55 protein-coding genes and 2 pseudogenes (2 of these 57 cut by a window edge) are annotated in these 56,393 nt (G+C 63.0%); 24 read left to right on the top strand and 33 right to left on the bottom strand.

The genetic code is table 11. The features are described 5' to 3' along the window. Window positions 1–234 carry the 3' end of a DUF1846 domain-containing protein gene (locus V7R84_RS02895; RefSeq protein ID WP_338571844.1) on the top strand. The gene continues 1,257 nt to the left of window position 1, outside the view, so 234 of the gene's 1,491 nt are visible here — the last part of the coding sequence; its start codon lies beyond the left edge, outside the window; it ends in the stop codon at window positions 232–234. A gap of 12 nt (window positions 235–246) precedes the next feature. Here the strand turns inward: V7R84_RS02895 and holA are convergent, their stop codons facing one another. Genes holA through V7R84_RS02910 form a run of 3 tightly spaced genes read right to left on the bottom strand, consistent with a single transcriptional unit; the run spans window position 247 to window position 4,350 of the window. After that, window positions 247–1,200, bottom strand: coding sequence for a DNA polymerase III subunit delta (gene holA, locus V7R84_RS02900; protein WP_338571847.1), 954 nt, complete (start codon window positions 1,198–1,200; stop codon window positions 247–249). Window positions 1,201–1,228: 28 nt separating this feature from the next. Beyond that, window positions 1,229–3,544 (bottom strand): ComEC/Rec2 family competence protein, encoded by a 2,316-nt coding sequence (locus V7R84_RS02905; protein ID WP_338571849.1) that lies wholly within the window; start codon window positions 3,542–3,544, stop codon window positions 1,229–1,231. Then, on the bottom strand, window positions 3,541–4,350 hold the full coding sequence (locus V7R84_RS02910) for a ComEA family DNA-binding protein (RefSeq protein ID WP_338571852.1): 810 nt from the start codon (window positions 4,348–4,350) through the stop codon (window positions 3,541–3,543). Before V7R84_RS02910 ends, V7R84_RS02905 begins: the two co-directional genes overlap by 4 nt. Before the next feature lie 191 nt (window positions 4,351–4,541). On the opposite strand from V7R84_RS02910, the gene V7R84_RS02915 reads away from it, so the two are divergent. After that, complete coding sequence (locus tag V7R84_RS02915; RefSeq protein WP_338571853.1) at window positions 4,542–6,605, top strand: bifunctional metallophosphatase/5'-nucleotidase; 2,064 nt, start codon at window positions 4,542–4,544, stop codon at window positions 6,603–6,605. A 45-nt stretch (window positions 6,606–6,650) separates the two neighbouring features. Here V7R84_RS02915 and V7R84_RS02920 read toward each other — a convergent pair whose 3' ends face one another. Beyond that, the gene (locus tag V7R84_RS02920; RefSeq protein WP_338571854.1) at window positions 6,651–7,817 is read right to left on the bottom strand and encodes an acyltransferase family protein; all 1,167 of its coding nucleotides are present in this window, start codon (window positions 7,815–7,817) and stop codon (window positions 6,651–6,653) included. Window positions 7,818–7,904: 87 nt separating this feature from the next. Between V7R84_RS02920 and V7R84_RS02925 the strand changes: the two genes are divergently transcribed. Together V7R84_RS02925 and V7R84_RS02930 are read left to right on the top strand one after the other, a co-directional pair. Then, the gene (locus V7R84_RS02925; RefSeq protein WP_338571858.1) at window positions 7,905–9,077 is read left to right on the top strand and encodes a sensor histidine kinase; all 1,173 of its coding nucleotides are present in this window, start codon (window positions 7,905–7,907) and stop codon (window positions 9,075–9,077) included. Beyond that, complete coding sequence (locus V7R84_RS02930; protein ID WP_338571859.1) at window positions 9,074–9,670, top strand: response regulator transcription factor; 597 nt, start codon at window positions 9,074–9,076, stop codon at window positions 9,668–9,670. The genes V7R84_RS02925 and V7R84_RS02930 overlap by 4 nt, the downstream gene beginning before the upstream one ends. 21 nt (window positions 9,671–9,691) lie before the next feature. On the opposite strand, the gene V7R84_RS02935 is transcribed toward V7R84_RS02930, so the two are convergent. From V7R84_RS02935 to V7R84_RS02945, 3 genes are read right to left on the bottom strand one after another with little or no spacing between them, the layout of a single operon-like run. Further along, complete coding sequence (locus V7R84_RS02935; protein ID WP_338571860.1) at window positions 9,692–12,418, bottom strand: FAD-binding and (Fe-S)-binding domain-containing protein; 2,727 nt, start codon at window positions 12,416–12,418, stop codon at window positions 9,692–9,694. A 53-nt stretch (window positions 12,419–12,471) separates the two neighbouring features. Continuing rightward, entirely contained in the window at window positions 12,472–13,410 is a 939-nt protein-coding gene (locus tag V7R84_RS02940) for a carbohydrate kinase (RefSeq protein WP_338571862.1), read from the bottom strand. Window positions 13,411–13,430: 20 nt separating this feature from the next. Beyond that, on the bottom strand, window positions 13,431–14,354 hold the full coding sequence (locus tag V7R84_RS02945; protein WP_338571864.1) for a DUF4192 domain-containing protein: 924 nt from the start codon (window positions 14,352–14,354) through the stop codon (window positions 13,431–13,433). 92 nt (window positions 14,355–14,446) lie between these two features. Here V7R84_RS02945 and V7R84_RS02950 point away from each other — a divergent pair, with 92 nt between their 5' ends. Beyond that, a complete protein-coding gene (locus V7R84_RS02950) occupies window positions 14,447–15,064 on the top strand; it encodes a hypothetical protein (RefSeq protein WP_338571867.1) in 618 nt (205 codons plus the stop codon). Here V7R84_RS02950 and V7R84_RS02955 read toward each other — a convergent pair. The 7 genes and pseudogenes from V7R84_RS02955 to V7R84_RS02985 all read right to left on the bottom strand — a co-directional run bounded on the left by V7R84_RS02955 (window position 15,054) and on the right by V7R84_RS02985 (window position 22,455). After that, a complete protein-coding gene (locus tag V7R84_RS02955) occupies window positions 15,054–15,986 on the bottom strand; it encodes a hypothetical protein (RefSeq protein ID WP_338571869.1) in 933 nt (310 codons plus the stop codon). The two genes, V7R84_RS02950 and V7R84_RS02955, sit on opposite strands and share 11 nt — an antisense overlap. Before the next feature lie 99 nt (window positions 15,987–16,085). Then, a complete protein-coding gene (locus V7R84_RS02960; RefSeq protein ID WP_338573803.1) occupies window positions 16,086–16,802 on the bottom strand; it encodes a L,D-transpeptidase family protein in 717 nt (238 codons plus the stop codon). Between the two features lie 6 nt (window positions 16,803–16,808). After that, window positions 16,809–17,231: pseudogene (locus tag V7R84_RS02965) on the bottom strand (peptidoglycan-binding protein); the annotation flags it as partial. Window positions 17,232–17,272: 41 nt separating this feature from the next. Then, a complete protein-coding gene (locus V7R84_RS02970; RefSeq protein ID WP_338571872.1) occupies window positions 17,273–17,902 on the bottom strand; it encodes a SprT family zinc-dependent metalloprotease in 630 nt (209 codons plus the stop codon). 81 nt (window positions 17,903–17,983) lie between these two features. After that, window positions 17,984–18,733 carry an ABC transporter permease gene (locus V7R84_RS02975; protein ID WP_338571874.1) on the bottom strand — a complete coding sequence of 250 codons (750 nt, stop codon included), beginning with the start codon at window positions 18,731–18,733 and terminating at the stop codon, window positions 17,984–17,986. A gap of 30 nt (window positions 18,734–18,763) precedes the next feature. Further along, the gene (locus tag V7R84_RS02980) at window positions 18,764–21,343 is read right to left on the bottom strand and encodes an ATP-binding protein (RefSeq protein ID WP_338571875.1); all 2,580 of its coding nucleotides are present in this window, start codon (window positions 21,341–21,343) and stop codon (window positions 18,764–18,766) included. Further along, window positions 21,340–22,455 (bottom strand): metallophosphoesterase family protein, encoded by a 1,116-nt coding sequence (locus V7R84_RS02985; protein WP_338571877.1) that lies wholly within the window; start codon window positions 22,453–22,455, stop codon window positions 21,340–21,342. The genes V7R84_RS02980 and V7R84_RS02985 overlap by 4 nt, the downstream gene beginning before the upstream one ends. Window positions 22,456–22,562: 107 nt before the next feature. Here V7R84_RS02985 and V7R84_RS02990 point away from each other — a divergent pair, with 107 nt between their 5' ends. Genes V7R84_RS02990 through V7R84_RS03010 form a run of 5 tightly spaced genes read left to right on the top strand, consistent with a single transcriptional unit; the run spans window position 22,563 to window position 25,320 of the window. Next, window positions 22,563–22,712, top strand: a complete 150-nt coding sequence (locus tag V7R84_RS02990; RefSeq protein WP_338571880.1) for an ArsR family transcriptional regulator — start codon at window positions 22,563–22,565, stop codon at window positions 22,710–22,712. Window positions 22,713–22,772: 60 nt separating this feature from the next. Beyond that, a complete protein-coding gene (locus tag V7R84_RS02995; protein WP_338571882.1) occupies window positions 22,773–22,910 on the top strand; it encodes a hypothetical protein in 138 nt (45 codons plus the stop codon). Beyond that, window positions 22,907–24,151, top strand: a complete 1,245-nt coding sequence (locus V7R84_RS03000) for an MFS transporter (protein ID WP_338571884.1) — start codon at window positions 22,907–22,909, stop codon at window positions 24,149–24,151. Before V7R84_RS02995 ends, V7R84_RS03000 begins: the two co-directional genes overlap by 4 nt. Then, complete coding sequence (locus tag V7R84_RS03005; RefSeq protein ID WP_338571886.1) at window positions 24,148–24,951, top strand: class I SAM-dependent methyltransferase; 804 nt, start codon at window positions 24,148–24,150, stop codon at window positions 24,949–24,951. Before V7R84_RS03000 ends, V7R84_RS03005 begins: the two co-directional genes overlap by 4 nt. A 15-nt stretch (window positions 24,952–24,966) precedes the next feature. Continuing rightward, window positions 24,967–25,320 (top strand): cupin domain-containing protein, encoded by a 354-nt coding sequence (locus tag V7R84_RS03010; RefSeq protein ID WP_338571888.1) that lies wholly within the window; start codon window positions 24,967–24,969, stop codon window positions 25,318–25,320. Window positions 25,321–25,327: 7 nt separating this feature from the next. Here the strand turns inward: V7R84_RS03010 and V7R84_RS03015 are convergent, their stop codons facing one another. Further along, entirely contained in the window at window positions 25,328–26,224 is an 897-nt protein-coding gene (locus V7R84_RS03015) for an alpha/beta hydrolase (protein WP_338571891.1), read from the bottom strand. A 42-nt stretch (window positions 26,225–26,266) separates the two neighbouring features. Next, window positions 26,267–26,848, bottom strand: coding sequence for a helix-turn-helix domain-containing protein (locus V7R84_RS03020; protein ID WP_338571893.1), 582 nt, complete (start codon window positions 26,846–26,848; stop codon window positions 26,267–26,269). A 76-nt stretch (window positions 26,849–26,924) separates the two neighbouring features. On the opposite strand from V7R84_RS03020, the gene V7R84_RS03025 reads away from it, so the two are divergent. The 5 genes from V7R84_RS03025 to V7R84_RS03045 all read left to right on the top strand — a co-directional run bounded on the left by V7R84_RS03025 (window position 26,925) and on the right by V7R84_RS03045 (window position 33,058). Further along, window positions 26,925–27,842, top strand: a complete 918-nt coding sequence (locus V7R84_RS03025; protein ID WP_338571896.1) for an ABC transporter ATP-binding protein — start codon at window positions 26,925–26,927, stop codon at window positions 27,840–27,842. Next, entirely contained in the window at window positions 27,839–29,416 is a 1,578-nt protein-coding gene (locus tag V7R84_RS03030) for a hypothetical protein (RefSeq protein WP_338571899.1), read from the top strand. The genes V7R84_RS03025 and V7R84_RS03030 overlap by 4 nt, the downstream gene beginning before the upstream one ends. 101 nt (window positions 29,417–29,517) lie before the next feature. Further along, window positions 29,518–31,116 carry an L-serine ammonia-lyase, iron-sulfur-dependent, subunit alpha gene (locus V7R84_RS03035; protein WP_338571900.1) on the top strand — a complete coding sequence of 533 codons (1,599 nt, stop codon included), beginning with the start codon at window positions 29,518–29,520 and terminating at the stop codon, window positions 31,114–31,116. Between the two features lie 70 nt (window positions 31,117–31,186). Continuing rightward, window positions 31,187–32,242 (top strand): YeiH family protein, encoded by a 1,056-nt coding sequence (locus V7R84_RS03040; protein ID WP_338571901.1) that lies wholly within the window; start codon window positions 31,187–31,189, stop codon window positions 32,240–32,242. Between the two features lie 18 nt (window positions 32,243–32,260). Then, window positions 32,261–33,058, top strand: coding sequence for an AMP-binding protein (locus tag V7R84_RS03045; RefSeq protein WP_338571904.1), 798 nt, complete (start codon window positions 32,261–32,263; stop codon window positions 33,056–33,058). Window positions 33,059–33,315: 257 nt separating this feature from the next. On the opposite strand, the gene V7R84_RS03050 is transcribed toward V7R84_RS03045, so the two are convergent. The 3 genes from V7R84_RS03050 to V7R84_RS03060 all read right to left on the bottom strand — a co-directional run bounded on the left by V7R84_RS03050 (window position 33,316) and on the right by V7R84_RS03060 (window position 35,597). Further along, complete coding sequence (locus V7R84_RS03050) at window positions 33,316–33,861, bottom strand: MFS transporter (RefSeq protein WP_338571906.1); 546 nt, start codon at window positions 33,859–33,861, stop codon at window positions 33,316–33,318. Continuing rightward, window positions 33,858–34,556, bottom strand: coding sequence for an MFS transporter (locus V7R84_RS03055; RefSeq protein WP_338571908.1), 699 nt, complete (start codon window positions 34,554–34,556; stop codon window positions 33,858–33,860). Before V7R84_RS03055 ends, V7R84_RS03050 begins: the two co-directional genes overlap by 4 nt. A 78-nt stretch (window positions 34,557–34,634) precedes the next feature. Beyond that, window positions 34,635–35,597, bottom strand: coding sequence for an aldo/keto reductase (locus V7R84_RS03060; RefSeq protein WP_338571911.1), 963 nt, complete (start codon window positions 35,595–35,597; stop codon window positions 34,635–34,637). Window positions 35,598–35,671: 74 nt separating this feature from the next. Here V7R84_RS03060 and V7R84_RS03065 point away from each other — a divergent pair, with 74 nt between their 5' ends. Continuing rightward, window positions 35,672–36,268, top strand: a complete 597-nt coding sequence (locus tag V7R84_RS03065; RefSeq protein WP_338571912.1) for a TetR/AcrR family transcriptional regulator — start codon at window positions 35,672–35,674, stop codon at window positions 36,266–36,268. A 124-nt stretch (window positions 36,269–36,392) separates the two neighbouring features. Here the strand turns inward: V7R84_RS03065 and V7R84_RS03070 are convergent, their stop codons facing one another. From V7R84_RS03070 to V7R84_RS03090, 5 genes are all read right to left on the bottom strand, one after another. Further along, window positions 36,393–37,565, bottom strand: coding sequence for a Gfo/Idh/MocA family protein (locus V7R84_RS03070; RefSeq protein WP_125227429.1), 1,173 nt, complete (start codon window positions 37,563–37,565; stop codon window positions 36,393–36,395). 29 nt (window positions 37,566–37,594) lie between these two features. Beyond that, on the bottom strand, window positions 37,595–38,434 hold the full coding sequence (locus V7R84_RS03075) for a sugar phosphate isomerase/epimerase (RefSeq protein ID WP_338571916.1): 840 nt from the start codon (window positions 38,432–38,434) through the stop codon (window positions 37,595–37,597). A gap of 20 nt (window positions 38,435–38,454) precedes the next feature. Continuing rightward, a complete protein-coding gene (locus V7R84_RS03080; protein WP_338571918.1) occupies window positions 38,455–38,595 on the bottom strand; it encodes a hypothetical protein in 141 nt (46 codons plus the stop codon). 93 nt (window positions 38,596–38,688) lie between these two features. Then, the gene (locus V7R84_RS03085; protein WP_338571920.1) at window positions 38,689–39,615 is read right to left on the bottom strand and encodes an integrase core domain-containing protein; all 927 of its coding nucleotides are present in this window, start codon (window positions 39,613–39,615) and stop codon (window positions 38,689–38,691) included. Window positions 39,616–39,632: 17 nt separating this feature from the next. Next, complete coding sequence (locus V7R84_RS03090; RefSeq protein ID WP_338571922.1) at window positions 39,633–39,950, bottom strand: helix-turn-helix domain-containing protein; 318 nt, start codon at window positions 39,948–39,950, stop codon at window positions 39,633–39,635. A gap of 76 nt (window positions 39,951–40,026) precedes the next feature. Here V7R84_RS03090 and V7R84_RS15395 point away from each other — a divergent pair. Further along, window positions 40,027–41,261: pseudogene (locus V7R84_RS15395) on the top strand (IS3 family transposase). A gap of 12 nt (window positions 41,262–41,273) precedes the next feature. Here the strand turns inward: V7R84_RS15395 and V7R84_RS03105 are convergent. The 4 genes from V7R84_RS03105 to V7R84_RS03120 all read right to left on the bottom strand — a co-directional run bounded on the left by V7R84_RS03105 (window position 41,274) and on the right by V7R84_RS03120 (window position 44,222). Next, window positions 41,274–41,471 carry an SDR family NAD(P)-dependent oxidoreductase gene (locus tag V7R84_RS03105; RefSeq protein ID WP_338571924.1) on the bottom strand — a complete coding sequence of 66 codons (198 nt, stop codon included), beginning with the start codon at window positions 41,469–41,471 and terminating at the stop codon, window positions 41,274–41,276. A 116-nt stretch (window positions 41,472–41,587) separates the two neighbouring features. Then, the gene (locus V7R84_RS03110) at window positions 41,588–42,802 is read right to left on the bottom strand and encodes an FAD-dependent oxidoreductase (protein WP_338571925.1); all 1,215 of its coding nucleotides are present in this window, start codon (window positions 42,800–42,802) and stop codon (window positions 41,588–41,590) included. Between the two features lie 74 nt (window positions 42,803–42,876). Then, on the bottom strand, window positions 42,877–43,335 hold the full coding sequence (locus V7R84_RS03115; RefSeq protein ID WP_338571927.1) for a TspO/MBR family protein: 459 nt from the start codon (window positions 43,333–43,335) through the stop codon (window positions 42,877–42,879). After that, window positions 43,323–44,222 carry an NAD(P)H-binding protein gene (locus V7R84_RS03120; RefSeq protein WP_338571929.1) on the bottom strand — a complete coding sequence of 300 codons (900 nt, stop codon included), beginning with the start codon at window positions 44,220–44,222 and terminating at the stop codon, window positions 43,323–43,325. Before V7R84_RS03120 ends, V7R84_RS03115 begins: the two co-directional genes overlap by 13 nt. Window positions 44,223–44,489: 267 nt before the next feature. Here V7R84_RS03120 and V7R84_RS15400 point away from each other — a divergent pair, with 267 nt between their 5' ends. Genes V7R84_RS15400 through V7R84_RS03135 form a run of 4 tightly spaced genes read left to right on the top strand, consistent with a single transcriptional unit; the run spans window position 44,490 to window position 46,656 of the window. Then, on the top strand, window positions 44,490–44,867 hold the full coding sequence (locus tag V7R84_RS15400) for a deoxyribodipyrimidine photo-lyase (RefSeq protein ID WP_412728081.1): 378 nt from the start codon (window positions 44,490–44,492) through the stop codon (window positions 44,865–44,867). Continuing rightward, a complete protein-coding gene (locus tag V7R84_RS03125; RefSeq protein ID WP_338571931.1) occupies window positions 44,765–45,925 on the top strand; it encodes a deoxyribodipyrimidine photo-lyase in 1,161 nt (386 codons plus the stop codon). The genes V7R84_RS15400 and V7R84_RS03125 overlap by 103 nt, the downstream gene beginning before the upstream one ends. Before the next feature lie 16 nt (window positions 45,926–45,941). After that, complete coding sequence (locus V7R84_RS03130) at window positions 45,942–46,358, top strand: hypothetical protein (RefSeq protein ID WP_338571932.1); 417 nt, start codon at window positions 45,942–45,944, stop codon at window positions 46,356–46,358. A gap of 40 nt (window positions 46,359–46,398) precedes the next feature. Beyond that, window positions 46,399–46,656, top strand: coding sequence for a helix-turn-helix domain-containing protein (locus V7R84_RS03135; RefSeq protein ID WP_338571933.1), 258 nt, complete (start codon window positions 46,399–46,401; stop codon window positions 46,654–46,656). A gap of 111 nt (window positions 46,657–46,767) precedes the next feature. Here the strand turns inward: V7R84_RS03135 and V7R84_RS03140 are convergent, their stop codons facing one another. Then, on the bottom strand, window positions 46,768–47,022 hold the full coding sequence (locus tag V7R84_RS03140; RefSeq protein WP_338571935.1) for a helix-turn-helix transcriptional regulator: 255 nt from the start codon (window positions 47,020–47,022) through the stop codon (window positions 46,768–46,770). 181 nt (window positions 47,023–47,203) lie between these two features. Further along, a complete protein-coding gene (locus tag V7R84_RS03145; protein ID WP_338571937.1) occupies window positions 47,204–48,469 on the bottom strand; it encodes a hypothetical protein in 1,266 nt (421 codons plus the stop codon). A gap of 146 nt (window positions 48,470–48,615) precedes the next feature. On the opposite strand from V7R84_RS03145, the gene V7R84_RS03150 reads away from it, so the two are divergent. Continuing rightward, on the top strand, window positions 48,616–48,873 hold the full coding sequence (locus tag V7R84_RS03150; RefSeq protein WP_338571939.1) for a hypothetical protein: 258 nt from the start codon (window positions 48,616–48,618) through the stop codon (window positions 48,871–48,873). Window positions 48,874–49,226: 353 nt separating this feature from the next. Here the strand turns inward: V7R84_RS03150 and V7R84_RS03155 are convergent, their stop codons facing one another. Continuing rightward, window positions 49,227–51,728: a helicase C-terminal domain-containing protein gene (locus V7R84_RS03155; protein WP_338571941.1), complete on the bottom strand. Its 2,502-nt coding sequence runs from the start codon at window positions 51,726–51,728 to the stop codon at window positions 49,227–49,229. 394 nt (window positions 51,729–52,122) lie between these two features. Here V7R84_RS03155 and V7R84_RS03160 point away from each other — a divergent pair, with 394 nt between their 5' ends. Both V7R84_RS03160 and V7R84_RS03165 read left to right on the top strand, forming a co-directional pair. Next, window positions 52,123–52,728, top strand: coding sequence for a transposase family protein (locus tag V7R84_RS03160; protein ID WP_338571942.1), 606 nt, complete (start codon window positions 52,123–52,125; stop codon window positions 52,726–52,728). Then, window positions 52,694–52,909, top strand: coding sequence for a transposase family protein (locus V7R84_RS03165; RefSeq protein ID WP_338571944.1), 216 nt, complete (start codon window positions 52,694–52,696; stop codon window positions 52,907–52,909). Before V7R84_RS03160 ends, V7R84_RS03165 begins: the two co-directional genes overlap by 35 nt. Window positions 52,910–52,922: 13 nt before the next feature. Here V7R84_RS03165 and V7R84_RS03170 read toward each other — a convergent pair whose 3' ends face one another. Beyond that, window positions 52,923–54,770 carry an SIR2 family protein gene (locus V7R84_RS03170; RefSeq protein WP_338571946.1) on the bottom strand — a complete coding sequence of 616 codons (1,848 nt, stop codon included), beginning with the start codon at window positions 54,768–54,770 and terminating at the stop codon, window positions 52,923–52,925. Between the two features lie 1,058 nt (window positions 54,771–55,828). After that, window positions 55,829–56,393, bottom strand: partial view of a hypothetical protein gene (locus V7R84_RS03175; protein ID WP_338571947.1) — the 3' portion only. The gene runs 377 nt beyond the window's last position; 565 of the gene's 942 nt are visible here — the last part of the coding sequence; its start codon lies beyond the right edge, outside the window; the stop codon is at window positions 55,829–55,831.

Here is a 56,393-nt window from a genome sequence, read left to right on the forward strand (position 1 = left end):
GGCAGTCGGAATCCCCGGCTCCACACCGACGAGGTCCTGATTGCTCTGTCCGTCAGTGCCACCCACAGTGACTTCGCCCGCCGCGCGCTGGCGGAACTTCACAACATCCGGGGCTGTGACGTCCACTCGACCGTGATCCTCGGCCCCGTGGACGAGGCCATCCTGCGCAGTCTGGGAGCCTATGTCACCTGCGAACCGGTGTTCCAGACCAAGAGGCTGTACCGCAAACACTGAACCTGCGAGGTTTCAGGCTCGTTTCTGCCGGAGGACGCCAAGCACCATGCGTTCAAGCGCGTAGTCCGGGTTGGTGGCCGCGCCCTTGACATCCGCATCGGCCCGGGCAATGATCCCGATGGCCGCGGCTACCCCGACCGGCTGCCAGTTCCGGGAGGTGCGCTGATACTCCTTCAGTTTGAATGGCGGCACCCCGATTTTCCGGGCCAGATCGGCGCCACTCCCCCGCGCCTCCAGGTACTTGCCCATGCCGCGGAACGCACCGGCCATTGCGGATGTGATCAGCACGGGGGCAACGCCAGACCCGAGGGCCCAGCGGAGACGCTCCAGCGCCAGCGACGCGTCACCGGCCAGCACGGCATCGGATACCGCGAACGAGGTGACCTCCGCCCGGCCCGCAAAATACTTCCGCACCAAGGTCTCGTCCACCGGTTCACCGCCGGCGTCGGAGGCGAGTTGCGCGACCGCCGAAGTGAGTGCCCTCAGGTCGTTCCCGACCGCCGCCACGAGCGCCCCGGCCGCGTCCTGGGAGAGTTTCACCTTCCGGGATCGTGCCTCCTCCACGCAGAACTTCGGCAGCTCCCAAGGCTTGGGGGCCGCCACAGCAATCGTCTCGATCCTGGCTTTCTTCAGTTTGTCGATCAGACCCCTGCCCTTGTTCCCACCCTCGTGCGACAGGATCAGGCACAGCTCGTCGCCGGGATTCTTCGCCAGGGCCACCAGGGTGTCGACGACATCGGGTGGGGTGGAGCCGACATCGTCGATGATGGCGACGATGTGGTTCGAGAACAGGGAACCCCCCGTCACCTCCGAGAGCATGGAATCGGCCAGTTCCGCCCCACAGACCCGGTTGACCTCGGCGTCGGGTTCCTCCACCAGGGCGGCCCGGCGCCTGCCGTCGATGGCACGAGCAGCCAGCAGCGATTCCGAACCGGTGACGAGCAGGGTGCGTCCGAAACTGTTCACGCGCCCAGCATGCCAGCTGGCCCCGACATCAGCCACGCCAGCGACGCACCCCGAGCCGCCGGTCATCCCCGGAGAAGACCGCAATACTGCCCTCCGTGTCAGTGCGTGCCACCGCCATGCCCAGCGAGGTCACCCTGCTCAAGGTCTTGGGGCTCGGGTGCCCGTAGTCGTTTTCCAGCCCGCAACTCGCCACTGCCAGCTGGGCCGATGAGGCCTCCAGGAATTCTGGTTCCTGCCGAGAGGAGCCGTGGTGGGGGATCTTCAGGACATCCACGGAAAGCGGAATACCCAAGTTCCGGGCCCGCCGGATTGCCTGCCCTTGACCGCCGGGTTCTGCATCCCCCGGCAACAGGATCCGCAGACCCGAGACCTCCGCGATTCCCACAACAGAGGAGTCGTTCTGGACCGAGCTCTCGCTCTCCCCTGCCACGGACGCCCCGCCCGGCTGCCAGGCCGAGACCGTAACCCAATCCACATCCCCCACCTTCATGCGCTGCCCCGGTTCCGCCACGACTAGTTGCGCCCCGTGGGCCTCCGCCACAGCCTCGACGGAAGCCGCCGCGAAACCGGGGGAACGCAACGGACTGACCAGCACCTGCTCCGGATGGAAACGGGACACAACGGTTTCTGTTCCTCCGATGTGATCCGCATGGAAGTGAGTCAGAACCAGTAGCGGAATACGTTCGATACCCAAGGATTCCAAGCATGCGATGGTGGGACCGGGTTCCGGGCCGGTGTCCACCAGGACCGCCGTTGCTTCGCCTGCCCGTAATACCGTCGCATCCCCCTGGCCGACATCGCAGAAAACCACCTGCCACCGTCCCGGCCAGTCCAGCGGGACCGACCGGATCCACCCGGCCAGTAGCAAACCAAGCGCCAGTAACAGGAAACCTACCCGTCGTCGGAGCCCAGCTCGGGCCAGTACCGCAACCACCCCTGCCAGCAGAGCGCTAGTAAGCATTCCGAGTGGGGTGGTGGGCCATTCGAGAACGGCACCCGGCATGGCCGCGCCAAAGCGCGCAATCCAGAGGATAGGTTGCACCGCCCAGCCGGCCAACCAGGCCACCACCGCAGCGAGCGGTGGGATCCAGATCAGGATGGTGGCGACCAGCCCGAGTACAGTGGCGGGGCCGACGAAGGGGCCAGCCAGGGCATTGGCAATCACTCCGACCACGGACACCTGACCAGACAGTGCCGTCGTCAGGGGGATCGTGGCCAACTGCGCTGAAAGAGGCACTGCAACGGCCTCGGCGAACCACGTGGGAGCCCAACCGGTCATGAGCCTGGTGAACGGTTCCACTCCCAAGCTGATGCCAAGACAGGCCGCCGCCGAGAGTGCAAAACCCCAGGAGCGCGCCAACCAAGGATCCAGGGGCAACAGCACAAGGATCGCGATGCTCAGGTTTCGAACACTGCTCTTGCCACGCCCGATTCCTGTAGCTGGCAGAACAACGAGTCCCATGGCGGCCGCCCGCAACACAGAGGGTTCAGCCCTACACACCAGTACGAACAATGCCACTCCCCCGGCGGCGATGCCTCGAATAGCCCAGCCGCGGACCCCCAAGGACCTCACAATGAGCAGCAGCACACCCAACACCAGTGTCAGATTCGAGCCACTGACGGCGAGCAGATGGCTCAGTGATGTGGCTCGGAAGATCTCAGTGAGCTCCTTAGTGATCCCACTGCGATCACCGACCACCAAGGAAGGCACCAGGGCAGCCTGCTCAGGCGGCGAGTGGGAGGCCGCTTCACGCAGCCCCGCATGGATCGTACTGACGAAGGCGTTGAACACATCTGGGGCCCGCACCTGGCCGGAGATCCTGCTCACCCGCACGACGAAAGCCTCTTGGGATTCTGGTTCCGAGGCACCGAGCCGTCCCAGAACCCGGTGGACCGCGCCGGGCGCGATACCAGCCAGTTCGGTGGCCAGTTGGTCCCCGGCCAACAGCAGAACCGGCTGCGAGGTGGTGAGGCTCTTTTTCTTCACCTCCAGCTGCAGCAGCGTGGCCCGGACAATCGTAAGGCTGCGGCCAGAGTGTTTCACCAAGGTTGGCTCGCCTTCCAGGCGAACCAACGCGGAGGCTAGCGGTTCTTCCGAGGCCCACGTGGCTGGCACACCGTCGTGAAGCCCGAAGGAGCGAAGCCCGGATGTGAGAACGGCCACCACCAGGGTACAGGCAGCAAACCCCACCCAGACGCGCCGCACAAGCAGGACACACACCGCCAGGAACCCCGCACACCCGAGAAGCACCCCCAGTTCAGGACGCCACCCCGACGTTCCTAGCCAACAGCCCGCCCAAGCAGCAACCGCCAGCGGAGCAAGCCGCCAGTCGTGCCCGCTCACAGGGTCACCAGCGGCGACAGTTTCTCGAACAGCTTCGGCCCGATCCCTGAGACCTGCCGTAGCTGCGAGATGTTGGTGAAAGAACCGTTGTCGGTACGCCACTTGATAATGGCCTCGGCTAAGACGGGGCCAACTCCCGGGAGCTCCTGAAGCTGTTGCGATGTGGCTCGGTTGAGGTTCACGAGCCTCGTCCCGGAACCTGTTGCCGCTCCTGTCGCCGGGCTGCCACCACCAGGATCCACGACCTCTCCGCGAGGCGATTCCGAGGTCCCCACTATGATCTGTTGTCCGTCCCCAACTGGGGCCGCAAGATTCAGCTCCCCGGGATCAGCCCCCGACGCCAGTCCCCCGGCGGCCTCGATCACGTCCTGCACGATGGCTCCTTCCGGAACCGATACCACCCCGGGTTTGACTACCGCCCCGAGAACGTGAACCCGCACCAAGCCGCGGCTCGCAGAGCCCTCGGGGCCCGGTGATGCGGTCGTAGTCGGGACTGACACCACGCCTGGCGACGCAGCTGGCAGTTCCGTCGCAGAGCTTTGTCCCAGAGCGTAGATAGTCACTAACACCACACCGACCAGTAGGGCCACCACAACGATGATGTGCTCGCGACCGAGCATCACCATCCGCCGCCACCCCGTGAAAGCCTCCTGGCCGGAGGACACAGGAGACCCTTCTTTCTCGAGTCCATCATTCCCAGGCGGCACGTCATCCGCTCGACGCGCCGCACCGAGCGGGGCCTGCCCCGATGCGACGAGCGCCAACCGTGCCCGCTCGATCTGCTGCTGCTCCGTAAGACTCCCCATGCCAACACTCTGGGCGTTTCAGAATCGGATCCTCCACCTGTTCTCGAACCTGTTGGAAACCCAAAAAATTACCTGAATATTAACTCTGAGTTAACAAAAGATTAACTTATTGACTGACCCTAGGTCCTGGTCGGAAGGTGACCTCGGAGAGATCGACAACAGCGTCGACCACAAAACACCTGGAGTTGCTCATGATTCCATTCAGGAAACGCTTCACCGCTGGGCTGGCAGCCCTGTGTCTGGGACTCGGAACGCATCTCATGGCGCAGCCTCGCGCAGTGGCCGAACCGGTCGGCTGCACACCCACCAGCACCGTCTCGGTATTCACCTACAACGACTTCCACGGTCGGTTGGCGAACGCCGCGGCTCTGTTTACCCCCGTGGAGAAGGCCCGCGCTTCCCAGGGGGACGCGAACGTCGCACTCATCAGCAGCGGGGACGACATCGGAGGTTCCACGTTCGAGTCCATGGCCGACGACGACAACCCCACTCTGAAAGTGATGGCCGCTGCCAAACTCAGCACACGAACCGTGGGCAACCACGAGTTCGACAAGGGCTGGGCCGACCTCGCGGGGCGCGTGAACTCCGCTGTGCCCGGAGTGGATCAACTCGGGGCGAATGTCTACTTCAAGGGAACCAAGCAGGTGGCCTCCCCACTCAAGCGGTACACGACCTTCAAGGTCGGAGAACTCGACGTCGCCGTGATCGGCGCCGTCACCGGGGACCTGCCCTCCCTCGTTTCCCCCGCCGGCCTCTCTGATCTGACCATCGGTGACCCCGTGGAGGCCGTGAACGAGACCGTTTCCCAGCTTCCCGAGGGAATTGATCTGATAATCGCGTCCATCCACGAAGGAGCACCGAACGGAAAAGGCACCGGCGACGAGCAAGCCGCCGCCAGCCCGAATTTCCGGAAGATGTGGACGGGAATCGACCCGAGAATTCGCGTGGTAGTGGGCGGACACACCCACCAGACCTATTCGTGGACCAACGACAAGGGACAGCTGTTCACCCAGGCCGGTTCATACGCAGCAGCTTTGAACGAACTCAAGGCCGGGGTCACCGGCGACGGCGCCCTATGCGGGATCTCCAACACCACCATCAGGATCGACCCCAAGGCATTCGACATGAGCCTGCCGCGCGTCCGGGAAATCACCGACATCGTCTCCGCCGCCACCACCAAGGCCGATGAGATCGGCGCCCAGGTGATCGGTCGGGCAACCGAGGCCGTCTCGACACCAACCGGCAACTCCGACGTCCGGGATGTGGAGTCCCCCATGAGTAACACGGTGGCCCAGATGTTCCGAGAGGTGCTGAGCGGTGATGATCCGTACTTCATCGGTGTCCAGAACCCGGGCGGCACACGTGACAGCTTCAATTCCGGGGAGATCACCTACAAGGAAGCCGCGCTCGCGCTGCCGTTCGCAAACACCCTGATGACCACCCGACTCACCGGGGCCCAATTCAAGATGGTCCTGGAGCAGCAGTGGCAGCGCAACGAAAAGGGCGAGATCCCCTCACGTCCATTCCTGCGCCTGGGCCTGTCCAGCAACGTCTCGTACACCTATGACGAGTCCCGCCCGGAGGGGGACCGGATCACATCGATTTTCGTCGGAGACTCCCCGCTCGATCCGGAACGTCTCTACACCATTGGTTCCACTTCCTTCCTGATTGCGGGCGGGGACAATTTCCGGGAGTTCGCGAAGGGCACCGAGACCCGGGACACGGGGCGCGTCGATCTGGAGGCCTGGACCAGTTGGGTGAAAACCCAGCAGACACTCTCCCCTAGCTACGTCAAGCGCGGCCTGTCGCTGATTGATGCCCCCATTGAAATCAACCGGCGCAGCGGAACCGCCACTTTCAACTTCGATGTTCCGGGTGGCGACACGAAGGCGCGGGAGGGCATCGACTTCCTGTTGGGCGAGGCTACCGGTTCTTCCCCGAAGGCCCCAGCCAAGGTCAGTCCGGCGCTCGCTAACACTGGTGTCGAGGCTTTCCTGGGCGATACCAGGGTGGGCGGCGGTGCCGTGGCCGACGGCAGGGCGAAAGTCGCTGTCACGCTGCCCGGCGACTGCTCCGCACCGACCGGCACCCAAACGCTGACCTTCAAATTCACCCCCTCGGGAACCCTCGCCCACAGGCAGGTGAACATCACCGGTGACGATTCGTCGTGCACCTCGGCCCCGACGAAACCGGCTCCGACGGAGACGCCATCACCGACTCCCGTTAGGCCCGGGCTCCCCAGAACCGGCTCGTGACGAAACGAGAGGGGACGGGAGGAATCCCGTCCCCTCACCGCCCGATCAACGCAACCGACGCGGGTAGCGCCTGCCGTTGAGCCAGGCACCCAGCCAGGTGTGCCGGACCAGCAGTTCGTAGGTGGTCAGCAGGACCGCAGTGGTGACGGCCCACGTGAGCAGGAGCTTCACCAGGATCGGCCATCCCAGGTCGGCCAGCGGGATCTCGAACAGCACCAGCAGCGGCAGGTGAACCAGATACATCCAGTAAGAGGCGTCCGCAAGATAGCGGATCCAGGTATGTTCCCGGTTCAGGAATCGCACCGCAGCACCCAGCAGACCGAAACCAAGCAGCCAGCCCGCCAGGGCGACGGCGACCATCACCGCTTCTCGTGTCATGCCCGGGAACCACACGACCACCGTCGCGATGAGACCCAACGCGAGCATCGGTAGCCAGTTCCGGGCGATCCGTCGCATGGACCCCGGGGAGGCGTGCAGGAACCAGCCGGTCACAAACGCCCCCAGGTAACCGAGCGTCGACGCCGCTTCCGGGACGATGGTGGTCGGGGCGATGATCCCACCCGCTGGTTCCCCACCCTGGAGCAGCAATGCTGCAACGAAGACTAGGGCTGGAAAAAGAACACCGGCCGGGTGAGACAAGATGTCACCAATCCGAGCAGCGGCCCGCCCGACGCGCTCCGCACCCAGAAACCGGAGCAACACGGCCCGGGCGAGAAGCACCAGGGTGGCGATCTCGAACAGCACCAACAGGAACCAGAGCTGCCCCGGGGTAAACATCATCAGAGGTGAGGTCGGCTCCGAGGCCATCGGCGCCGGCAGGCCTCGGACCGAGGCCCCGTACATGGCAAGGAGACCAAGCGGGATGACCGTGAAGGGCCAGAAGACGACGGCAGGCAGCAGAATCCGCTTCGCGCGATCCCGAAAATAGCTGCCGGACCCACGCCGCAGGGTGACCATCCGCCCAAAATAGCCCGCCAACAGCATGAACAACACCATCCGGAACAGGTGGATCGTGCCGGATACCCACAGGGCAACGATGCTGCGCTCAGAGTCGTTAATCATCCAGACGATGTCAGTGAAGGGCAGCAACGAGTGCAGGACTATGCCGAGCAGCAGGGCGCCGGAACGGACGGCGTCAAGGCCGTGGAGACGTTGCGGGAGGACATCGCAACGAGCAGTGCCGGGTTCGTGAAGGCAGTTTTCGGTGGTCATAATTCGAAGTTACGATTCCTGACTCGCCTCCACCATCGTCCGATCGGTGGATGGCGGTTCCCTCCACCGGACCAGGACAATGGTCCGGTGGAACGCTACGAGAGCCCGATCATGATCCAAGCGACGCGCTGGGGGCCCTTCGTGCTGCTCACCGTGTCGGTGATCATCGGCTGGGCCCTGACGGGCCCGCTCATCGAGCCCGGAGGGATGCTCTTCTCTTTGTGCCCCGCCATCCTGATCCTGCTCAGCCGCGTGCTCGTGGCGGTCCGGCCGCCGTCCAGGGGAAGCCGTGCGGCACTCGTTTTCGTGGCGGGCAATCTGCTGCTTGCCCTGGCGGCCTCCCTGTTCAACCCATTCATGTGCATCTACGTGTTCTCGAGCTATCCGGATGTCGAACGCTTGGTCACAGGCTCCTTCCGGGTGCCCGCCACCATCGCCACAGGGCTGGTGATCGCGCTCGGGCAGGCCGGTGGAATCCCCGGGACCTCGGCTACTCCTTGGCTTTTCCCGTTGCTGGCCCTGGTGAACATCGGGATAGCCTTCCTCATGCTAACCCTGAGCCGGGAACGCGAACGTCAGATGCGAATCCGGGAGGAGACAGCCGAGCGGCTGGCGAAGGCCAACGCGGCCAACCTGGCCCTGCACGAGGAACTGATGGCGCAGGCCCGCCAGATGGGTATCGACCAGGAACGGGGGCGATTGTCGCGCGAGATCCACGACACCGTGGCGCAGGGATTGATCGCTGTGATCCGCCAATTGGAAGCGCTCCCCTCCTCCTTGGATGACCTCACCCGAGAAAGGGTCCGGCGAGCCGAGCAGGTGGCGCGGGACTGCCTCACGGAGGCCCGGCGGGCAGTGCAGGCTCTGGCGCCACGCCAGTTGGATGGCGAGCCCCTTTCTGATGCCCTGCACGAAATCATCAGGGGCTGGGGACGGATGAACCGTATCGTCACTGAACTGGATGCCGACGATGCCCCGACCGCCTCGCCGCACGACGGGGTGTTGGTACGCGTCGCTCAGGAGTCCCTGGCCAACATCGCCCGGCACAGTGACGCTGATCGGGTGTGGGTGCGCCTCGACGGCACGCCGACCGGGCCACGGATCCGTATCACCGATGATGGTGTCGGCTTCACGCCCGTCTTTGCAGCCGGGCACGGGCTTTCCGGCATGCGTAATCGCCTCACGGAGATCGGCGGCACTCTGAGAGTGGACAGTGCGCCGGGGAAAGGATGCACGGTGACAGCGGTGGTTCCCTCATGACTCTCCGTCTAGTGGTGGTAGACGACCATCCAATCGTCAGAGATGGCCTCGCCGGGATATTCGCCCTGGAGGAAGACATCGATGTGGTCGGGCAGGCCGAGAGCGGCCCCGAGGCCCTGGCTGTCGTGGCCAAACACGATCCCGACCTGGTGCTGATGGACCTCCGGATGCCCGGCGGCGACGGATTCGCAGCCATCAGGCAGCTGCGGGAACGGGGTGGACGTCCCCGTGTTCTTGTGCTCACCACCTACGACACGGAACGCGACATCCGCAGGGCAATGGCGGCGGGTGCCGACGGATACCTGTTGAAGGACCTACCCCGTGACCAGCTCGTGGCAGCCGTCCGGGAATTGATGAGCGGTTCCCCCCGGGCACATGTCACTGTCTCCCACAGCTCCCAGCTGTCGCTCACCGACCGGGAGATCGAGGTGTTGGAGCTGGTTGCAGACGGCCTGACCAATCGGGCGGTCGCGAGGAGGCTCGGAATCAGCGAGGCCACCGTGAAAACCCACCTGGCCCACGTCTACGCCAAGCTGGGGGTGCTGGACCGGGCGGCCGCGGTACGGGAGGCCTGGGAGCGGGGGCTGGTCTGAGAACCGACCCCCGCGCCGGGTTCAGGGACGCGTGGCCTGCTCCACGAGTTCGAGGATGTGGACGTAGGGCTTGCCCGTCGCCCTGCCGATGCCGATCTCGCAGGTGCGGTTAAGCGAGGCGTAGGCATCGAAGTGGCGGGAGTTGATCTCCGCGGCTTCCCGCTTCGCGGCCGATGCGTTCAGCTCCGGGTGGAGCATTCCGCGGTCACCGGCGAAGGCGCAGCAGCCCCAGTCCAGCGGTACGTAGGCCTCGTCCGCGATCGCCTCCGCCAAACCCTTGAGCGCGTCGTTCAACCCGAGGTGGGTGGACGAACAGGTGGGATGCAGGGCGATGGAGCCCAGGCGGTGGGTCACCGTCAGGTGCGGCAGGAGCCATTCGTGGGCGAACTTGACCACGTCGACTATCTGAACGGCCTTGAAATCTTCGCTGGAGGATTTCGACTGCATGACGTGGAAGCCCTCGGTGCAGCTGGCCGCGTCCACCACGATAGGAACCGGGCTGCCGGCGAGACGCTCTTCGGCCCGTTTGAGCTGGGTCTCGTATCCTTTCAAGAAACCCTTCGACTTCCACGGGGTACCGCAGCACAGGCTTCCGGTGTTCAGCGTGGTCACCGGCACTCCGGTGCGTTCACACAAAATGGTGAACGCCTTGGGAACACCGCTAGCAAACATGGTCTGGATGCAGGCCGGGAGGTAGAAGGCCACCGGGACCTCCGCGTTCCGGGCTTTGGGGCGCCTACCACCCTTGGGGAGGTCCTTCGAGTACTGGGGCATAACGTCCGGGCTGATGATCTTGCGCGCCACCTTGGTGATACCCGAGGCGACCGGGGCGACGGCGTGCGCTGTGGTCATCGCGACGCTGGCACCTTTCGTGAACGGTCCCCAGGCCTTGGCGGCAGCCCCCCACACTCCACCGAGCACACGGTTGGCCTGCTCGGCGCGCAATCTACGTACCAGGTCGCCGGTGTTGATGTGGAGAGGGCAGACTTCCCCACACATGCCATCGACGGCACAGGTCTGGATCGCGTAGTAGTCGTAGTCCTTGTTGAGATCCTTCAGAAGCTGCTCATCAAGCTGCTTGGAGGCCAGTTCCCGGCGTAGCGCTATCCGTTGCCGCGGAGTGAGGGTGAGTTCGCGGGAGGGGCAGACAGGTTCACAGAAACCACACTCCACGCAGCGGTTCACCTCATCCTCGACGCTGGGCACCAACTTGAGGTTCTTCAGGTAGCCCTGCGGATCGTCAGTCAGCACCACACCCGGGTTCAGGATTCCCGCCGGATCAAACAGGCGCTTGATTTCACGCATCACCTGGTGGAGTTCATCCCCGTACTGGCGAGCTACGAACGGGGCCATGATGCGCCCTGTGCCATGCTCAGCCTTGAGGTTCCCACCGTATCCGATCACCAAATCGACCATGTCCTCGGTGAAGTGGATGTAGCGCTCCATACACGCCGGATCCGTGAAATTCTCGTTGAGCATGAAATGGACGTTGCCGTCCTTGGCGTGGCCGAAGATGACAGAGTTTTCGTACTGGTGCTGCCCGAACAGTTTGATGAGCTCGGTGCAGGTGTCCAGCAGCGTCGGCACGGGCACCACGATGTCTTCGAGCAGGGCGGTCGCACCGGGATTGCGGTGTCCGGCGACCGTGGTGTACAGGCCCTTGCGGATGTGCCACAGTTGGGCGCGTGTGGGTCCATGGTTGGTGGCCTGGGTGGGGCTCGTCAACGGCAAAGAGGCCAGCAAGGGCGCCACGGCTTCGATCTTCCCCTCGACCCCCTCGGCGGTGGCGTCTTGGAGTTCCAGGAGCAACGCGGCCTGGCCGGTCACGTCCAATTCCAGGATTTCTGGAGTGGCTTCAGGAAGTGTCTGCGCCACCCTGAGCGACTGCGCATCCAACAGTTCGATGGCCGCGAAACCGGCGGCCACCAGATCAGGAAGCGCAGCCGTGGCTTCCCGGAGGGTCGGGAAGATCGCCAAGGCTGAGGCCGCGTGGGGTGCCACCGGAATGGTTCGGAAGGTGGCAGAGGCCACGAACCCAAGGGTTCCCTCGGAGCCGATCATCAGGTGCCTTGCTATTTCAAGGGGGGTTTCGAAATCCAGGAAGGAGTTAATCCCGTAACCCATGGTGTTCTTCATCGCGAATTGGCGACGAATGATGTTCACTGAGTCCGGGTTGTCCAGGATCCGTTGACGCAGCTTCACCAGCCCCGATGCAAGTTCGGGTTCAGCCTCGGCGAATTTTCGGGCGGCGTCCGGATCAGCGGTATCGATCCGGGTTCCGGAAGCCAGGACAAATTCCAGTGAATCCAAGGTTGCGTAGGAGTTCTCGGTGGTGCCGCACTGCATGCCAGAGGAATTGTTGGCCACCATGCCGCCGATGGTGCAGGCGATTTCACTTGCCGGATCGGGGCCGAGTTTGTATCCGTACCGGGCCAGGCGAGCATTGACAGCACGAATGGTCTCCCCAGGGGAGACTTTCACTCGACGTCCCTCGTCAAGGATCTGGATCCCGCGGAACCCTCGTCGCGAATCGACGAGGATTCCATCACCGGCGGATTGACCAGACAGGCTGGAACCGCCGGCACGGAAGGTCAGCGGAGAACCCTCACGACGAGCATGAGCAAACAGATCCAGGATGTCGTTGACGCTCTGCGGCCTTGATACCTGCATCGGAGTGAAGGCGTAATGAGAGGCGTCGTGCGCCATAGCGAGACGATCTATCGCTTTGGAAGAAAGCATCGTTGCCATACGGAAGAGACTAATTCCCTCAGACACACCCGAGAGGCAAAATTTAGGTTTCCCTAACCAATCTTTTTCCTGGGTACGGACAGGAACCTCTCCAGCTCAGCCCGTGTCGGGGGATTCGCCCCCTGCCTGGAACAGACCAGCGCAGATGCCCCCGCTCCCCAACGGAGCGCTCTTTCCACATCATCCGGTCGCTTCGCGTACGAAGCGAGGAAACCCGCCATGAAAGTGTCCCCGGCCCCCACAGTGTCGACCAGCTCAACGGCATGGCCAGGAACACGGACCTGCCGTCCATCAGGTTTGATGGCCACAGCCCCATCGGGACCGAGCGTGACGATGCACAGCGCAAGACCGTACTCAATGCACCATGCCTCGGCGTAGGGCAGCGGGTCTGGATCGTCCACGAGCCAGCAGATGTCTTCGTCACTGGCTTTGACGATTCCGCCACTGGCCCCTACAGCAGCAATCAGCTGTTCAACACGCTGGAAATACTCCACGCGATCAGACAGCACGCTCGGGCGTACGTTGATGTCGTAGCTCAGCGACGCAGGGGTAGAACGCACAAAGTTCAGGACGGCCCGCGCGCCTGGCCCGGAGATGGTTCCGATAGATCCGAAGTGCAGCCAGTCATTCTCCCTCAGCTCGGGGAACTCGCCTGCCCGCCAGCCGAAATTCGAGGTGTCCTGGAAGTGGAAGGTGTATGTTGCCCTGCCCTCAGCGTCGAGTGAAACGACCGCTACAGATGTGGGTTCCTCCGTCTTGATCGCCACATCAGTCGCGACACCGTTGTCCTGGAGATAGCGTTCAAGCTGACGACCGAAAGCATCACCTCCCAGCCGCCCCAGAAAGTGGCTGTCCTCCCCGAGCCTCGCAAGCCCAAGAGCCGTGTTCATCGGGCCGCCACCACACAGTGCCGACCAGCGTGTCTCGGCCGAGGACACTTGCTCTCCCGGCAGCAGGTCGATGAGAGCCTCTCCGCACACAACGAAACGCATGTACTTACTCTAGTAGCCCTTCAGAACGACGGGAAGGGAGCTGAGGGTTTGATGGCCAGAGCCCTCAACCCCTGCAACAGCGGCAGGAGCCGGTGCTGCGGGGCAAGCTTCTCCAACTGCTCCAAGCACTCCGTCTGCTGTGCTCCCTGATTGTCGTACCAGCAGATCAGAGACAGCATCGCGAGCACCTCAGAAGCCCGCGCTTCGCTGCACATGCGTCTGGCGTAAGCGATCCTGGGACGTAGTTTGGCCGCACTGTCCCGATCAAGACGAGCCACCACATCCCCAGCCAGCCCGGGATCACCCACCAGAACCGCCAGCTGCGCCCCCTCGACAGGGAGCAGTGGCTCCCCACCAGTCAGCAATCTCTCCATGAGTTCTCTGCGCTGTCTTTGACTAAGCTCAGCAACATACTCAAGGGCTGATTCCGTAAGGAACTCCACCTCTGCGGGATCCCCAGAGGGACGCACCTCGGCGATCACTTCCGCCCGGCTCCGGGCTATTTGGATCCCCAGATAGACAGCCTCAGCGGAGAGAGCCGTCGCGGCAGGATCCCATGCGAAACCCTCGGGAGGCGTCAGCCCCGAAGGCGTGGCAATCCAGTAACGATCCGATGCGGCCACGAGCACATCAGTCACTGCGCCCTTGATCTCGGAGGCAAAACGCACCAATCGCTCACTGTGTTCGCCCGGGTTCTCCGTGTATCCACAGACCACAAAACTGCTGGACTCTAAGGTCCGCGCCGCGGCCTCAACCTGCTCGACCAGAGCGGCTCCGCCCTCGTCAAGCCAGCCCAGGTCTGCGCGCGCACAGAATTCCACATGATTCTCAGATATCCCCAGCACTACGCAGGACTCTGTCGGGTGGAAACCGAGACAAATCCCGGGAACGCAGAGGAGATCCTCGTCGGTGGAGCTGTGCAGGGTGGTTCCAAAAGTGTTCACACCACCGTCATGGGGTGTTGCGCTCCAGATTCTCCATTTTCACTCGAACCGTCACGATTGTTGACAAGCAGGCCGGTATGGTGTGAGCCACCATGAACCTTCCACAGTGGCAGAACGCTCCTCAGCAGATTCCTCCCGCCCGACAGGGACGGGATCCACGGGTGCCCTTTGGCACCCCCACATCCAACACCCTGAACACGCCCACACAGATCGAGGCCTACCAGCAGCCGCGGGGCGGGGCAGCGCGCAGCATACTGATCGGGGTCCTGGCCCTCGCCGTGGTCGCTGCCGTTCTGTTGGGCCTGCAGTCCCTCGGATCAAGCCAAGGTGAGACCGCTGGAGTCCCCAGCAATGTAGCGCCATCCGCGGGCATGTCCTCACTGGGAGCCGAAGAGAGCAAAGCACCCTTCGAAGCAAATGGCGGGGGAACTTTCGAACTCCTCTCCTCCGCCTGGACCAGCGACAACACCGTCAAGGTGCAGGTTCGCATCACCTTGAAAGAGGGCTCGGCGTCCTTTGACATCTATCTGCTGTCAAGCAAGACCATGAAAAGTTACCAACCGACAAACTCCCCATCCATGCGTGTCCGATCCGGACAGCCCACGGAAATCGCCCTCGAGTTCGCTGCGCCGAAAGAGATGAGCACCATCGTTCTCTCAACTGAGAACGGGAACGGTCGGGGTCTGGCTGCGTTGAAGGTCACTCCTTGACAATCATGTCGGACGCCTTGGCCGCCTTCTCGCGTTCCTCCACCGCCTCGGGGTGGTCCTTGGAAAGCATCACCACCCCGTATACCGCCACCGCACCAGAGATGACCATGCCGGCTGCAGGGCCTATCCCCATTCCAGCTCCTTCACCAAGGACAAGCAACCCGAACAGGACAGCGACAAAAGGATCCACCGTAGTCATGGTCCCCACCGTGATCTCCGCGGGACCAGATGCGTAACCCTGCTGGATCATCCAGGCCCCGAGACCGTAGCAGGCGAGCATGTATCCAATGACTGCGAGGGTCGTGGGGTGGAGCAGGTGGAATTCCCCGGACTGAACCATGTTCATGGCGGCCTTCATCATGCCGGACGCCAAGCCGTAGAAAATTGCTCCGACTGATGACCACATCACGGCCTTGGCCCAGGGAGCGGTCTTCTTGGCCGCGAAGAAAGAGAGCGCTGCGCAGATCACGCAAACCGCCACGAAGGACCACGTGATCGGCATGAAACCAAACTGCTTCTTCCCATTCGCGAACAGCGACGAGAACACAGTGAACCCGACCACTCCGACCACGGTCACCAGGACAGCCCGCCATACCTGATAGGAGATCCGATGGCCATGGATACGGGAGGCAAGGACCACTGACCACGGAACCGCCAGAATTCCGACCGGCTGAACGACCGCAACAGGAGCCATGGTCAACGCCCACAAGTGCAGACCAGCTCCGGCAAAAACACAGAGCAGGCCAAGCAGCCACTTGGGAATGAGAAGCAGTTTCAGCATCCCCATCAGGGTGAGACGGTTGGAGGATGCCGTGGCGTTTGGGTCGAACGTGGACTTCACACCGAGGTGCTGCAGAGTAGCTCCACTGGCGAACAGGAAGGAGGAGATCACCTGCAACGTGATGGCAAGGGGAATGCCCACGCGCGTCACCTTTCACTAGTTGACAAGAACTGCAAGGGACACCCTAGTGGGTGATTCCTCCCGAACCATCAGACCTGGGGCTGGTATCCCCCGGGACTCTCAGTCCGCGTAAACCACGACCTTATCCCCAGCACTCACTTGGTCGAACAGAGAAGCGATGGCACCCTTGTCACGCACGTTGACACAACCGTGGGATGCACCGTTGTAGCCGTTCTGGGCGAAGTCAGCGGAGTAGTGAACGGCCTGCCCTCCCGAGAAGAACATGGCATAGGGCATGGGAGTGTGGTAAATCGTCGAGACGTGGTCACGAGACTTCCAACCGACAGAGAAGACCCCGTTACGAGTGGGGGTCTCGTCCGAGCCGAACCGCACAGCGAGCGTCACCTGGACCTGGCCATCGATCACCCAAGCAAGCTTTCGCTGCGCCTTGGAGATACACAGCACCCGCCCTTGGAGGCAGCGGTCATCAAGCGTCATCCCGTTTTCCTCAGGTTTCTGAGTGGGTTTGACGTTGTCCAGCTCGTTTGAGCTAGGTTTGCGGGTCATGGAATTGAGCCGATCCAGCGTGCGCTGATCCACCTCGCCTGTTACAGGAAGCTGTCGTTTGCCCTGAAAACCCTTCACGGACTCGACCGTGGCATCGTCATATTCACCGTTGACGTCCGGAGCATACCAACCGATCTGTTTCAGCCGGGCCTGGGGATCCTTGACGTTGTCCCCCTTGTCACCTTTCGCCATCAAGGCTGGGCCGGGCTTCAGAGCGTTGTTCATCTCCTCCTCGGTGGGTTTCCGGGTCATCGAGGTCAGGTTGTCCATCGTCACCTGATCCACGAAACCGAGAACCGGAAGACCACGCTTGGCCTGAAAACCTTCTACAGCAAGCTTGGTCTTGTCGTCGAAGTTTCCAGAAATTTGCCCCTCGAACCACCCAATCTGGAGGAGCCGGTGCTGAAGTTCCCGAACCTTGTCACCGCTCTCCCCTGGAGAGAGCAGGGCTGCTACGGATGCCGTTGTGGATGGCGTCGGCTGCGGCGTGGAACTGGGGGATTCACTGGGCTCGACCGATGCAGAAGTCGGCTCCGCCGAACTGGGAACGACAGGGCTACTTGCAACTTCACCCGGAGAGTCGCTCGGACTGGTGCTTGCAGGAACTTCCTGAGTACATCCTGAGAGAAATAGAAGCGAAATCACAGGGACGACTGCAAAACGTTTCACCACCGGGCTCCTGTTTGACTTTGGACTCACGTTCCACCTTTGCTAACGGAAATCATCGTACAGCATGAGACTCACATCGTGTAGGTGTTGAGATGCCTTCTCCGTTCAAGATGATCTGGGATGGCTGCCGCCACCAAAGACCAGAATTCCTTGCCGTGGCCGGCATGTTTCAGGTGAGCCAGCTCATGCACGACCACGTACTCGAGAGCGGCTACGGGAAGCCTCACTAAGGCCGTATTGAGAGTGATCGCCCTGGTCCGGTGATTGCACGAACCCCATCTGGTACGCATAGCGCGATATCGGATCAGGGCTGGTTGCGGCACCCCCATGACCGGCACCCACGAGTCGAACAGTGGCCGGGAAACGCGTTCCATTTCACTGCGTCGGAACATGGCGATGGCTCGTTCCCTGGCTACTTCACCCGCCCCCGTAATTATCAGCCGATGGCCGGCAACCCAGGCGCGAGCCCGGTCTCCTCGCCCGCACTCCACGTCGTACCATCTGCCCCACAATCTGACCCTCCCCCCGTCCTCGAGCCGGTCGGCCTCAAGGGCCGTTTCTCGCAGCTGCTCGCGCTTCCGATCTATCCAGGGCCGCTGTTCCCGGATGAACCGACTTATCCGTCCCGACGGAACGCCGAGCGGGGCCGAAACCACCACATTTCCCCCAGGCGGAATGATCCGCAGACGGATATTTTTCATCCGTTTCCAGGTTACCGACACCGCAAGATCATCCACTTGGAGCTGACAGTGTTCCACCATATATGAAACTCATTTCCGTTATCAGGAATCCTGAGGAGCAGGCAACACAGGGCTGCGTCCGCTCAGAGCGGAGAACAACGTCCCCGTCACCACTGCACTGACGAGGATTGCGGAGAGCATGGTCAGCTGGAACATAGCGGCCCCGACGGGGTTGGTGCCTCCGAACAGCGCGCCGATGAAGGCCCCGGGCAGGGTAACCAGGCCTGTGTTGCGAGTCTGGTCGAGGTTCGGAAGCAGGGATTCCCTCACCGCATTACGCCGGAGCCAGGTGGTTGCCTGGGACGGGGTCGCCCCCAGAGCCAGCCAACCTTCCACCTCTCCACGGTGGGCATCGAGAGCAGCCCAGATCCTGCGCGAAGTCAGGGTGACTATGTTCATGGAGTTGCCAATGACGCTGCCGGCAATGGCCACCACATGTTGGGGCGTAGGTGAGATCAACCCGACCAGGAGAGTCAGGAACAAGGAGGACGTTCCTCCCACGACGACAGAGATCACGGCATTGCGCCTGCCGCCGGGCAGCACCTCTGCTCTGGAGGCTCCTGTCCAGGATGCGGTGGAGAGCATCAACGCAATGAACCCCAGCACCAGCCAGGGCCACTGGTTGACGCCGCTCAGCAGCACAGAAATTGCTGCCAACTGCATTGCCGCTCGTAGAACCGCCGTGAAAGGCAACCATCGCAACGCCACCCCGTGCAGCCGCAGCAGAAGAATCGACGTGGCGACGAGTGCCAGAATTCCACCGCCGAACCGCAGCCAGTCCCACACACTCACATCCGGACTGTATCGCCGCTTGCCGTAGTGTCAGAGGCGTATCACGTGTGCGTCTCCGATCTGGTCAAAACGTTCTGGCTGGCAGGTGAGGATGATCGTCTGGACGCTGCCCCCGACACGGTTGAGGACCGCTCCCAGACGCGTCAGGCGATCAGGATCGGCGAACCCGAGGGCGTCATCGATGATCAGGGGCACTCCCTCACCGGGTTGGACGAGCTGCGCGCAGGCCAACCGGCCGAGCAGGGAGAGCTGCTCGCGGGCCCCACTGGACAACGACTGGAAGGGCACCGTCTCGCCGGCCAGGGTGCGGGAGGCGATGTTCAGTTCCGGTGTCACCTCGACCGCCAAATCCGGACCGAAGACGAGCCGCCCCAGGGCCTCGATGCGTTCCCGGAACGGGGCGACGTAGCGCAACTGAGCCTCGGCACGGTGACGGTTCAGCGTCTTTCTGAGCAGGCTCACCGCATCAGCCGCGCGCTGCCGGGAGGCCTGACGCGCCTCCGCCTGTTCCAGCCGGGCACGGGCCTCGGACAGCCTGTCGTAGGTACCCCCGGCGAGCCGGTCGTCGAGCAGCGTGGAGAGCTTGGTCAGTTCCTCATCCAGGTCCCCGCTCTCCTTCGTCAACCGGGTCACCACCGCGCGGGCATTCCCGAGGCGGGAATCCAGGCCGGCTGCATCAGCGAACTCCAGTTCCTTGTCCACGGCGTCCTTTTCGATGACGCACTTCTCGAGGGCGGCGGTGGCCTCGGTCACGGCCTCCCCTATCTTTTCGTCCGGGGTATCGGCCCGAGCTGCCTCGAGCCTGGTCGAGGCGTCATCCCCGCGGGCCTCGAGGTGGCGCAGCTCGGCCTCCTCGCGGATCAGGTCCTCCCGCGCCTGCTGCTGGGTGGCCCGTGCGGATTCCAGCGCCACGCGCGCGCCCGCGGTCCGGACCGCGGCCGCCTCGACGGCCGCGGCGATCCCGGAGCGTTCCTCCTCCACACCCGCCAGTTCCCCAGCGGCCAGGTCCCCCACGGATTCGTCCAGCGCCTCGACACGGGCCCGCAGCTCGGCTTCGTTCTCGTCCCCGAGGATCAGCCGAATGGTCTCGTTGGCGGCTTCCCGTTCCTTCCGGGCCTGGTTGTGTTCCTCCGCCATTGCCCAGGCCGCGGCGACATCCGGGATGCCGTGGCTGACCAACGCCTCGGTCAGAGCGTCCTCAGCCTCGCGGGCCCTGCGTCCCACGTCGTCGGTCCCGTCACCGGGAGAAACCGTGATCCTCATGTAGCCGGGGACCTCGACGACGACCGGGGCCTTGACCGGGATCGGACCGTGGGTTCCGGGTTCGAGGGTTTCTCCGTCCAGGAGGGTCTTGTCCGCCACCTCGATGGCGACCCGGGCAGCCCTGGTCTCCCAGGTCTCCCGGGCGATCCGCGCGGTGACCTCGACTTTCTCCAACATGCGGCAGGCATCCTCGTCGACGGTGTTGGCGTTCAGCACCGCCACCGCATCATGCAGCCGCCGTTCTGCTTCTGCGAGGCGTTCCAGTCGCTCCTTCAGAGCCTCGAGCTCCGCCACGTCACGGGCCTGCCGAATACGGTTGTCGATCTCACGCACTTGGGCCCGGAGGGCTCCTTCCTCCTCCTCCGCGTTCCGGGCCTCCTCGGCGCGGGCCACCAGGGTGTCCTGGGCGTGACTCGCACGTTGTCGTGCCTGCTCGACCCCAGTCAAGGTCTCCGCCAAAGTGGCGTCGAGTTCTCCCATCAGCGCCTTGGCGTCCTCCCGGTCACGGGCCAGCCGCTCCGCGGTTTCCCTGGCCGCGGTGGCCTCCGCGATCTGTTTGGCTGCCCGATCCGCGCGCTGGCGGAGTTCGTCAAGGGCCCTGCTCGACTCGACAAGTTCCGCCTCCTGTTCCCGCGCCTGTTCAAGGCGTTTTCCCTTGGCGTCGCGGGCGGCAACGGCCTCTCCGTGCCTCTCGGTCAAGGAGTCGATCTCCCGACTCACCTTCTCAAGGGCGCGCACCTCTTCGGCCAGGGCCTCCAATTCCTTCTGCCCACGGGCCAGATCCCCGGTCGGTTTTCCCGTCTGCGTGAAGTACCGCAGGTATTCCTTCTCGACGGCCTCCAGGAGGGCATCGTATTCCCCGGTCGAGGGGCCGGCGCCGTCCAGTGCCCTGCGGAGCGCGGGCAGCCGGGCCAGGCTGGCCTGTCCCAAGGAGTTGCCCTGCAGCACCTCTAAAGCCTCGAAAAGCCCCTCATCCGTGGTCTCCGCGACGACCTGGAGGAAGCGCTCGTGCGCATCATCCCCGCTCAGCCTCTCGGGGTTCGGGGCCGTGATGTTCAGCTCGGTCCTCTTCCCTCTGAGCCACTGCTTGTAGTAGGTGAGGCGGTATTCACCGGTGCTAAGCTCCACCTCCACCTCGGGGCCGACATCCCGCCCCACCGGCTGGGTGTCACGCACCTCCTTCCGGAGCGTGGTGGCCTTGTGGATGCGAAGGTGTCGCAGCGCTTCGACGAGGGTGGACTTTCCCACTTCGTTTCGACCCTCGATCACGGTGACCCCGTCGAAGAACTCCAGGGCGCGTTCCGTGGTGCCGCGGTAGTTGCGCAGGGTGATCCGGTGAATCCTCATGCCAGTTCTCCTGAAAACCGGTAGAGCAGGGACAGGGCGTCCCTCGCGGTGGTGCTTTCGGCGCCCAGCCCGACCAGCTCCTGCAAGGCATCAGAGGCGAAGCCGGTCAGTCCCAGATCCGCGAAGTCGTGATCGTCGGGGAGAACCACGAGATCGGTGTGGCGTTTCCACGTGTCAAGCCTGGCGAACAGGGGCCCCAATTCGGTGAGTTCCGCATCGAGTCGCGCGGATTCCCTGACCGACAGGGTGCCTCGCAGTTTCAGCCAGACCGCGGTACATTCCTTGTTGGGCAGTCCCTGCAGGCGAGCGATCAGCCGGTTCACGTCAACGCTGGAGGAGAGGTCTTCCTCCAGCACGGTGAAGCTCCAGCGACCAGTCCGGATCACCTCCACCCGCGGGGAAGCACCGGAGATCTCCACGAGCAGGACGTTGCCGGGGGCGGTCTCGCGGCGGGCGGTCACCTCTGGAGTGCCCGGGTACCAGATCCCGGGGGCCACTTCGGTGAGGGAGTGCCTGTCCCCCAGGACCGCGAAGTGAATCAGACCCTCGCGGATCCGTGCTGCCAGGGCCACATCATCGATGGTGGCCAGCGATTCCCGGTCCGGGTTGAGATCGACCACCGCGCCGTGTCCCACCAGGATCCGGGTCATACCCTCGGCAGGAGGTTCAAGGCCGGCGCAGGCTGCCGCCACGAGATCAACCTCTGGGCGTTTCGAGAACCAGGGGGCTGCCACCACCTCGACCCCGGGCACCAGTTCGAAGGGCTCCGAGCTCCTCGCGACGACGACATGAGAGGGGCACCGATCCTCGAAAGCCCGCGACCGATAGATGGAGGACGCGTCCAGGGGGTCGTGGTTGCCCGGGACCAATAGCACCGGTACCGGACAGGCGCGTAGAGCTTCGAAAGCCCGGAGGAGAATCGAACGGTCAAGTTGGTTCGATTCGAACACGTCACCACCGACCACCACGAAACCAGCATCACGCTGCGCGGCGATCCGACCGATCTCGGCCACGGTATCAAGCCGAGCCTGGTGAAAACGTGCGCGAGCTTCGTCATCCAGGAAATGGGCGGTCATTCCCAGTTGCCAGTCAGCGGTTGCGATGAACCTCATCGGTTCTCCCTTCGTCGCATCTCAGGTATATCAGCCGCCACCGTTGGGCGCTCTTGAAGCCTGGTCGCACTCTTGACCCAGATATCCACGTATGCAATTATCTGCGCATGCATGCAGATAAGCCTGTCATCGATTCGCCCACCCCGGAGCACATTGACCTCGCCGTGGCGGTCTTCTCGATGCTGGCCGAGCCGACGAGGGTGCGCATCATCCTGGCACTGCAGGACCGTGAGCTCTCCGTCGGGCAAATCGCCTAGGCCGTCGACAAGACGCCCACCGCCGTTTCCCAGCATCTCGCCAAGCTGCGGCTGACCCGCATGGTCGCCAGCCGCCAGGAGGGGCAGCGTATCTTCTACAGCCTCACCAACGAGCATGCCCGCCAGTTGGTGGCCGACGCCCTGTTCCAGGCCGAACACGCCGTCGACGAGCATCCGGCGCACCACGGGAGGGCATGATGCTGGCCGCGCTGCGCAACCGCGCCTATGCCCGGTTGTTCGCCGCGCAGGTACTGGCCCTGGTCGGGACGGGACTGCTGACGGTGGCCCTCGGCCTGCTGGCCGTCGATGTCGCGGGGAACGAGGCCGGAATCGTCATGGGCACCGCCCTGACGATCCGCATCATCGCATTCGTGACGATCTCGCCGGTGATGTCCGCCCTGGTGAACCGGTTGCCCCGGACCACGGTGCTGGTCGGCTCCGATGCGGTGCGCGCGACCATGGCGCTGGTCCTGCCGTTCGCCACAGAACCCTGGCAAATCTATCTGCTGATCTTCGGCCTGCAGGCCGCCTCCGCCACCTTCACGCCCACCTTCCAGGCCGTCATCCCGCAGGTCCTGCCAGATGAGGACGAGTACACGGCGGCGTTGTCGTTGTCGCGGCTGGCCTACGATCTGGAGTCGCTGCTCTCCCCCGCCCTGGCGGCCGTCCTGCTGACCGTGATGAGCTACCACAACCTGTTCGCGGGCACCGTGTTCGGTTTTCTGGCCTCGATCGCGCTGGTGCTCTGGGCACGCCCGCCCGCCCCGGTGCCCGATGCCCAGTCCCCCTTCCGGGACCGACTGACCCGCGGGGTTCGCATCTTCCTGCGCACACCGGATCTGCGGGCCCTGCTGGTGCTCAACCTGGTGGTTGCCTGCGGCACGGCGATGGTTCTGGTCAACACCGCCGTGCTGGTGAAGACCCGGCTGGGTGGTGACGACTCCGGGGTGGCGTGGTTGCTGGCCGCCTACGGCGCCGGGTCGATGCTGGTGGCACTTGTCCTTCCCCGGGTCCTGACAAGGCTTCCGGACCTTTCCGCGATGAGGAGCGGGGCCGTTCTGCTTCCCACAGCCCTGGCACTAGCTGCCGCAACCATCTACATGCCGTCGGGGTCAGTCCACTGGCTGGCCCTGGGGCTCATCTGGCTCCTCCTGGGGGCCGCCACGTCACTGATTGCGACACCTTCATCACGCCTGCTCCGCCGTTCGGCCGAAGCGAAGGACCAGCCAGCCGTGTTTGCGGCGCAGTTCTCCCTGAGTCACGCCTGCTATCTGGTTGCCTATCCGACGGCAGGCTGGCTGGGCACATGGTTGTCCCTACCCGCAACCTCGCTCCTGCTGGCTGTCATAGCTGCCGCAGCGACCGTTACCTCCTGGCCACTGGCCCGCTCCAGGCCACCCGAGGGGTCACTTTTGGCAATGCTAACCTTGCGCAAGTGAGTACAGTTCCTGAATCACTTCCCTTCGCACATCGGCCAACCGAAACGGCTCCGGGACACTGGGTGCTGGCTCGCGCGGGCAAACGAGTACTACGGCCCGGGGGATTGGGGCTGACCCGCGCCATGCTCGGACGCTGCTCCCTTGGTGACAAGGACGTGATCGAGTTGGCCCCCGGCCTCGGACGCACCGCGAAGGAAATCCTCTCGGCGGCTCCTAGCTCCTACACAGGAGTTGACGGCGACGCAACGGCAGCGGCGCGCGTCAACGAGGTGGTGAAGTCATCGGGCGGTTCCTGTCTCCAGGGAGATGCCGCGAAAACTGGACTCGACGACGCCTGCGCGGACGCAGTGATCGGCGAAGCCATGCTCACAATGCAGAGCCCGCGCGGAAAGGCGGAGATCGTCACCGAGGCGGCCCGGCTCCTGCGGCCCGGCGGCATTTATGCAATCCACGAGCTGGGATTGACACCGGACGACATCGACCCGGACATCGGATCGGAGATCTCAAAGGCGCTTGCCAGATCCATCCACGTCAACGCCAGGCCCATGACCCTGGCGCAGTGGAGCGAGTTGCTGACCGTCCACGGATTGGTCGTCGAATGGACCAGCACCGCCCCAATGTCCCTGTTGAAACTGGGCCGCAACTTCGCGGACGAGGGAGTCACCGGGGTGTTGCGCATAGCGAAAAACCTGATCGTCCAGCCCGACCTACGTCGCAGGGTCATGTCCATGCGGCGGACCTTCACCACATATGAATCATCAATGCGCGGGGTCGCGCTGGTGGCCCGCAAACCCTCCTGAACCCGAAAGGAAAACATGACCGCCAATCCCACCCTGAGCTACGTCCACGGCATGGCCCCCATGATCGAGATCAACGAGGACGCCACCGTTTCCCGCACCATCATGAAAGCGGAGACCTGCCGCGTGGTGCTGTTCTCCTTCGACAAGGATCAGGCCCTGAGCGAACACACCGCCGCGATGCCCGCCGTGGTCCAGGTCCTCGAGGGCCGGCTACGCATTGACGCCGATGGGCAGAGCGTCGAGCTCGTCCCCGGGGATATCCTGCACTTCGGCACTCGCCTCCCCCACGCCGTCCTCGCCCTGGAACCCAGCAAGATGCTGCTGCTGATGCTTGACCCCAACGAGAAGGGCGACAAGAAGGAGAAGTGACCTCCAGTCAGAAGAGCGCTTGGTCCTGTTGGTCCCCCGGTGTCTCATCGGGAGACCAGAACAGGAGCGAATCAGTGAAACCCGAGATCACCGAGATGAACGCCGCGGGCTGTTCGACCCACGGATAGTGCCCACAGTCATCGATCGCCACGAACTCACCTCGGGCACAAACATCGGACAACGCACGCACCGGTGAGCAGCCGACCAAGGCGTCCTCGCTCCCTGCGATGCTCAGGACGGGAACCTCGATCTGGCCGAGCCGGTCGAGCAGATCGCCAGGGGGCTCGGCCCCCAGATAGGCCAGGGCCACCTCCAGTCGGCATTCCCCTACCTTCGAGTGGGCCTGCTCCGTCTCCCCCCAGTGGGCGTACCCCGCCGGGGCGATCGCCCGTTGCCACTGATTGAACGTCGGTTCGTCACGGTAGGTCCTGGGGCCGGTGACGACCCGCCACGCGTCACGGAAGGCCTCTTCTTTCATGCGCCGCTCCGCGATTTCCTGCCTGTCGGAGACGGCGCGAACCAGCCAGTCAACGGCCGGGGTGATCAGCACGAGGCCCTTGACCCGCGAGGGATTCTGCTGAAGGTACCGAACGGCGATCCGGGCCCCCGCCGAGTGAGCCAGCACCAGTTTGGGTCCGCCCCCGAGCGCCTGATCGAGCAGGGCGATATCCTCGGCCTGCCCCACCCAGGTGGCGCGTCCAGGCTCCTGCGTGACGGGAGATTTCCCCACTCCCCGCAGGTGCGGCAGGACCAGCCGGTTGCTCCCACAGAGCCCAGCCAGGTCGCACAGGTAGGCGGGATGGCGGGCGGGCCCACCGGCTAGCACGATCGCCGGCTCAGCATCGGCCGGGCCGATCTCATCGAACCACAGTTCGGTCCCGTCAGCACCTCTATAAAAGGTCATGATGCGACCCTATGCCTCTTCCTCAAGACCCTGGGGCACCCCTCAGTTCTCCCGGAACACCCGAGCTAGGGCGGACAAGCCACGGTTCATGTATTCCTCCAAAGAACTCGATGCCCCACCCTGCTGCCAGCTCAAGACGGCGGACAGCATCCCGTTCACCAGCGCCGCCACTATGAATCGCGCCTCCATCTCGTCGTAACGCCCTCCCGTCACGACGGCCTCAACCGCCTTCTCCGAGAGTTTCGTCAGGTACAACCCGACAGCCACCCGGATACCCTCGTGCGACGCCCACAGCTTCGTCCTGGCCAGGGTGATGTCGCGGTCGTGGTGGAAGTGTTCCTCGATAACGCCACCAATGCCCTTGTTGAGAGCATCCAGGATCGTCGCCCCGGCTTCGAGCTCCGCCAGTATCGTCCCGAAGACCGCGTCGTCGTACTCGTCCCGGAACACGAGCCCTTCCTTGGTTCCGAAATAGCGGTAGATGCTCGACTGCGACACATCGGCCGCTTCGGCCACCTGTTCGACCGTGACGTTGTCGAAGCCCTTCTCCTCGAACAAAGCGAAAGCCGTGTGCTGGATGTGCCGCATGGCGGCCTGTTTCTTGCGCTGTCTGAGTCCTACCACCGCGTCCCCTTCCCCGTCCTGGTCCACGATCCTGCCATAGGTCGGCACCGCAGCCGGGGAGGTGTACCATCACCATATGAGACAGTTACTTTCAATTGATACTGACTTTCCCATTGTGTTGGAGGATGCGACCAAGCGTTTCGGCAGCGTCCAGGCGCTCGCAGGCCTCGACCTGAGGGTCCGGCGCGGCACCGTGCACGGTTTCCTCGGGCCGAACGGCGCGGGAAAGTCGACCACGATCCGGGCCCTTCTGGGCCAGATCCGCCTGAACGGCGGCAGGGCCGCGGTGTTCGGGGCCGACCCCTGGCGCGCCGCCCCGCTGATCCACGAGCACATCGCCTACGTTCCCGGCGACACTGTCCTGTGGCCCGGGCTCACGGGCGGCGAGTGCATCGACCTGATGGGGCATCTCCAGGGCAGCCAGGACCGGAGCCGACGCGACCAGCTGATCGAACGCTTCGAACTCGATCCCCGGCGCCGGGTCGGCGGTTATTCCAAAGGCAACAGGCAGAAGGTGGCCTTGATCTCGGCTCTGGCGACTCGGGCCTCCCTGCTGCTGCTGGACGAGCCGACCTCCGGCTTGGACCCAGTGATGGAACGCCGTTTCGTGGAGACGATCCGAGAGATCGCTGCCGAGGGCCGCACGATCCTGTTGAGCAGCCACATCATGAGCGAGGTGGAATTGCTCTGTCACGAGGTGACGATCATCCGAGCCGGGCGCGCCATCGTCACCGACTCCCTCGACAACCTCAGGGACCATGCCCATGTGCGCATCGGGGCGCGGCTCGATCGTCCATTGCCCGACGGAATCCTCCCGGAGGGAACGGTGCATGCAACGAACGACGACCCGCTGCGGCTGGATCTCTCGGTGCCACCCGATGACGTGATGCCAGTCGTCTCCGCGCTCGTGTCATCGGCTCCCCACGGGTTGACCATAACCCCTGCGAACCTGGACGACCTGTTCTGGCAGCGCTACGAGGGGAACCTCCGATGAGGTGCGCGTCGGGGATGTGGGCCCTGCTCAGGATGCAGTGGCGCACCGCATGGCTCTGGTTGCTCCTGTCCCCCACCCTGCTGGCGGCCCTGGTCGTCGCCATCGCTTCCGGGGTGAAGGATCTGTACGGCGAGGAGACCGAACGGACGATCTATGCGGCGACCATGGGGGCCTCTCCCGCTCAGATCACCATGAACGGTCGTGGGTACGACCTTGACGTTCTGGGCGGTATCGCCGCTTATGAGGTCGGTTTCATGGGACAGTTGCTCCTTCCCCTGAGCGGTGTGCTGCTGGCCGTCCGCCTCACCCGCACCCCTGAGTTCACTGGTGTGCTGGAGCTGCTGACCTCCACCCGCATCCACAGGACCGCGGTACCGGTCGCGGCGTTTATGTCTCTAATCATTTCGTGGGCGGTGTTCGGCCTGGGGTGCTGGTCGGGCTTGGTGATGTTGGAATACCCGGCGACGAGCAGCGCCAGTTATTCGCTGGCCATGACCGGGTTCGTCCTGGCCTGGTCCGGGGTGGGTTTGCTGACCGCCCAGGTGGCCAGTACACCGCGAGCCGCGAATGGTCTGGGTCTTCTGCTGGCCCTTGCCGGCTACTTGGTCAGGATGATCGTGGACTCGCAGAACTGGCCCGGGGTCTGGGTCTCCCCGATGAGCTGGGTGGTCGAGGTCCACCCCTGGAACGACCTGCACTGGCCGCCTCTGCTTTCGCTGTTGTTGCTGGCCGCAGGATGTGCGGTCGCCGCCGCGCTGGGAGCGGCCAATCGCGACCTCGGCTCCGGGCTGCTTCCCACCCGGCTCGGCCGCCCCGGGGCGGGGCGTCTGCTTTCCCGACCTGCGGGGCTCGCCTGGCGTTCCACACGCGGGGCGGTACTGGGCTGGCTGCTGGGATCGGTGATCTGGGCCACAATTCTGGGATTGATGACCGACGACTTCGCCAGCACGATCGCGGCAAATCCCGGTCTGCTCGCGGCCTTCGGTGGGAAAGCAGACGACCTGGCCCCGCAGATCGGTCTACTGCTCGCCTCGGTCTTGGCTGCCGCCGCCGGGCTTGCCGTGACTTTGAGGTTCGCCGCGGAGGAGTCCCAGGCCCGTTTCGGGTTGTTGCTGTCCGGCAGGATCAGCCGGTGGGGTTGGTGGTTCGGGTGGCATGTTCTGGCGTTATTCGTGACCGCCATGGTGCTGCTGCTCTCAGCCGCCACGCTCGGGCTGTGTCAGTGGTGGGCGACGGGCGATTCTGCGGCGTTGAGTGACGACCTGGCCGCGGGTTCCGCTTTCCTGGCCCCTGCACTCGCCATGGTGGGGTTCGGTTCCCTGCTCGTCGGGGTGGCTCCGCAATCGGGTTTCCTGTCCTGGGGGTTTCCCATCTGGACATTGGTCGTCGGGATGCTCGCGGAGATTTTGCAGCTGCCCGGTTGGGCACGACGGTTCTCCCCCCTCGATTGGGTTGGTCAGCTCCCGGGTGATGAGGCAGATGGTCTCGCGGTGCTGCTGCTGGCCACGGGCGCCGCGGTCGCGGTCCTGATCGGAGGGTACGCGCTCGACCGCCGTGATCTGCTTCGTGGTTGAAAGGTCAGGCTTGCTCAAACGCACGGTGCCGCGCTCCAGGAACGGGCACGGTTTCCTCTGGATCTCTGGCTTTGACCGTCTCCAAGTGGAACAATTGAGTGATGCACACGCTCCCGGCATCAGCGACGAGACCGACCTCCTTGGTTTCCCCACGCCCACTCTCCGTGGTCGATCTGTTCCGCGTGGGCATCGGCCCCTCCTCCTCCCACACGGTTGGACCGATGCGCGCCGGGGTGGCCTTCGTCTCGGAATTGGCAGGTTCGCCGCGAGCCAATGAGGTCAGACGCATCACTATCGACTTGTTCGGTTCTTTGGGGGCCACGGGCCGCGGTCACAGCACCGACCGGGCTGTCCTGCTGGGTCTCGCAGGTCACGCCCCCGAGACCGTGTCGATTCCCGAGGTCGAATCCCTGCTGCCGGCCTTGGCCGACTCGGGCCGGCTGCCCCTGGCCGGGATCGCACAGGTACCGTTCGACATCACCAAGGACATGCGTTTCATCCCCAGGACGGTGCTGCCCTACCACGTCAATGCCTTGACGATCACCGCCTGCAACGCAGTCGGCGAAGTGCTGCTGCGCCGCACCTACTACTCGATAGGTGGCGGGTTCGTTATGGAGCAGACCAATGACGACCCTCAGGCCCCGCTGGTGCGTCCCTTGGATCGGGCGGTCTCGGACGAGGATTCTCCGCAGCCCGATCTTCCCCACCCTTTCAACAAGGCCATGGAATTGTTGAACGCCTGCGACAGGTCCGGTCTGTCGATTGCCCAGCTGGTCTACGAAAACGAGACCGCCATGCGACCCGAAGAAGAAGTGGATGCCTACCTCGACCTCGTCGCAAACACGATGTTCGACTGCATCGACGCCGGACTTCAGGAGTATGGAATCCTTCCGGGCGGCCTCAACGTGTTACGCCGCGCCGGAACCCTGGCGAAGCGGCTGCGAGAACGTGAGGCCTGCCAGCCCCGCGAACTCCCGGATTCCATGGAGTGGGCCGCCACCTACGCGGATCCGATGCGGTCCATGGACTGGGTGAATCTCTACGCCTTGGCGGTCAACGAGGAGAATGCGGCCGGTCATCGCGTGGTCACCGCCCCGACGAACGGTGCAGCCGGCGTGATCCCTGCCGTCATCGGGTTCTTGACCTGCTACTGCCCGGAGGCCGGTGTGCCTTTCGGGATGTTCACCCCCCTCGACCAGGATGGCCGTTTTCCTTTCCGCCTTTCCCCTGCGGACCGGGAGGGGAACAGCACGAAGCGACGCAGGGCAGTGCATCGTTTCCTGTTAGCCGGCGCCGCCGTCGGTTCCCTCATCAAGACGAACGCATCCATCGCAGGAGCGGAGGTCGGCTGCCAAGGCGAGGTGGGTTCAGCCTCAGCCATGGCAGCCGCGGGTCTCGCGCAAGCCTTGGGAGGCACACCCCGCCAGGTGGAAAATGCGGCGGAGATCGCTATGGAGCATTCACTGGGCCTCACCTGCGACCCGGTCGCCGGACTAGTACAAGTTCCATGTATCGAACGAAACGCCATCGCCGCCAGCAAAGCCATCAACGCCGCCCGCATGGCTATGTGGGGGGATGGACGCCACACCGTGAGCCTGGACGTCGTGATCGAGACGATGCGCCAGACCGGCAAAGACATGCTCTCGAAGTACAAGGAGACTTCGGAGGGAGGGCTGGCCGTCAACGTCGTGGAGTGCTGAAACGCACCCTCCGGGCCATGTCGAGCGCTCGGGAGAGCGAAAATGTGGTCCTGGGTGGATGATAGGGCTCATGACGCGTGCACGATCCAATTCCCCCGCGACGAAAGGCCCGGCTTCTTCCCGGGTTGGGAGACTACTCCCCGGGTGTGCGGTGTGCTTGGCCGCTGCCGGAATCGGCTACGGAATCAACCTATTCCTGCCTAGTGTCAGCGCGTTGATCATCGCGATCGTGCTGGGGGTACTCCTGACCAATGTCGTCCGCATCCCGGAGGCCCTCTCCCCCGGTATTGATTTCTCGGCGAAAAAGCTACTGCGCGCGGGGATCATCCTTCTCGGGCTCAAGTTGTCGTTGACCAGCATCATCGACCTGGGTGTGCCGATGCTGCTGGTGGTCGCGTGCATAGTCACGGGCGGAATGCTGGGAACGGTTCTGCTGGGAAGGCTGCTGCGGGTTCCTCCGACCCTCTCCTTGCTGATCGCCTGCGGATTCTCCATCTGCGGGGCCGCCGCCGTGGCGGGGGCCGCCGGGGTCACCGACCCGAACGACGAGGCCGAGGAGGACACCATCACGGCGGTGGCGCTGGTAGTGATCTTCGGAACCCTGATGATTCCCCTCGTGCCGCTCGTGGCGGGCCTGCTCGGCCTGGATGTCGTGACCGCCGGGAAGTGGGCGGGCGGCTCCACCCACGAGATCGCCCAGGTGGTGGCGATCGGGGGTGTGATCGGCGGTGGGGCGCTGGCCGTCGCGGTCGTCGTCAAACTCGCTCGTGTGCTGTTGCTGGCGCCCGTGATCGCGGTCCTGAGTTTCCGGCAGCGCCGGCTTCAACGATCGGAGGTGCCCGGGCGGCGGGCGTCGCGCACGAAACTTCCCCCGATCGTGCCGCCTTTCATCCTCGGGTTCCTGGCGATGGTGCTGCTGCGTTCCTTCGTGGCGTTGCCTGGGACGGCGCTGGGCGCCGGTGAGACGTTGCAGGTCCTGCTGCTGGCGGCCGCCATGTTCGGGCTGGGGTGCGGGGTGAGGGTCAGGAACCTCCTGAAGGTCGGCCTGCGCCCCTTTGTCCTGGCGGCCGCATCGACGCTGCTGGTCGCGGTGATCGCCCACACCGGGGTCGCGCTGACCGGCTGAGACCAAGCTGACCATCGCGTGACGATCACGGGAATCGTCCCCCCAGTGGCCATGCTCTGGCTGGAGGCTCTGGAGTTGAACACGCACGACCTGTCCTCCTTGGAGGTCATCCAGGTCGGCGGGGCCAAGCTGTCAGAGGAAGTGGCCAGAAGAATCACCCCCTCCTTCAACTGCCGACTGCAACAGGTTTTCGGCATGGCTGAGGGGTTGGTCAACTACACGCGGTTCAGCGACTCCGACGAATTGGTTGTCACTACCCAGGGGAGGCCAATCAGTCCGGATGACGAGATCCTGATCGTCGATGACAACGATGTTCCCGTCCCGCCCGGGGAGTCAGGACATCTGTTGACCCGTGGCCCCTACACGATCCGCGGCTATCTGGCCTCCCCCGAACACAATGCCAAGGCCTTCACCCGGGAGGGGTTCTACCGGACCGGGGACATCGTGCGGATGGTTGGGCCCAACCTGCAGGTGACAGGACGTTCCAAGGACCAGATCAATCGGGGCGGGGAGAAGATCGCTCCCGAGGAGGTGGAGAATCTGTTGCTTTCCCACCCGAGCATTCTTGAGGTCTGCGTCGTGGGGATCCCTGATCAACTTCTGGGAGAGCGGATCAAGGCGCATGTCGTCCTGAAGGAGGGGCACGACGTCGATGTCCGGGAGCTCAGAAGGCACCTCTTGGACAAGGGCATCGCGTCCTTCAAGATGCCGGACATCTTTCAGTTCAACAACGAACTACCACGTACCGCGATCGGCAAGACGGCGAGCATGAAGTTGCGCCAAGAGGAGGTTTCAACGAGCGTGGAACAACGCTGAGGGCGTTGTTCACGGGGCTCGGGCGGCTGCTCTTTTCGGTGTCGGCGTCGCCCTCCTCGCTGTTGCTCACACCGGGGCCGAGGCCTGCGGAGGAGCCGTGTCGAGCCCCCTGGGGATTCCCGCTCAACTGGAGTTCCAGCACCGAGCGCCAGGGGTCTCGACACGCACGGCGCGCTGACGCGCGTCGTCCGGCTCGACCAGCGGAGAGGAAGGTCGTGAATGACACCTTGAAGAGAGCGGACGAGCCGACCACATCATCATCCGATTTCGTTCGTGATCTCCTGGGCACGGGCGTGGCGCGCACCCCATGGGAACAACAAGGAGATGGCCACCCCGAGAAGACACACACCGGCAAAGGTGACGAAGACCGAGCCGGCTCCCCCCTGCAGACCACTCCCTCGCGGGATGTGGGCCAACAGCCAAGAGCCGATCAACGGCGCGGTGATGGCACCGAGACGTCCCACCCCCAGGGTGCGCCCCAGACTCGCTGCCCGACTCTGCGCGGGAACAATCTCGGCTACGAGGGCATTGACGAGGTTCTGTGTCGTCGGGGCAACCATGCCGAGCACAGTGACGAGCACCATCAGCCCTGCCCCCGAGACCAACCCGCTGGGTATGAGGATCAGCATCGCAGCACAGATGAGTCCTGCGCAGCCCAAGGTTCTCAGGGATCCGAGTCGCGTCGCCACGAATCCAGTGGACAGGGAGCCGATGACACCACCTGCGTTCAGCACGAGCGCCAACTGCAGGGCACCTTCAAGGGGTACCCGGAGTTCGGTCATCAGTTGAGGAAGCCAAGTCACAAGGCCGTAGAAGGTGAGGAGGAAGCAGAACGTGGCCAGGCATCCAACAGCAACGACAAACCGAAAGGGGGAGGGACAAGTCGACCCTGCCTCGGTGTCGCAGCTCCATCACCGTGGGCGGTGACCCGCTCAGCGAACATTGAGACGAAGGGGAGCAGGAGCACACCAAGCAACGCCCCCACACCGAACAGGCCACGCCACCCCAACGTCCCTGCCCCGAGATAAGTGAACGAGCTGGCCACGATCCCGCCCAAGGGGATACCTGCCATCACGGCCGAAATGGCAAACGGGCCCGACCGCGAAGTGGCACTCTGCCGCGTCATGGCCATGCAGGCGGGCATGACGGCACCCAGTCCCCAACCCGCCAGGAGGCGCAGGAAGCCAAGTGCCCAAGGCTGATGGGCCAGTGCGGCTCCGGCCATGGCCAACGAGAAGCACCCGATCCCGAGCATGAGCATGTTTCTGACCCCGAGACGTCGCACCAGAAGGCCCACGCTGAGGCCTCCCAGCAACATGCCGACGAATACGGCTGAACCGACCACACCTGCCGCCCCCACGCTGAGCCCCAGCCCTGCATCCTTGAGCATGATCGGGAGGGTGTTGCCATAGATCACAAGGTCGTACCCCTCGACGATCATGACGGTTGCAGCCATCGCCACCGCGCCCCAGTCGACTTCTCGACCTTTGGAATCCATGACAAACCCTCCTCGAGAGCACCGAAAAAACAGCAGATTGACGATCAGGATTTAGGTTAGCCTAACCTGCCACCTGCTTCACTCGCCCGCACTCACCCCGAGTCGGCCGTACCGGTCGCCCTGGGCGCGGATCCGGTCGAGTTCGACGAGATCCTCCGCGCTGAGCCGGAGCTCCAGCGCCGCGAGGTTCTCCTTGAGGTGGCGGCGGCGTTTGGTACCGGGGATCGGGACGACGTCGTCGCCTCGGGCGAGCACCCAGGCCAGGGCGACCTGCCCGAGGGTGGCGTCGTGGCGGGCCGCGACCTGCCCGATGATGTCCAGGGTTCGGAGGTTCGCGGCGAGGTTCTCCTTGCGCCAGCGCGGCAGGATGCGGCGGTAGTCGAGGAGGGAAAGATTGGTCGTCGCCGCGGGCGACCCGGTCAGCATGCCCCGGCCGAGCGGTGAGTAGGTGACGATCCCGACCCCGAGCTCCCGCGCAACCGGCAGCACGTCGTCCTCGAGGGTGCGGGAGAACAGCGACCACTCCATCTGGACGGCTGCGACGGGGTGCACGGCGTGGGCGCGACGGAGCTGACTCCCCGTGACCTCGCTGAGCCCGATGGCACGCACCTTGCCCGCATGCACGCCGTCGGCCAGCGCACCGACGCTGTCCTCGAGGGGCACCTTCGGGTCGACCCGGTGCAGGTAGTACAGGTCGACCCGGTCGGTGCGCAGCCGTTTCAGTGACGCGTCGAGTCCCTTGCGGATGGACTCGGGGCGGCCGTCGAGCCCGACTGGCAGGCCGCCGAAGCGGGTCCGGATGCCGGACTTCGTGGCGAGGACGATGTCATCGCGGAACGGTTCCAGCAGAGGGCCAATGAATGCCTCGTTCCGGCCACCGCCATACATCTGGGCGGTGTCGAACAGGGTGACGCCCGCGTCGACGGCGGCCTGCACCGTCGCTGCCGCCTCGGCCTTGTCGACGGGCCCGTAGGACATGGTCATGCCCATGCAGCCGAGCCCGATGGGGAAGGTCTCGATGCCTCCGATGATTCGTCTCACTGCGTTATCCTCTCAATGCGAGTAATGACTCGCACCAACATACGAGCTTTTGCTCGCATTCACAAGGAGGAGCTGTGGCGACCCAACGTTCAGCCCGCGGCCTGGCCCGGATGGCCGCCATCGTCGAGGCCGCCGTCGTCGTGTTCGCCCGCGACGGAGTGGACCGGGCGACGACGAACGCCATCGCGGCCGAGGCGGGCATCTCCCCCGGCTCGCTGTACCAGTACTTCACCGACCGCACCGACATCCTGCGGGCCGTCGTCCACGACTACCTCACCCGCCTCAGCGAGGTCTACCAAGGGGTGTGGCCCACGATCGGCGCGGCCACTCCGCGTCGGGATCTGATCTCGACCCTCCTCCACCCACTGGCCGAGTTCAAGCGTGCCAACGCCACCTTCACCCTCATCTACGCACACCCGAATCTGCCGGCGTCGCTGCGCCAGGAGGTCGACGGCGTGAATCAGGCCTTCGCGGCCCGCCTCGTCACCCTCCTGGCCGAACGCAACCCCGACCTGCCAAGGGACGACCTCGAGCTTGCCGCCCGCCAGGCCAGCGCCGTCTTCCGCGGCAGCCTGCCGCTGCTCGGCACCGTCACGGGCGACGAGCACCGCGACACGCAGGAACTCTGCACGGTCATCGACGCCTATCTGGCCAGCCGGGGAATCGACTGAGCACTCACCATCCGCTTGGGAGCCCCGATCGCCCTCGGCCTCAAGCCCCGTGATGCGCCTCGAACCAAGGGCGGCGTGAACCCATCCCGGGTCCACGCCGCCGTCCCCTACAGGAGGGAAGAGGTCATCCGTCGATCGACGGCACGTCGACCCAGCTGCCCGAGGCCGCCGAGGCAGCGATGGCATCCTCGATCAGCGCGATCTGATAACCGTCAGCGAAATTCGGACTCACCGTGCCGCCCTCCACAATCGCCTTGATGAAGTCGTGCGCCTCGATGATCTTCGTTTCCCCGTACCCGATTCCCAGGGCCGGGATCGGCCACAGGGCATCGCCGTAGGGGTGCGCCGGTCCGGTGTACACCGTGCGGAAGCCACGCCGATCCGAACCATCGCTGGCGAAGCACACCTGGAGTTCGTCGCGTCGCTCATAGTTGAAGTGGATGGAGCCCTCCGTCCCATGGATCTCGAGCGTGATGAAGTTGTTCCGGCCATACGCATTGCGAGTGGCCTCCACCGAACCGACGGCGCCGTCCGCGAACTTCAGCATCGTCATCACCTCATCGTCGACATCCACCTCAGCACGAGGTCCACCGCTGTTCTTGCTCGTCCCGAGAAGATCAGCGCCTTCGGCCTGGACCGGCCGATCCGCGATCCAGGTGTTCATGATCGCGTTGACGGAGGCAACCTCGCCCACCAGATACCGCGCCATGTCGATCACATGGGTGGCGATGTCCCCCAAGGCGCCGGAGCCTGCGATGGACTTCTGGAAGCGCCACGAAAGCGGCGAGTCGGGGTCAGCGCTCCAGTCCTGGAGGTAGGTCCCACGGAAACTGAGGATTCGGCCAATGGCCCCCTCCTCGATGTACTTCTTGGCCAACGCCACCGCCGGGGTGCGTCGATAGTTGAAGGCCACCATGTGCACGATTCCCGCGCCCTTGGCCGCTTCGTACATCGCCTTGGCCTCCTGGGAGGTCCGCGCCAAGGGTTTCTCACAGATGATGTGCTTGCCCGCCTGAGCAGCCGCGATGGCCGCCTCCGCGTGCAGATTGTTCGGAGTCGCGATGTCCACGACGTGAACGTCAGGATCCTCGACGATCTCGCGCCAGTCCGCGGTCGAGCGCTCGAACCCGAACCGCTTCGCCGCCACGGCTGCCAGATCGGCGTCGGCCTCGGCCACGATCCTGCGTACCGGAATGGCCGGCGCCGGCCAGAAGAACATCGGCATCGCGGCGTAGGCGAGCGAATGGGCCTTGCCCATGAACCCGCCGCCGATGAGTCCCACATTGATTTCCTGCATGTCTGTTGCTCCTCGTCCCGATCGGTGTGTCAGTTGCACGGGATGCCGGCATCCGCCAGCACCTTCTCCAGGTAGTTCCTGCTGATGCGGGCAGCCTCTTGCGGGTCGCCGTCGTACTCGTCCAGCTCCACCATCAGCCAGCTGTCATAGCCCGCTTCGGCAATGGCCGAGACGATGTCAGGGAGATCCAGCACGCCCTCACCCAGGGGCAGGAAGTTGAAGGGTTCCGGCTGGAAATCCTTGAGATGCATGTGCTTGACCCGATCGGGGTACCTGCGGATGATCTCGGCCGGATCCCCGCCACCGGCAGCGAGGTGCGCGGTGTCCGGGCAGAAGGCGATCCGGCTTCGCTTCATGATGATCTCGAGTTCGTCCGGATTCTCGACGATGGTGTCGAGGTGTGGGTGATAGCTGGCCTCGAGGCCGTGTTCCTCAGCGATCTCGCAGACGGTGTCCAGCGAGCGTCCCAGCCGGTCATAGTCCTCGTCGGTGGTACCAGCGGCACGACGGGCGCCTCCCCCGACCACCAGCCGCTTCGCCCCGAACGTCGCGGCCAACTGCGCAGCCCGACGCACCCGGTGCAGCTCGTCCGGAAGGATGTCGGCGTAGATGAAGTTGGCGCCCGTGTACACGCTGACGAGTTCCAACCCAGAGGCTTGGAGCGCGTCGGTGAGGACGCGCGGCTCCCCTTCGAACTCGGCGACGTTCCCGTCGAACATCTCGATGCCCCGGTAGCCGACCTCTCCGATCTCCCGGACAGCTCGGAGGGTGTCCCCGTGAGCCAGGTAGAAGAGGTCCTTGACGCTGGTGACCCCGGCGGGATGACCCACCACGCCACCCCAGGTGATTGAGCAGTAGCCCAGTTTCATGTCGTTTCCTTTCCTGCTGTTCAGGCGACCATCAGTGGCCGCAGGGTCCGATGCGCAATACGCAGTCCCGTCTTGATCCTTGGTTCGGTGACCCCCCACACCGGGTCCTCGTGCTCCACGGAGAGCACGCCGTCGTATCCGTGCTCGTAAAGGGCATCCACGACACGGTTCCAGTCGACCTCGCCGAGCCCCGGAACTCGATACTGAACCGTCCTGGGTTTGGTTCCGATCCAGTTGAAGGAGAATGTCCCGCGTCAAGTAGTTGGCAGGATTTCGGGCTCGGGAAAGTTGGGGGATGTCGGGTCGGCCAGGCCGCGGTGAACCTGTGAGGGCCGGTTCCAGGCGAGTGCTTGGTGTGGGCGGATGGTGTTGAACTCGGTGCGGTAAGCATCGGCTTCGCGGGCCAGGTCGAGTGCATCATCGATCTGTTCGCGGTAGAGCCGCTCGTACTTCAGGCTCTGGAAGGCACGTTCGCGGACACCGTTCTGCCCGGGAGTGCGGACCCGGGTCCGGATGTGCCTGAGCTCGGGATGCGCGGTGATGAAGTGCTCGAAGCGGAACGAGCGGAAAGGTCCGCCGTTGTCGGTGACCAGGGTGATCGGAACGATCTCACCAGTGGCGGGATCGGTGAGGTGATCGACCAAGCTGATGCCGTTGAGCATGGTCTCGGCCTCCGCGAGAGCGAGTTCGACACCGGCGATCGCGTCGTGCTGGTTCACCGTCGGGGACCAGTGCCAGCCGAATTCGTACTTGGAGTAGTAGTCCGCGACCCCGGCGACCCGCCAGGTCCCACCACCGGTGGTCTCGTAGTCGGAGAAGTCGAACTGCCAGACCTGGTTTGGTCCCGTGGGTGGTGCGGCGAATGCCGCCTTGCGTTGCTTGGCGAGCTCACGGCGCTGTTTCTGGTAGTCAGCGCGAAGCAGCAATCCTTCGTCGGCCATGATCCGCAACACCGTCGACGGCGAGACATGATGTCCATCGTGGCGGACCATGGCCCAGATCTTGCGGTGTCCCCAGGCGGGATACTTGCTGGCCATCGCGACCACCGCCGCCCGGTGCTGGTCGCGTGCTGGAGCCGGCCAAGGACTTTTGACTGGTTTCCCGGAGCGGGCCCTGGCTTGCCAGCGTCGCCAGGTCCGTTCGGGAATGTCGAGTAGCTGGCAGAACCTCGTGGTCGACATTCCCTGCTCGATCCGGATTACCTCGAGGTTTTCGAAGGGCCCAGCCGACCCTCAGCGCTCTTCTTCCAGACCCTCAACTCTACCGCAGCCTCACCCAGCGCCAGGGTGAGGTCTTCAACCCGGGCCTCAAGTTGGGCCTCTCGCGTCGAAGGACCGGACTTGCCGGCCGCCAGGGCGGTCTTGCCCGCTTCGAGGAACTCTGCCTTCCAGCGGCTGATCGACTGCTCGGAAACCTTCTCCTTCCGGGCTGCCTCAGCGACCGACACCTCGCCGGACAGCACGCTCAACACGATCCGGGTCTTGGTCTCCGGACTGAACACCGGTGGTCGTCCCATGGTCGGGTCCTCCTCCTCTCAGACGCCGATCATGCCCTCATAACCGGCCTGCCAGAAAGCTTGACGCGGGACAAGAATTGGAACATGCCTAAGAAGTAACAGTCCAGAGTTGCGTGAGTGCGCGGTCCGATTGGTTCTAGAACGTCAAGCGGTCGAGGGAGGTCCGCGTTCGCGTTCGATCCGGGTCATCGCCCCGCAGGTCGGCGTTGGCGAGGAGACCTTGCGGTTGTAGTGCAACCGATACGGCCCCGAGGCAGAACCAAGGCCTGTGGCCGAGTCCTTGGAGGAACAGAACAAGCGCCTCAAGCGCGAGCTTGCCGAAGCCCGCCGCGCCAATGAGATCCTCAAGGCTGCGTCGGCTATTTTCGCCAGACAACTCGACCGCCCCACGACGAGATGATCCGGTTCATCGACGAACACCGTGACCGTTTCGGGATCGAGGCCATCTGCCGTACTCTGCGTGCGACCACGTGTGGGTTCATCACCTCCCGCGCCTATCGGGCCACCAAGACCCGCCCCGCCTCGGTGCGGGCCCTACGAGACGAGGTCCTGCTACCTGAGATCAAACGGATCCACCAGGAGAACTACAGCGTCTACAGGGTACGGAAGATGCACCACGCGATGCTGCGTTCCGGCTGGCAGATCGGTCGTGACCAGCTCGCCCGCCTGATGAGGATCGCCGGCCTCCAGGGCGTACGCCGCGACCGGAAACCACGTACCACACACCCTGCCGAACACCCCGATACCCGCCTCGATCTCGTCGAACGCCAGTTCACCGCCGAACGCCCGAACCAGCTGTGGGTTGCCGACATCACCTACGTGCGTGTCCTGACGGGATTGTGTTACGTCGCGTTCATCACCGACGTCTGCACCCGCCACATCGTGGGCTGGGCCGTCTCGGCAAGCCTGCACACCACAGGACTACCACTGCTGGCTCTCGAGCACGCCCTGCTGAGCACAAGCACCAGCCGCGGCCATGAAGGCCTGATCCACCACAGCAACAAAAGCTCCCAGTACGTCAGCCTGGCATACTCGGAGGCACTCACCACCGCAGGAGTAACAGCCTCCGTGGGCACCGTGGGCGACTCCTACGACAACGCCCTAGCCGAAACCGTCAACGGGCTCTACAAGACCGAACTCATCCATTCCAAACACCTGTAGGAGCCCATCGAGGCCGTCGAACTGGCCACAATGGAGTGGGTCCACTGCTGGAACACAGCCCGCCTGCACGAAGCCCTGGACTACCACACCCCCACGGAAGTCGAAGTCGCCTACACTCACCACCAGGACCCAACACCCGTTGCACCCTAACCCCAGAAAAACTCAGGACGCTTCAATCCTCGAACTCGGACGCTGCACGCTGCACGCTGCACGCTGCACGCTGCACGCTGCACGCTGCAGAGCAGCTTCATCACGAGCACACAAAGCTACGTGATGGACACGCCGATGAAGCTGGCGAGCAATCTCCAGTCCGAGGCCACGCGAACCGCCAGCAACAAGAGCAACGGGCACGACGGTCATCAGGGGTTCCCTCGCTGTTCTGCCATGACTTTCAGGACGGTCCTCATGTTGCCGTCATCAAGACCTAACTTGATCCATCGTCCCCACACCTGTGTCCCGGGCGCGCACCTTCTGGCTCAACCTCGCCGCACGATTGCTGCGGCGGCCTTGAGGCCGGAGGCCGCTGCGCCGTCCAACGACGCATTACCGAACTGGTCCCCGCACACCAGCGCGCGCCCACGGCGCTCGATGCCGGCGGTCGACCTGTGCCGCCCGGGAGCCACGGCTGGGACGGTCTCGGCCAGATCATGGCGGGCGACCAGGCGCCAAGCGGCCGTGTCGGTCTGGTAGATGTGGGCGAGCTGCGAGCGCACGGCTCCCTCGTCGACCTCGCGAGGGTCGCTGCCGGGAGCGTCTGCCAGAGTCAGCGCGGCCACCAGATGCTGACCGGCGGGGGCATACTCGGGTGCCAGGTTGCTGACCACCGTAGTAGTGGCCACCTGGGCCTCACCTGAGCCATCCAGGTGGATGGCCGCGGTGTCACTTGGAGATTTAGTCGTAGCGAACCAGAAGGTGCACGTGGCATTCACCTCAGGGACGGGGCCTCCGGCGAGCTGAGCTGTCGCTGTGGGGCCCGCCGCCACGACCACGTGACGCCCGGCAAACTCACCTGCGCTGGTGGCGAGGGTTCCTGTCTCTAGATCGATGTGCTCGACAGTCGTACCCAATCTCACGTCAAGACCCTCGGCCATCAGCCGCGGCAGGGTGCGCATCCCACCGCTGGGGAGGCCCGGGGTCCCGACTGCGAACATCGCGAGCAGCCAGGACACGAATCGCGCCGAGGTGGACTGATCACGCTCGCACAGGACGCCTGCCAGGAAGGGGTCAATCACCTGCCGCCGCAGGGGCCCGGTGAAACCGCTGGAGTCAAAGTTCTCGCCGCGTGGCCTGTCCCGGACCACCGACCGCGCCACGGCTGCCAGCAGGGCGAAGTCTCCCGGACGGACCAGCCCTGACGCCAGAGCGGCAGGCAGACGGCCGGGGCGGCGACTTGGGTCATTCAGTTCCACCAACCTGTCGCCGGTGCGCACCCGCACCTGTCGCGGGAAGGAACGCAGACCGAGCCGGCCCATCGGGACCACCTTGCGCAGATTGGGGTAGGCAGGGTTCAGGACCTGGAATCCACGGTCCACAACGAAACCGTCCACGTCGTCGCTGGTGACTCGACCTCCTACCCGTTCGGCTGCCTCCAACAGCACGACATCCAGCCCGAGGCGGGCCAACTCACGGGCGCAGGACAAGCCAGCGACGCCGGCACCCACCACCACCACATCATGTGCGCTCTCGGGCATCAGTCCTCATCCTGTCCTGTCGCTCGTTTTCTTCATGATAGTGGCCCTCGATGTGATCCGGCTGGGTCACTGGTTCATCGTCGGGGGTTCCTGCGCAGAAGCTCAGCGGTGAGCGCAGCCGCGAACCCGGTCCAGGCCGCATAGGGTGCCAGCACGACGCCGCGCTGGGTTCGGGACTTCCATACTCGCCGCACCAGATCGGCTGAGCTGGCTGCTAGCGCTGCCGCGACGCCAGTGGCCAGCGGAAGATTGCGGGAGCAGAAGAAAACCCAGGACCAGCTCGCGTTCAGGGCCAGGTTGGCGGCCAATGCTGCGGCGTAAGGTTTGACGTCATCGTCCTCGAAACCCTCCAGACGGTCGGCCAAGTGCAGGGCGGAGACGAAGGCAATGTCGGCGTACAGCATGGTCCATACCGGGCCGAAGGCCGCTGCCGGCGGCTGCCAGCACGGCTTGCGCAGGCTGCGATACCACAACGAGTTGGGACGGGTGGCGATGCCACCGGCCACGGCAGTGGCGGTGACTACCGCGCCCACCACCGCGATGGTGCGAGCAAATTTCCACGAGTCAAGATCGCGGGACGCCTCGCGTACTGAGTCGTCGAAACCGGTGGTGCCGCCCTTCGGGGGCCCACCAGCAGGTCCAGATCGTTCTCCTTGACCACGGTGTCGTGCAGCATCGACCCCACCAGCGGTGCGGCGAGCTTCGCCTCAATTGGCGTGATCAGGCCGATCCAATGACCAGCCAGCCGCGGGGTCATGACCGGAGCTGTGGCCACCGGGCGCGGCCCAAGGCCCCTCACCCGGGCATAGCGCTGCATCATCTCGGCATAGCTGAGCCGGTCGGGGCCGCCCACGTCGAAGGTGCGGTTCACCTCCGCCGGGAGGTCCGCAGCAGCCACGAGGTAGTGCACGACATCGGCGGCGTCGATGGGCTGGATCTGGTTGCGCAACCAGGCCGGGCCGCCAGCAGCGGGGAGCCGCTCGGTGAGCGTGCGCAGCATGTCGAAGGATGCGGAGCCGGCACCCATCACCACGCCGGCGTGGATGGCGGCGGTCGGCACGCCGCTGCCCATCAGAACCTCGCCGACCGCCACCCGGCTGGCCAGGTGTTCGCTGAGATCCTCCTCGCCGGGGTGCAGGCCACCCAGATAAACGATCCGCTCCACACCGCTGCCCGCAGCAGCTTTGGCAAAAGCCTCCGCAATGGAACGCTCGGTTTTGGCGAAGTCCCCGTCGCCGCCCATTGAGTGCATCAGAAACCAGGCCACCTTGTCCCCCGCCATGGCGCGAGCGAGGTCCTCGTCCGACTCGGCGTCGCCCTCAACCACCTCAACGCGCTGCCGTACAGAGGCCTCCAGCTTCGACGCATCGCGGACCAGCACCCGCATCGACCAGCCCTCGTCCAGCAGGCGCTCCAGCACCAGACCTCCGACTTATCCTGTGGCACCAGTCAGCATTCCCGTACGATTGCCCATGGTGACAAGAATGCATGAACACAACACCCTGCGCCCGGGTTCGGGTGAACCGCTTACTCGATCGAGAGCAGCCGATGACCTCCCCACCCTTCGCCAACAAGATCGCCAGCGCTGGCCCCGTCGCTTCCAATGCGTTGCAGGATGCCAGCCCGCGGCGCCGGGTAGTCAGTGCCGCCAGCCGACTCCTGCACTGAACCCTCTCCAGGACCATCCATGACCACACTGATCTGGCTTCGCGACGACCTCCGTCTGGCTGACCACCCGGCCCTGACGGCCGCCTGCGCGGCAGCACACGGACCCGTGGTGGCACTGTGGATCCACGAAACCCGCAGGACCGATGAAGAAAACAATCGGCACGGCCCGCGCCCGCTCGGTGCGGCCGCCCGGTGGTGGTACCACCGCAGCCTGCAACAGCTGGCGCCACGGCTTGCCAACCTGGGCATTCCACTCATCCTCTCATCCTCGCCCAGGGTGATGCCGCGAACGTCATGCGCCGAGTCGTGGACACCGTACAACCCACGTGCGTGCACTGGACACGACGCTACGCCCCGGCAGCCTGCCGATTGGACGCCGCCATCAAGCAAGAGTTGAATTCCCGCACCGAAGTGCACAGCCACCCCGGCAGTCTGCTCGTCGAACCCTGGCTGATACAGACGGCCAACGGCTCCCACTACCAAGTTTTCACACCTTTCAGCCGGGCCGTAGCCGACCTGCCCCTCGGTGCCCTCCTGCCCGAGCCCTCACCGGTCGACGCACCGGACGGTGCGGCCACAGCCCTGGCCACGTTGCGGGAGGACGGTGTCCCGCAGAACTTGGAGGACCTTGGCTTGCTCGACGACGGCCCCGCCTGGTGGGACGACACCCTCGAACAGCACTGGGAGCCCGGTGAATTGGCAGCCCGGCAGCAACTGGACGCCATCGACGGCTGGTTGCCCGGCTATGCCAAACGCCGTGACCTGCCCGGGGAGGAAAGATCCACCAGCAGAATCTCGCCGAGGCTGCGGTGCGGGGAATTATCGCCGCGCCAAGCCTTGACCGCAGTCCGTAGCAGCACGGCCGCGGGCGAGGACATCGCCGCTTGGACCAGGCAACTCTACTGGCGCGAGTTCTGCTGGCACCTGCTCCACTACCGCGGAGATCTGGAGGACACCCCCATGCGTTCAGCTTTCGCGGAATTCCCCTATCGTCCCGACGACCACCTGGCGCGGGCCTGGCGACAGGGCCGCACCGGCATCGACCTCGTCGACGGCGGAATGTGGCAACTATGGCAGGCCGGCTGGATGCACAACCGGGTGCGCATGGTCGCTGCATCGCTGTTCACCAAGAACATGCTCCAGCCATGGCAAGACGGCGAGCAGTGGTTCTGGGACACTCTCGTGGACGCAGACGAGGCCATCAATCCTGTCTCTTGGCAGTGGGTGGCCGGCAGCGGCGCGGACGCTGCGCCCTACTTCCGCATCTTCAACCCTGAACTCCAGCGCTCCCGGTTCGACCCGCGCAGCTGCTATGTCGAGAGCTGGATCCCGGCGGGACTCGATCGGCCTATCGTGCCTGTCGTCGACCTGGCCGAGTCGCGACGCGAGGCGCTGGCCGCTCACCAGCAAGTAAGTGCGGCATCCGCAGCCGATGCCAGGCCTGAACGTGGTTGAGGTGGGTGTCCACGGGATGACACGGTTCGTGGTGGAGTTTGAATCGGCCCTGCCACCCGAAGAGCTATGGAGAAAACTGTGGGAACTGTCGCGGCACAGCACGGCAGTGCCCTTCACCAAGGTGAGCAGCGACGATGGCTCCGCCTTGCGTGCAGGAAGCCATTTCGTGGCGCGTACCGCTCTGGGCCCGCTGCGGTTCGACGATCACATGCTCGTGAACAGGTGGCAGCCACCGAACTACGCGGTCATCATCAAGACCGGACCGGTACTCACCGGCACCATCCACGCGAGCATCGAGGCAGTGGGCACCGGAAGCCGTCTCCACTGGGAACAAGACTTCAGCATCCGCGGTGTGCCGGACGTCCTGGCAACGCTCGTGAGAAAGCCGGTGGCCGTAGGCTACTCCCGGGTGCTGCGTCGTATCACGGGCTGAGGTCTGACGGCACTAAGGCCACTGGGAGCCTTGTGTGTGGGTGGCCCTGGCTCAATACACCCACAACACCCCCGTTGAGCTTCGTCCGCCTGCCGCTCGACTCACTGGCAGGCCCGCCATCACGAAACGTCGCGCGACCAAGCGTGTCCGCCAACGCGTGGTGGAGCTGTACCAGTCGGGACGCTCAGCCCGCTACGTGGCGGGCGAGGTTGGCGTCAGCCGCACCACGGTGCTGAACATTCTGATCCAGTCTGGAGTTGAGCGCAGACCTGTAGGCCCTGTGCCGCGAGCTATTTGATTTCCAATCAACGCCGCACCACATTTCCTTGTGGATATCACGCATCACGAAGCATGAATCCCATCAAGCCACTTGCTCTATAGCTCCAGGGACGGGTGGCTTCTGGCAACCTCAGTCCACCAACTCCCCCACCCTCACCTCCAAGGTCTCGGCGAGAGCCAAGAGGGTGCGCAACCGCGGGTTCATGGGTGTGCCGGGTTTGGATTCGCCCTTCTCGAACTTCTGGTAGGTGAAGGTGGAGATGCCAGCGGCGTGAGCAACAGCTTCTTGGCTCATACCCTTGGCCAAGCGTGCCCGCTGGAGCTTGACTCCGAGACCGCGGGCGAACTCCCACCAATCCGCGTCGGTTCGGTCGGGTCCACCCATGCACCCCAGCGTCCCCGCGTCCCAGCCTTGCCGCCACCATACATGTATGGCAATATTTAGAGGACACGGTCAATACCGCCGAGACCGAACCCCACCGAGACGGAAAGGAGACCGCCATGGGTGGCTGCTGAGTAATCCACTGTGACCGCGCAAGACGCGCCCTGAGCGCACAAGTCGCCCGCTATGCCGCTTGGCGGTGGCGGGCGTCCCTCTTGATCTTCGGCGCGGCGTGCTCGCCATCTTTGTGTACTGGGTTGGCGCGAGCGGTCGACACGGAACGTTTCGGCGCTTCGGGGTGTGAGGCTTCGGCTGCAGCTTGTGGCGCAGCGATCGCGCCTTCGTCCGCCAACGTCCAGGCAAACACCAGGCCAGCGCGTGGGAACAGCCAGCCGTCGTAGCGGTAGCGGACCACCGGTATCTCCGACTCTGTAATAATGCGGCCACCGTCACCACGAGAAGCGAAGTCCATCAGCCGCACGCGCCGGATAGCAGCAGCATCGTAGGTCAACTCGACTTCCAATCCCTTGGTTGGACGATCAATGTCGATGTGAACCACATGCCCATCCCGAGGCACCAGCGTCCGAAACGCAAACGACACAACCACCGGCTTCTCATCCCGCACCACCTGCTCACCAAGGTCGACGATGTAGACCTGTGAGACATCATCGGCCTGGCGAGTGAACGGAATAGCCTTCCCATTGATGGTGAACTGTTCCAACGCAAACACTGCCGGGTCAGTGACTTCTAGACCAGGTACCGGTCGGCGGAACCACACGCTCGTCTCCCCGCGCTCAGCCACCATCTGGTCATACCGCTGCCGATCTGAGACCACGGCAAACTTCCGGAACCGGTGCTTGGGAACCACTGTGTATTCCCAGCGGACGAGTAAGTCAAAGAATGGGTTAGGAGCTACGCTCCTAACCCTAGGTATACCTAGGGTCGCGTCGACTCGCGCGTCATACCAGCGTTCCTCGGCCGTGATCGCCTGGTGCTTGATGTCCCCATACACCTCCCGCCCGAAAGCCGCATCACCAAAGCGCATACCCAAGCTATTGACCGCCAACTCATCCAACAGCCGGGGCGTGGCTATCCGCTCCAGATCGTCAGTGTTGAACCGGAACCCCTCGATCACCGCATCCCGCATCGCCGGTGCCTCATCGTGAATAATCTGGCGGAACTGGCGAGTGGCGGCGGCTTCTTGGTCTTTGCGGAAAGAATACTCAAACAGCGTACCCAGCAGCCCAGCGCCAAACAGCGTGCCGCCCAGCTCGCCCAGTGGCAAAGCATGCAGCCACGACCAGTCACCGAGATTGAGGCCAGAAAGCCAGCCGCCCAGCATGATGAGCAGCACACCAGCCAACGTCAACGCTGTTGCGAGAAAGGCCGCTTTGGTCTTGCGGAGACGAGCATGGAGCGATGGCTTATTGTCAGGATTTTGGCGTGGCATTGCTGGTTATGATTATATACCAAAAGCCTGCGAGTGACTAGGGCCAGATATCGCCGATTAATCTAGTCAATGCATGACAACAGGTAAGCCTCAATGCTTTACGCTAAACCTTGATTTATACATCCATTTTTCTTATAGTAATTAGTATGAATGATGAACAAGTACTCAAGCTCTACCGCCTCATCAAAGATGATATGGATGCCCTTGAGAAGCGTATGAATAGTCGGTTTGATGCAGTCGAGCAACAGATTGATGATGTACGCGGGCATATTGACCATCTATATGGCGAGCAACAGACGCGCGAAATCGAAGAGAGCGCCATTGGTCATCAACTTGGCCTCCATGAAGAATGGATTGAACAGGCCGCACCCAAGGTGGGGGTAGCGTATCGGCGAGCAGCGTAGTCAGTTAGGAGCTTCGGCCACGCCCCATGGGCCTTCCCCTCTTACTCTTCCAGCCGCAGCGCCTCTTGTAACTGCTCCACTCGGATAGGCGCATAGCCTTGGCCGGAGATGCGAGCCCCTTTGAGCAGTTTTATGAGCTGATCGACTGTTGAGGTTTATTCACCGATCCCTTGAGCCCGTCTGGAAGTCTATTATGAACCGATGGATTGGGCGGATCGTTTTTGAGGTTATTGAGAAGTCTAGCACGATTAGTGATGTAGCAAATTCCTACGGACTGGCCACACAAACCCTGGGAAACTTGGTGCGTCAGGTCATTGCTGGTCTCGCTTCGGATCCGCGTTATCTCGGGAGGATCAGCTATCGCGTCGCGCTGGTGAAGTGAACCTATTGGTGAAGTCTTTGGCCGTAAGTCCGAACGAGGCGAGCAACTTCCCGACGCCAGCCGCGTCGCGGAAGGTGTCGTTCGCGGCAAGGGCAATCGCATAGTTACGAATGGCACTGCGGAGGGAGTCCAGCTTCTCCTTGGTGACGACACGACAGCCGATCGGGACAGCAGCCTTCTTGTCGAATACCGCGTTAGCGTGCACCAGCACTGGCGTCGCAGCGGTCTTCGTGCCGTACAACTGCCGGAACCAGTCCATCGCGTTGGAGAGTTGCTCGGCGTGCTTCTTGTAGACCGGGTTCGACTCCTTTACCTGGTTCTTAGCTTCGATGATGTGGAAGGACCTATCAGCCAGTGCCCACAGGTTGTCTGGTCCACGGCCGGTGTCCCGCTCGGGACGCTGGCCATTGAAGCCGATATGATCCGCCAAGTTGTGCCATGCCTGCTCGAAAGCTTCGGCGCGCACATTCCACGAAAGGTCCTCCAACAGCGCATTGACACCTAGCAGCAACTCGTTGCCTGAGGTGTAGCGTTGTTGAAGGTTGGCTGATGCCGACGCGCCTTGCTCCAGCGTTGGTGCCGACAGCTTTTCGTATTCGACGCCTTCCATAGGGCGCAGGACACTGCGATTCTTCCGGTTCGCCGACTTCTGGGTCTGCTGAGCCTGAACAGGGTTGATGCGATGCTCGTAGGCAGCGTACTGCTGCAGCACGTAGCCTTCCTCAGCCGGGCCGTCCGCGGCTTCGACTGCCCGCCGCATCGCTTTCAGCGCAGCGTTGAAATCGCCAGCGACGGCATGTTCGAAGGCTTCGCGGCTGGCCACCGATAGCTCACTGACGTTGGCCTGCTCGTATCGCAGAGGAGCAAGAGTGGCACGGCTGATCGCCAGCCAGTCTGGATCACGGTTGAGACACTGGAGGGCAGCCTCCTTCAGCGTATCCAGGCTGGTACCTTCCAGCTGCGCTGCGATCCTTTCGGACAGCTTGAGCTGAGCGCGGGTGGCGGGGGAAAAGCAGTCGCGAGCTCCGTTCCCGTGCAGGCGCTCAGCCAGCCGGTTGTCGAGCAGGAAGACGACACAGTGGTCGTCGTTGGAGCGTGTAGCACGGCCCATCCCTTGTTCAAGCCGCTGCACCTGTCGCGCCACCAGTAGCTCGGAGCCTGCCAGTTGCGACTGGTCGACTCGTTCTGTTCCTGACATGGCCTCAGGAAGACCATCAACCACGAGAACGTGACAGACGTCGCCGGGGAGATCTACGCCGTCGTACCGATTAATGAGAACGACCAGACCTAGGCCCGGGTTCTGGCGCAGTTGGTCGATGCCCCGCGTCAACGTGTCCTTGGCTAGGACAAACTTGGCGTAGGGCCGCCAGTACTCCGCTCTACGCTCGCTCGGTACGATTACGACGATGTTGCGCGTGGCGGCAAGGTCGACGATGAGGTCCCGGATCTCATCGTCGGCTGCTGTGGGGTGTGTCTGCTGTGGGACGAGAATCAGACGATCACCGATATCGCCGGCGCTGGCCGGCGTTATCGGATTTGCCACGGCTTTCGGGTCGGCACCTAGGTGTCTTACCAAGATGCCGTCGTCGGCGAGCGTTGCCGTCAAATAGATGCGGCGCTCGGCCTGGCTGAACCCGGTAACGATGTCGGAAGGCAGGCACGGCGCTTCGATCTCAAGTGCGTCGGAGGTAAACACCGCGCGAGAGATTGGCAGTGCATCAGCGATGAGCGGCCACGAGAACTGATAGTCGCCTTCGTTCGTCAGGGGCTGCAGGGTGGTGATGACCTCGCGCTGCTTCTCGGCCCAAGACCAATAGGGGACCTGTTGAACACCGCTGCTCGACTTTGCCTTGAGCGCAACGAATCCGGCTGGCGACTGATCTTCGAGCGTTGACTCAAACAGCGCTAGGAGCTTTTCGTAGGCGTCATGCTCGCTCGGGATAGCGAGCCGGAAGGCCTGCTCAGCCTTGTTTAGGCAAGCGTGGGCGTCATCAATGATGACGGTGTTAGGAAGGCGAACTGAGGGCGATCGCCCAACGCTCCCGCCGACGCCGAAGACAGACTTTCCGTTGAATAGTTTCTGGAAGGTGTCAACCAAGATGGCTGACCCTTGAGAGTAGGCGAAGCTTTTGGGGTCGTTAACCACGCAGATGCCAAGTTTGTTAGCCTCGGCGATGACTTGGTCTACGAGGTATTTATCGGGGACCAGGTAGGCGACGGGACCCTTACCTTCGGCGAGTGAACTCTTGGCGATGAGCAGGCCGACGACAGTTTTACCCCCACCAGTGTTGAGTTTGACCACCACGTCTCGCTGTGACCGCCGAGCAAACCACTTCTCTAGGACCTGATCCTGTGGGCCCCGGAGGAAATTCATTCCGGACGTTTTGGTGGGAAGCGCGTTGAAGATGTCGCGCGGGTCGATAAGTGTATCGGCAGTGCGCGGCTGCTTCAACGCTCCGAAGTCGATGGCCATGGTCAGATGATATCTCACCCCAATGATCTTTGGGAGCCCCTACAACGGCGCAGGAGCTTTGGGTGTAGGTCAACGAGTCGAACTCACATTTGTGGGGGCTGGCGTCCGGCACCGAAGCGGATGTGGTGGAATTCGGGATTAGATGTGATGAACAACTCGAAGTTGATCGAGTGGAAGGCCTTGGTGTCAAGTGGTGGAGACAGTGAGGCTTATTCATAGGGGTGTTTTGGTTTTCCTCAGCTAGCGCTTTGTCCCGAGGGGGACATGAAGGCGGCTTGCCCGATCTGAGACAATTCAAAGTGTTCTACTACAAAGACTCTCAGATGAAAGACAAGCCGCTGCCGTGAATGCGGCCACGATCCTTGACCGTGACCAGATCCTCAACCTGTGTGAAATGATCCACACATCCCAGTCCGGAAACCTTCCCGTAGCAGGATCCCGTGTCCTAGGATTGTTCCGCTGTATCCAAGTCACTGTGTTGACGCTCAGACACAATCTCACCCAAGAGTTACTGGCCGACATCCACACGGTTTCCCAATCCACCATCTCGAGGGTGATTACGGTTTACACTCCCTTGATCGCCGAGGCCCTCCAAGCCTGGGTGCCCGGCACGGGGGACCTCGACCCAGACCGCCAGTACATCATCGACGGTACTCTGGCGCCCTGCTGGTCATGGTCGAAGCGTCCCGAACTGTACTCAGGCAAGCACCACACAACGGGAGTGAACCTGCAAGTGGCCTGCACCCTGACCGGACACCTCGCCTGGATCTCCCCACCCCTGCCGGGCAGTGTGCATGATGCAAAGGCAATCAAGGAATCCGGCTTCCTCGAGACACTTGATGCCACGACGCATATTGGAGACAAGGAGCCTTATTCACAGCCTTCCTCAAGTGCGCCCTGGCTAGTGGCTTTGCTGGCCGACACGCCGTCTGTGAATAAGCCTCAAGGGCTACATCGGATTGGGAATGATCACCCCCGCCCGGAAACCCGCCCATGGTGAACTCACCGACACCGATAAAAGAAACAACACGACCATCAACCGTGTCCGTTACCTCATTGAGCGTGTCATCGCGAACCTCAAGACCTGGCGCGTCCTGCACACCGATTACCGTCGCCCCTACAACACCTTCGAAACCACAATACAAGCCGTCACGGGACTCATCTTCGCCTATAGTCTATGAACAGCTTCTGTATTTAATAAAAACAATCTGCTCGCCTATGATGCGAGCTTTTGCGTTCAATACTAGGAAAGTTCGCAACAAGGTCAGTGCCACATTGGGCAAGGCATTCGCTCAGACGTTGATTATGAGCGGCATTCTGATACACCAGGGCGAGCAAGCTGTGTTTCTGGGAGTCAAAATCCTCACCAGGCGCCTGGTCATACTTGCTTGACTGTAGGACTAGCGCTCCGACGCAGACGCGTCCAGGCGCTCCACCAGTTCCAAGATCAGGCTCAGACACAGAAATTGGAACGGACCAGTGTGTATTCCAAGGTCTATCCAAAGCTTCACCAGGACGTTCAAAAACATCGTCGCTATAACGCCGGGAGAATAGTTCCATGGTGCCACTAGCGACAGATCTTGCCGATGCGTAGATTGAATTTTGGCTAACCGTTGACCTTTGGCTCATCGTGATTCCGTCGCGTCTCGAATAGCTTGAAGCGCCTGCAATAAACACCTCAAATTCATTATCACTGCCCTTTGCTAAAGCGCTCCTCAGCCAGAGATACAAGCCGAATCTTTCTTCATCAAAATTTTGCCTTGCAGTCTTTTCGTTACACCATCGCTGATCGGATCTGCCGCTGGAGTTGGCGTAGGAGTCAATTAACTCTTCTAGCAGCTCGTTAAGTACTGGACGAACGCGGACATTGAGCGCCTTTTCTAGCTTGTCGCTTAAGCGCCGGGACTTGTTGCCCCCAGGCGCGATGCCGCCTGGAGCGACGGCTAGTCGTTTGTAGATATTGCGCATGATTCTTTGGTAACGCTTGCCGTATCGGATCGAAGAATCGTCAGAATTATCAAAGTAATGTTCATTATTGTCAACAGCCAAAGTCGCCTCTCTTATCGCCTGAGTCACCTGACTGTAAGAGTTCAGTCTGACGGTCGTGATGCCGTAGGTCTGTCTAATGTGATTGCTGAGCATACTGAAGTATGTATCAGTCAGCTGAGCTATATTGGTCTTCTTTCGGGCATCCTCGTCCATATAACGATAAACTTTCGTGGCTGCGCTTTCATTTGGGACGAGGAGCGCGAACGCTGACTTAAGTGGCAGGACTTCCTTGCCTGACCCCCCACCTCTGTGGGCATATCTATCACTGAGAGGGTAAGTTATATTCGCATCAGTCAGGCTTGTTCCAACAAATATAAGATGTGCTCTCGCTGCTTCTTCGTGTACAATCTGTTGAACCGTTGAACCATATTGTATATATTCCCCTTCGCTCAATATGACCGGCCCCTTATTCTCCCAATCGCACTTCGTAGTGGCACCCTCCCTTTGATCTCTCGTCAGGAATCCATGGACATGGAGAATTGCAACACCGTTCACACATTCCTTCCACTGATCTCTTTCCTCGAGCGCGTAGGGGTGCACGTCGCGCAAGAGATAGCCGCCATCCTTGACAAGTGCATACTCGAGGCAATCGTCGTAGTTGAGGGTAATAACCTTAACCTTGGAGCCCAGTCTCTTAATAAGACTGACTAGCGACAAGAGCAGGTTTCCACTCGCTTGAGGAAGCGTCTTATATAGCGTTTCAACAATCCGGTGATTGTCACCAACGCCACTGTTCATATGAAGTGCAGAGAGCGTTAGGGCTGCCCTCCTCGAAGGATCGGTTTCCGCAGCTCGGAGAAGATCATTCAAGTGTTCGTCCTTGATGCTTTCGCCAAGCTGATCAAGCAGCCCGCTCCACGTAGGCAACCCCGATTCGATCGATACGCCAGCCCCCAACACCAAGACGATCGGCTCGCCAGAGCAAATCGTCTTAATGAAATCCTTAAAGACAGGATTCTTGCTAAAGGAGAGGGCGTATCGCCCCTTTGTCATCAGATTTCTGAGGGGTCGATGAGCATACTACGTGGCGGGGGTGGCGCCTGTCTTGATATATAGTTCTTCGCGATGTCTTCGGCAGTAGTAACGCCGACTGGAGTATACCGCTCAGGTGTAGTCTTAGAGACTTTTGCAGCCCCGCGTGCTCTCACGCGTCCAGAAGGCTTGGCCACACCGCTTCTCTTGGATAAACGTCGACGCTTTACGGAAGCCTCCACAATAATTCTCCTGACCTCTTCCGCTATCCGTTTCTGCAAAAGGGAACGTCGCCCGGGCGACAGAGACTTCAGGGCCTGTTCACTCATGGCAATATCGCCTAATTCTCGTACCCGCGGGCGCCTTTCGCAAGCCTCCAACCGTGGAGTTTCTTCTTCCGGTGGTTGTGGTGATGAACGCCGTTGTTTCTCCATACTGCTTCTTAATATAGCACAGGCGTTCGAAAATTGGTAGATGTGGGCTCAGCCGCTGAGCGGTGTGGCGTTGCGCCATCCGCGTCACTGTCACTGTCCACGTCGCCGTGACCATGAGGGTATGAGGGCTCCTCGTGCATCTCTCTGGGACGAGTCCTGCCCGGCTGTCGCTCCAGGGCTCGCGTCGGGCTTTCCGACGGTGAGAGATGAGTCGAGGCTAGCAACGAGGAGGTTCGGCAACAATGGGGGATGGTTAGTTAACTTTCGGCTAACTGGCCCAGAGGACTTGTTTCTCGGGCTGGCGTGCTGCATCTTGGGCAATCGTCCGCTACCTATGCATTAACTTTCGTTAATTCTCTCCCACCCGCTCCTGCCATAGCTCCCGGTGATCCAGCCGGTGTTGTGGGGTGGTGCCGGGGCGGTACCAGTCGGCGATGCGGAGCCAGTATTGGTCGATGAGGTCCATGTAGTCGGTAGCGGCGCGGATGGTCTGTCCGGTGGGATGGGCTGCCAGATGTTCGGGAGTGGGTGGCTCGGCAAGGGATTGGCGTGGGTCCCAGAGGTTCCGAGCGAGGGCGCGGGTTCAGTGTCATCGTTGTCGCACAAGCCGAGCAGTGTCGCGGCGCTCGGAGGGCTGAAATCCCTTCACCACTCCCACGCCACCCCGCAATACAGCCCGCCGTAGGCGTCGTGGAAGTCTGCGGTGATGGTGTTATGGCTTGTCGGGGTGAGAATACGGGTGTGGGGGTCGTCTGGGGTGCCGGGGCGCTCTAATGCGGTGAGGCCGTGGAAGGCCCAGGCGTGGTGAGGTTGGGGTCCAAGGAAAGTGACATCAAAGCGGACGAAGCGGGTGGGCTCGTGGAACGCCAGACTTTCTTCGGTCAGCCAGTAGGGCTCCTGGGGATCGGGGTTGCAGATACGGAAGGCTAAGTCGTAGGTGTGGCCGCGACGCATCGGGGTGCGGTGCCAGAACTGGTGTTGCCAACCTTCAGAGAGTTGGTGACTGCGGACCTGCCAGTGAGGACCGAGAGGGATGGGCGCTTCGGGGTAGCTCATCACCATGGTGACGTAGGCCACGTCATCGAATAGAGCAAACAGGCGGTAGCGCTGGATGGACTCGAGATGGCGGCGGTCACGGACAAAGGTGGAGACGTGAACGGCGTGCTGGACAAAGCCATTGTGATGCTCGGGGATACGAATCCCGGCTGGG

Source organism: Arachnia propionica, from assembly GCF_037055325.1.
Lineage (GTDB): Bacteria > Actinomycetota > Actinomycetes > Propionibacteriales > Propionibacteriaceae > Arachnia.

Bases quoted from the DNA above. Each gene is read 5' to 3' on its own strand.
- V7R84_RS03015 (WP_338571891.1), bottom strand. From the start codon at position 26,224: ATGACCTTTTATAGAGGTGCTGACGGGACCGAACTGTGGTTCGATGAG.
- V7R84_RS03140 (WP_338571935.1), bottom strand. From the start codon at position 47,022: ATGGGTGGACCCGACCGAACCGACGCGGATTGGTGGGAGTTCGCCCGC.
- V7R84_RS02920 (WP_338571854.1), bottom strand. From the start codon at position 7,817: ATGACCACCGAAAACTGCCTTCACGAACCCGGCACTGCTCGTTGCGAT.
- V7R84_RS03070 (WP_125227429.1), bottom strand. From the start codon at position 37,565: ATGCAGGAAATCAATGTGGGACTCATCGGCGGCGGGTTCATGGGCAAG.
- V7R84_RS03000 (WP_338571884.1), top strand. From the start codon at position 22,907: ATGATGCTGGCCGCGCTGCGCAACCGCGCCTATGCCCGGTTGTTCGCC.
- V7R84_RS03150 (WP_338571939.1), top strand. From the start codon at position 48,616: ATGAATGATGAACAAGTACTCAAGCTCTACCGCCTCATCAAAGATGAT.
- V7R84_RS03040 (WP_338571901.1), top strand. From the start codon at position 31,187: ATGACGCGTGCACGATCCAATTCCCCCGCGACGAAAGGCCCGGCTTCT.
- V7R84_RS03145 (WP_338571937.1), bottom strand. From the start codon at position 48,469: ATGCCACGCCAAAATCCTGACAATAAGCCATCGCTCCATGCTCGTCTC.
- V7R84_RS02940 (WP_338571862.1), bottom strand. From the start codon at position 13,410: ATGCGTTTCGTTGTGTGCGGAGAGGCTCTCATCGACCTGCTGCCGGGA.
- V7R84_RS03030 (WP_338571899.1), top strand. From the start codon at position 27,839: ATGAGGTGCGCGTCGGGGATGTGGGCCCTGCTCAGGATGCAGTGGCGC.
- V7R84_RS02915 (WP_338571853.1), top strand. From the start codon at position 4,542: ATGATTCCATTCAGGAAACGCTTCACCGCTGGGCTGGCAGCCCTGTGT.
- V7R84_RS03125 (WP_338571931.1), top strand. From the start codon at position 44,765: ATGCGCCGAGTCGTGGACACCGTACAACCCACGTGCGTGCACTGGACA.
- V7R84_RS03010 (WP_338571888.1), top strand. From the start codon at position 24,967: ATGACCGCCAATCCCACCCTGAGCTACGTCCACGGCATGGCCCCCATG.
- V7R84_RS03085 (WP_338571920.1), bottom strand. From the start codon at position 39,615: ATGTCGACCACGAGGTTCTGCCAGCTACTCGACATTCCCGAACGGACC.
- V7R84_RS03105 (WP_338571924.1), bottom strand. From the start codon at position 41,471: ATGACCGTCGTGCCCGTTGCTCTTGTTGCTGGCGGTTCGCGTGGCCTC.
- V7R84_RS03160 (WP_338571942.1), top strand. From the start codon at position 52,123: ATGATCCACACATCCCAGTCCGGAAACCTTCCCGTAGCAGGATCCCGT.
- V7R84_RS02970 (WP_338571872.1), bottom strand. From the start codon at position 17,902: ATGAAAAATATCCGTCTGCGGATCATTCCGCCTGGGGGAAATGTGGTG.
- V7R84_RS02950 (WP_338571867.1), top strand. From the start codon at position 14,447: ATGAACCTTCCACAGTGGCAGAACGCTCCTCAGCAGATTCCTCCCGCC.
- V7R84_RS03075 (WP_338571916.1), bottom strand. From the start codon at position 38,434: ATGAAACTGGGCTACTGCTCAATCACCTGGGGTGGCGTGGTGGGTCAT.
- V7R84_RS03025 (WP_338571896.1), top strand. From the start codon at position 26,925: ATGAGACAGTTACTTTCAATTGATACTGACTTTCCCATTGTGTTGGAG.
- V7R84_RS03165 (WP_338571944.1), top strand. From the start codon at position 52,694: ATGATCACCCCCGCCCGGAAACCCGCCCATGGTGAACTCACCGACACC.
- V7R84_RS03130 (WP_338571932.1), top strand. From the start codon at position 45,942: ATGACACGGTTCGTGGTGGAGTTTGAATCGGCCCTGCCACCCGAAGAG.
- V7R84_RS03055 (WP_338571908.1), bottom strand. From the start codon at position 34,556: ATGGATTCCAAAGGTCGAGAAGTCGACTGGGGCGCGGTGGCGATGGCT.
- V7R84_RS02995 (WP_338571882.1), top strand. From the start codon at position 22,773: ATGGTCGCCAGCCGCCAGGAGGGGCAGCGTATCTTCTACAGCCTCACC.
- V7R84_RS02990 (WP_338571880.1), top strand. From the start codon at position 22,563: ATGCATGCAGATAAGCCTGTCATCGATTCGCCCACCCCGGAGCACATT.
- V7R84_RS02985 (WP_338571877.1), bottom strand. From the start codon at position 22,455: ATGAGGTTCATCGCAACCGCTGACTGGCAACTGGGAATGACCGCCCAT.
- V7R84_RS02930 (WP_338571859.1), top strand. From the start codon at position 9,074: ATGACTCTCCGTCTAGTGGTGGTAGACGACCATCCAATCGTCAGAGAT.
- V7R84_RS03035 (WP_338571900.1), top strand. From the start codon at position 29,518: ATGCACACGCTCCCGGCATCAGCGACGAGACCGACCTCCTTGGTTTCC.
- V7R84_RS15400 (WP_412728081.1), top strand. From the start codon at position 44,490: ATGACCACACTGATCTGGCTTCGCGACGACCTCCGTCTGGCTGACCAC.
- V7R84_RS02980 (WP_338571875.1), bottom strand. From the start codon at position 21,343: ATGAGGATTCACCGGATCACCCTGCGCAACTACCGCGGCACCACGGAA.
- V7R84_RS02910 (WP_338571852.1), bottom strand. From the start codon at position 4,350: ATGGGGAGTCTTACGGAGCAGCAGCAGATCGAGCGGGCACGGTTGGCG.
- V7R84_RS02935 (WP_338571860.1), bottom strand. From the start codon at position 12,418: ATGGCAACGATGCTTTCTTCCAAAGCGATAGATCGTCTCGCTATGGCG.
- V7R84_RS03090 (WP_338571922.1), bottom strand. From the start codon at position 39,950: ATGGGACGACCACCGGTGTTCAGTCCGGAGACCAAGACCCGGATCGTG.
- V7R84_RS03155 (WP_338571941.1), bottom strand. From the start codon at position 51,728: ATGGCCATCGACTTCGGAGCGTTGAAGCAGCCGCGCACTGCCGATACA.
- V7R84_RS03110 (WP_338571925.1), bottom strand. From the start codon at position 42,802: ATGCCCGAGAGCGCACATGATGTGGTGGTGGTGGGTGCCGGCGTCGCT.
- V7R84_RS03170 (WP_338571946.1), bottom strand. From the start codon at position 54,770: ATGACAAAGGGGCGATACGCCCTCTCCTTTAGCAAGAATCCTGTCTTT.
- V7R84_RS02960 (WP_338573803.1), bottom strand. From the start codon at position 16,802: ATGGACAACCTGACCTCGATGACCCGGAAACCCACCGAGGAGGAGATG.